The following is a 57,671-nucleotide window of genomic DNA, read 5'->3' as shown; positions in this document are numbered from 1 at the left end:
TTCCAGCGTTAGGACCGGGTTCAGGGCGTTCATCGCACTCTGAAACACCATCGAGATCTCACTCCAGCGGAAGGCGGACATCTGCGCTTCGTTGAATTTCAGAATGTCGCCATGACCGTCGAAGATAACCTCGCCACCGGTAATGAATGCTGGCGGCTTATGCAGGCGCATCAAGGAGAAGGCAACGGTGGATTTACCACAGCCCGATTCGCCTGCCAGGCCAAAGATTTCGCCTTTGCCGATATCAAAGCTGACGTTGTTTACTGCGCGTACATCACCGGCATCGGTAATGTAGTCAACACACAGGTTGCGGATAGAAATTTGTGGGTTGCTCATTACTTCTCTCCCCCTTCAAGGGCAGGCTGAGGTGTGATAGTTGCCTCAGCTTTCTGATTTTCTTTTGCCATGTTTTTCCAACGGCGCATGCCTTTGTGCGAGCGCAGCTGCGGGTTGGCGATTTCATCAACGGCGAAGTTCAGCATTGCTAGGCCGATAGCAATGAATGTCAGGGCCAGACACGGTGCCAATAGTTCCCACCAAGCGCCGACTAGCATGGATGACGAGGTTTGTACGTTGTAGAGCATGATGCCCCAGCTGATGGAGTTCGGGTTGCCAAGGCCAAGAAACGACAGCGTAGCCTCCATCATAATGGCGAGCATGACGGAACCGATGAAGCTTGCACCGACAATGGAAATCAGGTTCGGAAGAATTTCGACAAAGATAATGCGAGCTGAAGACTCCCCCAGCACTTCTGCAGCCTTGACGAATTCTTTTTCACGCAAGGAGAGTGTCTGCGCCCTGACGACACGGGCACCCCATGCCCATGAGGTCATCCCGATCACTATGGCGATAGTCAGCGGTCCGGCTTGGCCAATAAAGGCGGCAATCACGAACAGCAGCGGTAGCTGGGGGATCACCAACATGATGTTCATAGCTGCCGACAGGATGTCATCGACCCGGCCACCGAAGTAACCAGCAGAAACCCCAATGACGGTTGCTAAAAAGCACACCATAATACCGGCACCGAAGCCTACGGCGAGTGAGGTACGGGCACCGTAAACCACCTGCGACCAGACATCACGGCCCATACGGGTTGTGCCGAGGACGTGGTCCGCATCCTTTGACATGCGCAGGGTACGTTTGCTGTCAGCCAGGTTTGTGGCAACCCAGCCGTCAGGGTTATTTTGGGCTGCCTTTACGACAAAAGCAGGGTATTCGTGCGGGTTACCGGTGCGCTTGTCCGGCGCATACTCAGTGATGACCGGGGCAAATATCGCACCAAAAAGAAAGGTAGCGATAACGATCAGGCCAAACAGGGCCTTAGTATTACTGGAAAGTAGCTTGATGAGTCCTTTCATGATTATTTGCCTCCCTTACGCAGGCGCGGATCCAGAGCAACAATAAGAATGTCGGCCATAAAGTTGAAGAACAGCATGAACATAGTCATGATCAGCAGCTGGCCTTGCAGTACTTGATAGTCGCGTTGATTAATAGCGTTTAGCAATACGGTGCCAAGGCCTGGGTAGTTGAAGATCATTTCGATGATCAGCTGTCCGCCAATGGCCATACCGATAGCCATCGACAGGGCGGTGACACTTGGCAGCATGGCGTTCCGGGCAGCGTACTTGAAGACTATGCGGTTTTCACTCAGGCCCTTACCTTTTGCCATCGTGATATAGTCTTCATTTAGCAGGTTGATCATGTTGTTACGCATATTGATCAGGAAGCCGCCAATCTGGATGATCGTGGCACAGAACAGTGGAAGCACGGCGTGGTAACCCACATCTAAGTAGAAGTCCCAACTGGTCCAGTCAGGCGTTCTTCCTGGGGTATAGGCGTAAGTCGACGGGAACCATTTGGTCCCGATCGCAAAGGTGTAGAGTACCAACATGGCAACGACTACGGGCGGCACTGCCTGTACAACCAACATACCCGGTGAAATGAAGGCGTCGTATTTGCTGCCGCGCTTCCAGGCTGCAAAAATTCCCAATGTTGAACCTAGACAGAAAGCTAAGATCACAGCGGTACCGGCTAGGAACAGCGACCAGCCAACGGCATTGCCCAGCATTTCGTTAACGGTCTGCGGGTAGGTTTGGATTGATATCCCTAAGTCCCATGACAGGATACCTTTGACGTAGATAAAGTACTGCTGGTACATCGGGCCGTCGACAAAGCCCAATAGCTCTTTCATGGCAGCAATACGTTCAGGGGTCACTTGAACTGCCGCATTGGCAAACATCATGGTGACCGGATCACCCGGCATTGCCCGGGGAATGATAAAGTTAATTGTTATTGCGAACAGGAGCGCAATAAAATAAAAACTAAGTCTTCGTACAAAAAATCCCATAACTCACACCTTAAAATATCCAGCTTCTTCAACCAGATTTCAGACACACTCTTCCCTGACCACTGGCCATCGTTATTTCTAAGGGGAAGGTTGAAGGGGCGGTGCGCAAGGTGCGCACCGCAAATTGCGGAAATTACGATTTAGGTTTTAGGTCAAGCACTTGCAGTAAACGCTCTTGGGTGTTGGTGATTGGCATTGGACGTCCTTTCGGATTGCTCTCGTTCCACCAACCGGTAAAGCGTGCTGTGTTGTACTGAGAGGTGTAAGCTCCTGACATCACTGGGATCGTTACCTGATTCTCGGCAATGATCTTCTGGATAGCGTGAGCCATCTTCACCTGCTCGTCGCGGTCAGCTGTTTTGTAGAATCCAGCTAGCAGGTTATCCAGTTTCTCGTTATTCCAGTAGTGCAGGGCGAAGCGAGGCATGCCTTCGTTTGCCTGGAAACGAGAGTGGTAACCACTATCCCAGTATGTGTAAGGATCCGCACCGTGGAAGTAGTTGGTGTATGCGACATCATACGTTGCATCTAGCATTGCTTGGTTGTAAACAGAGAAATCAGGTGTGCTTGCCTTGACCTTGATACCCACTTCTTGCAGCATTTCAACACTTAACTGAACCGTATTGTTGAAATCTGTCCAGCCGTTTGGTGACTGAATCGATAGTTCGATGTTCTTGCCTGTCGGCGTTTCGACAAAGCCGTCGCCATTGGTATCTTTGAAGCCTGCTTTTTTGAGTAGTGCTTTAGCATTGGCGACATTGTAGGTCATGTATGGCTTGTACTTTTCGTACACAGCGTTATCAGACCATGAAGCAAATGCCTGGCCTAGACCTGACGCGTAGTCGTTCACAACACCGCCGCCGTAGAAGGCGATATCGATGATAGTTTCACGGTCGATAGCCATAGAGAAGGCACGGCGGAAATCAATGTTGTTGATTGCTTCGTGGTTGCCTTCTTTTGGCGAATTGTAGTTCATCACGAATGCTTGCGAACCGCCGGCAGGATACCAGTACTTGTTATCTGGGCTTGCTGCTGCGTATGTGCTGTCGACATCTGGAATGAAAGCGTATGTCCAGTCAAACTGGCCGCTCAGTACTTGACCAAGGAACTGATCGTTACCGCCAACCTGTGGTACGCGTAGGCAGTCAACCTCTAGGTTATCGTTATCCCAGTAGTTAGGGTTGCGGCACTGGGTGTATAGTTGAGGTGTGAAGGTGTCAATTTCAGTAAACGGACCGGTACCTACAGGGTTCTCGTTGGTGAAGCGCGTTGGATCCTCTACTTTGCTCCAGATGTGCTGTGGAACGATCGCTACTTTGGAAATCAAGTAAGGAACGTTGGAGTTAGCTTCTGCCAGACTGAAGATCACCTTGTTGCCTTTCGCTTCGACGTCTTTCAGGCGGGCATTGATACCCGTGCGGTCTAGCTCTGGGTTCTTTTTCAGCAATTCAAAGCTATATGCAACATCTTTAGCAGAGAACGTTTTGCCGTCAGACCATTTTACGCCATCACGAATTTCAAAGGTCACCTGCATCAGGTCGTCAGACATGTAATAGTCTTTCGCTAAACGCATAACAGGTTCGTTACCTTTTAGCTCATTAAATACCACCAATGGCTCGAACAAGAAGTCATAGGAGGTGTCCAATTGAGTCTGTAGGTAAGGGTTAAAGTTACGTACAAAAGTTGGATAGAATTTAGAAACAATGGTTAGTTCACTGCGCTCTGCAGCAGTCACCATCGGGGCGGCTAACATGGTTGACGCGGCTGCGACAACGGCTAGCGCTAACTGAGTTTTCTTTATATTGGCAAGCATAGCTGTTCCTTACTCTTTGCTTTTAGTTTCACTTATGGACAAAAACCCGTACCTACGGGGAGGAAGAACCTGCTTTATTCAAGCTGAGTAACGCACTCGAACAAATGGCCTTGCAGGCTCTGTGTGCCTTAAGGAAACTCCTGATTGGCAAAACGGTCAATCAGGCTGCCCGTCAAAAACGTTAAATTCGTTTAATCTTCCGTAAAAAACGTTAATAACGGACTGTGATCTAACGCTTGCCTATCTATTACGTGTGCTTAAGATCGCAAATTACCTATCGGCGTTTCATACTGATAAATTTATTCATTATTATTTAATTGCTTTAAATCAGGTGCTTACATGTTTAAATTTCGATGGGTTATGTAACGGAGTTAAAATCCCCCCTTAATTACGTGCGGAAAATTTATGGGTTGAGTTTGTTGTGATAACCTTCTCATAAACCGAAAATTTTCGGTAAAACAGGGGGGGTTAGCCTGGCCTAAGGCGATTTTTGCGGAGTTTTTGGCCAGTGTATCACCGCTGAATATCGCTTTTTTTGCGTTTTTAGAGGGATAATTTGAGGCAAAAAAAAGCCTGCCCGAGGCAGGCTTTACACGTTCAGGTATTACTACTGGTTGATGATATGCTGCAGTTGCTCTTTCATTGTCAGCAGGTCTTTATAAGCAGCGGTATTGCGAGGGCTGCGCTCCAAGACAAAGTCAATGGTACTGAGCACGGTTCGCCAGCGCGGCGTTTTCGGTAGTGTTTCCAAGTGCAGGTATTTATCTAATGTGCGGGTTTGCAGGGTGCTGCGGTCGAGGTATACCCGCCACAGGCCACTTTCTTCAGCCAGTTCAAACTTGGTTTTCTGGGTTGACTCTTCCCACTGTGCCAGGGTTACCTTCATGATTTCGACTAACAATTCACGCAAGGCGTCATTCTTGCTCTTGCCGTTGTTATTGCCTTCCAGCTTATCGGCCAGTGAGCAGAACTCGTCACCGAGGTGGCGTAGCTTTTGTAAATTATCCTTATTGCGGTTGAAAGCAAAGCCTGACAGGACGTCGACGGCATTTTCGAGCACTTCTATTCGGTGGCTGCTGGTTTGGCCCTGATTATCAAAGATAAACATCCGCTGCAGTCCCGACTCTTCTGGCAGGTTAATGACATCGGTATCAAGTGATATTAGGCTGTCGCCAACCTTGAACATCAAGCTGCCATGGAAGTGGTGGCTTCGGCTGATATCCTGGGGGAGGTGGGTGGCCAGAATATCTTCGATATGGTGGCGTTCCACTTGCTCCGGAGAGCGATTGAAAAGCTTGCCAGCAGCGGTGTTAGCATAGCGAATACGCCCTCCACTTTGAACGCAGAGAATGGCTTCATTGGAGGACTCAAGCAAGCCAAGTAGGCGGTTCTGGGTTTCCAATAGGCTATTCTCCACTTGTTCCCTACGCTCGATCTCTTCAGCAAGACGTTGGTTCTCTAGTTGTTGTCGCTCGGTTTGTCCTGCCTTGAGGTGGGCACCAATACGGGCGGTCAGCTCTTCTTTGTTGAAGGGTTTGGTCAGGTAGTCATTAGCCCCGGATTCAAATCCGCGGATCCTATCCTGCACTTGTCCAAGCGCCGAGAGCATAATGATCGGCAGCTCCAGCATACTGTAGCGCTGCCGCAGTTGCTCACAGACCTCGTAGCCTGACATTTCGGGCATCATGATATCCAGCAGCATCAATGCCGGTTGGTGGCTTTCAACTAGCGTCAGGGCTTGCGGGCCACTTTCTGCGGTGATCACCCGGTATCCTTCCAGGCGGAGAAAGTTATGGAGAACCTGCAGGTTCACTGGCTCATCGTCGACAATGAGGAGTAGATCGCCATCAGGGCTCTCTTCTATCTCTTCCAGCTCGCAGGCGTATGTTTCTGGTGATGGGATTTGGAAGTGGTTGTTGCGATTGGACACTTCTTTGCTGGCAATATCGCTGTCGGATGCTAGGTTCAGTGTGAAGCTGAATGTGGTGCCAATCATCGGTTGGCTACTGACATAAAGCCGTCCACCCATTAGTGCAATAAGCTGGCGGCTGATCGAAAGGCCCAGGCCTGAGCCTTGGCGGTAGTTGCCTGATTGGGTGTTGGCTTGGATCAGCGGCTCGAAAATATGCTCTAGCTGTTCGGCAGGGATCCCTTGGCCGGTATCAACTACCTGAATCCGGATCTGGGACTCCAGCATAGTCGCAGACAGGATGATTTTTCCTTCAGAGGTATATTTGATGGCATTACCGACCAAGTTATAGAGGACTTGCTCCATTCGCTGCTCATCCCCTTGTACCAACGGCAAATCATTGGGGATTTGATTGATGATCCGAACCGGTTTGCTGCCAAGCAGGTGGCTCGAGAGTTCAAGTACCAGCCTGGCGGCAGAGGCGACATCCACCGCTTGCTTCTGGATATCAAGATCTCCGTATCGCATCTTGTGGTAGTCGAGCAGGTCATCGACCAAGTTAGTCAACCGCTGGCCGCTGTTGATCATGATTTCAAGCTGCCGGCGTTGTGAGTGCTGGACCGGGCCGTTGGCCCCTGCCAGCAGTGATTCTGCGATACCCACCATGCCATGCAGCGGGGTGCGCAGTTCGTGTGAGGTGGTGGCCAGGAATTCATCTTTGAGCTTATCGGCGGTTTGCAGCTCTTTGTTTTTTTGCTGGATGATTTGGAGGTTTTGCTCCAGCTCATTGTTTTGTTGGCGGATCAGGCTCATTTTTTCCCTGACGGATGACTGCATCCGGGCGAAGCTTACCGCCAGACGACCTATTTCGTCATAACGCTCGGTCCCTTCGATTTTTTGATCCATATCCCCGGCCGAGACTTGTTCAGCTGCCCAGGTTAACCGGAGCAGGGGAGCTGTGATGGAATTCGACAGCCAATGCGAGGCGATGATCACCAGCACGATAGCCGTTAGCATGGCGACAAAGAAAATGACCTCCAGCTGACGGATCCTGGCAAACGCTTCTTCCTCGGGCAGTTCGACGACCAGTGCCCATGGGCTATCCAAAATGGTAAGCGGGGCAAAGGCACTAAGGACTGGTACACCATTGAAGTTGGCAAAGCTACCGACCCCGCTGTCTCCTTCGAGAGCCCGGTTGATACTGTTACTGGAGAAAGACGCAGGGTCGTCATCGGAGGTAGGTAGTCGGGAATGGTGATCTTGGCCAACCAGAAGGGTTTGTACCGAATAGGAATTATTGCCGGTATCGCTGAGGAAGTCTTGGATTGACTGGTTGCTTAACTTGAACAACACGTAGCTGTGCAAATAGCCCTGCTGGATGATTGGAGCGGCGAACCAGGCTGAGAGAGTTTCTTCACCTTGTGCTGGGCTGAAATCAGTAAAGGCCACTGGTACTTGGTCGGCCATGTCTTGGGCGCGTTCAGTTTTTTGCTGGATCGCTGAAAATGTCTGACTCAGCGCCGGATAGGTTTGCGAAGCCTGAGGCAGATTGATACCGAAGATATCCGGGTTGTTGGCTGCATAGACAATGTTGCCGTTGATGTCGACCAGTAGAATATCACTGAAATTGGAGCGCTTTAGGTATTCTTCGTAAGCCCAGTTGTAGCGCTTGTACATCAGCCGGTAGCGTTCGTGGCCGACATAGTTGCCGGTACTTTGCTCGCCGAGTGATTTGTTGGCCAGAGTTTCGGTGTAGTATCGGCTTCTGCCTGTAGTGTCTAGAACTTCCGAGATGTCCCCGAGCTGGTGGTAGGCGCCGACGAGGCCATAAAAGCGACCACCACTGGCGTTGGCCAGCTCTGAGCGGGCAAAGCTTTGTACCTCAGATTCCCGAGCAACAAAGAAGTTGTTGAGCTGTTTCTTTTTATTGTCGAGAAGGGAGGCAAGGTGGTTGGTACTTTGTTCGGCCAGATCTTTGGTATGTGAATGGAGAAAGAATAGGGCCGACAGTATTAACGGGGTAATACTCAATACTAAAAAAGCCAGCATCAAGGTGTGTTTGAGCCGCTTGAAACGGGTACTCTGCTGCATTCCGGTGCCTGAAATTACTTGTGATACAAAGCTGCAATCAAGGTATGCCCTTGATATATAGATGTTGAACTGGATGTTGGTGCTTTACCGGTAATTGACAAAATTAACGGGTCGCTAGTGCGGATTGAACACCATAACTGCCAGTTATACTGTGTTTTTTTTTAGAGGCAAGAAAGTGGATGTGGAAGCGTGTTCCGACACACAGATTTGACGTTTATGACGTCAGAAATGGGGTGGTTATTGTCCTAAATATACAGGTGTGTAAGTTAATGTGGTCAATGGCCGGGGGAAGCCCCGGCCTTAGTCGGTTATTTTTTTGCGGCGTAAATGCTGAACTTGTTGTTTTTAGCTGTTGTTTCGCAGTTACCCAAACTTTCTTCGATAAGCGGCGGGTAACGGAGGAAGCTGTTGGCAACAATGATCAATTGACCATCTTGGCGAAGGTACTGTGGTGCCTTGGCGATAAAGTCTTCGGTGGCCGCATAGAAGGTCTTCAGCCCGGCATGGAACGGCGGGTTGCTGATCAAATAGTCGTAAGGGCCTTTCAGCGCTGCAAAAACGTCAGTTGCAGTAAAGGTCGCTTCGAGCTGGTTGACCCGGAAGGTCTCCTCGGCTGACGCAATGGCCAGGGCGCTGATATCACACAGTTCCAGCTCGATAGACGGGTTCTTTGTTTTCATCACGGCACCAATGACCCCGGCACCACAACCGAAGTCCAGAACGCGGCCACGCAGTGACGGCAGGGTTTCCAGCAATAGCTTTGAGCCCTGGTCAAATTCACCGTGGCTGAATACGCCCGGCAGCGAGCGGATGGTTAGTTCGGTGCCTGCAATTGACAGCGGATAGCTGCGGAACCAATCTTTAATTTCGAATGTTGATGGCGCTTGTTCACACCGTCCCCAGTAAAAGCTGCAGCGGCGAGCCGAGTCATACTTGGTTACCGCACCATATGAAGCGAACATCTTTTCGATACTACGAACACCACTGCGATTTTCGCCCACCACACAGATTTCAGTTTCCGGCCCAAACTTTGCCAACAACATGGCCAGCAGGTATTCGGCTTCGGCTTTGGCTTTCGGCCAATACAATAGGATCATGTCGATGTCGGCATCGTCGCTGAACTCTGCACCGAAAACGGTTCGAATGGCAGTGTGAGCTGACATGCGGCGGGCGTAGCCGAAATTGGTGGTGAAGATCGTTACCGACGAGGCGGTTTGCGATAGCTCGACGGGAAAAGTGTCGGCTAGCTCGCCGGCCACCAAAACCTTGCGGTTTTCAAAAAATTCCAATTGGCGGGCAGCAACCTGACTGGCAGCACTGTATGACATAACGACCTCAAGAATGGATGAAAGCAGTGTTGGGGCGCGAATTGTTCCACAAATTCACTCATAAGAAAAGCGAGCTGGGGCTATCGCCCCAGCCAAATAGGTTAGTGCTGGTCTTGGTTGTGCAGGAAGTCTTGGAATTCGGCCTCATAGAGCTTGAACAGTACCAAGGTGACGGCAAAGATGATCGGACCGTAGATCAGACCGATTAAACCAAACATATGCAAACCTCCAATGATCGAGAAAAAGATCAACAGTGTACTCATGCCTGAGCTGCCCTGCATCAGTAGTGGGCGCAGGAAATTGTCGATTGAGCCAACCACGATGGCGCCCCAGCCAATCAGGAATACAGCCCACTCCCACTGACCTATTAGCAGTAGGTAAATACTGGCCGGTAGCCAGATCAGCGCGGTGCCGACCACAGGGATCAACGAGGCGAAAGCCATCATCGAACCCCAGAATAACCCCTGGAAGCCCGCCATCCACATGGCGAAACCACCGGCAAAGCCTTGGGCAAGGGCGGTTAGGAAAGAGCCTAATACCGCGGACTTGGCCACTTGCTCGACTTCATTGAGTACTGCATCTTCCTGGCTGCGTGACAGTGGCAGTACATGGCGGATAGTCTGAACTATCTTGTCATGGTCGCGGAGCAGGAAGAACAAGACAAACAGCATCAGCATAAAGTTGATCAGGAAATTGGTGGCATCACCTAGTAAGCGGGCGCTGACATTGAGCAATTGGGCGCCAAACTTTGATGAGGCTGCTGCTATTTTCTGGACCATTACCTGGGTATCGACCGGCTCGAACGGTGAGTATTTTTCAACAAGGGTAAGTAACTTGACCACATAGGGATGGGCCAAGACTTCCTGAACGCCACCGGAGGTCAGCCACGTATAGCTTTCCTTGGAAAAGGTGGTGCCCTGATGGATGATTGAGCTGAATACCACCAGCATTGGGATCACGATGATAAAAGTCAGCAAGGTACAAGACAGTACCGATGACAGGTTGGGGGATCGAGGCATCACCCTGTCCAGCTTTTCATGCAGTGGGTAATAAAGCAGTGAAATAATAAAAGCCATCACGATAGGGCCGATATAGGGTTCTATCAATGTATAACTGGCGTAGGCGGCCATAGCCAACGCGGCGACAAGCATCCAGTGGCGCGATTCAATTTTGAATGGTTTGGGCACTGTATATCCCTTTTTGATTGTTTTAGTGGGGCTGTTGTTGTTGCAGTTTGGGTATTATGATTGCACCACATTGCCTGTATAGCAATCACATTGGTGATAATATCTGTCTGATTTTACAAGCGGGGAAGCGTGTTTATGGGGTGTTGTGATTGTGGCTGTGAGACCAAGAAAAAACGGCGGGCTCCATTCGCTGCTTGGGTGTTGCTGGCACTGATACTGCTAACATTATTCTTTTGGCAGTAGCCATTGTCGAGGAAGCAACAAGCCGCTCAGAAAGCGGCTTGTGTCTATGGTCGCTGGCAGTATTTATGCTTACTGTGAATTACGCAGCAGCTTCTTCTGCCAAGGTCTTGAAGGCATACTCAGCTGCACTTAGCGTAGCTTCAATTTCCTTGTCACCGTGGGCTAGGGAAGTGAAGCAGGCTTCGAATGCTGATGGGGCTAGGTAAACACCTTTTTCCAGCATCAGGTTAAAGAAACGTTTGAAACGCTCGACATCACATTTGGCTACATCGTCATAGCAGTTCACTGCGTCCTGATCGGTAAAGAAGAAACCGAACATCGCACCCACTTGATTGGTGTTCAGCGGGATACCGTATTTGTCAGCAAGTGCCTGGAAGCCTTCCGCTAGGCGCTGGGTGGTGTTGGCAAGCTGTTGTTCATGGCCTTCTTGAGTTAGAACGGTTAGGCAGGCGTGACCTGCAGCCATAGCAACAGGGTTACCAGACAGTGTACCCGCTTGGTAAACCGGGCCTGTCGGGGCGACATATTTCATCACTTCACGACGTCCGCCGAAAGCACCGACTGGCATACCGCCGCCGATGACTTTACCCAGCGTGGTTAGGTCCGGTTTGATGTTGTAGTAACCCTGGGCACCGCCGTGTGAAACACGGAAGCCCGTCATCACTTCATCAAGGATCAATAGCGCGCCAAACTCGTCACAGATCTCACGTAGGCCTTCAAGGAAACCCGGTACCGGTGGGATACAGTTCATGTTGCCAGCGACTGGTTCAACAATGATACAAGCGATTTGTTCTGGATTCTCGACAAAAGCTTCGCGTACTGAGTCTAGGTTGTTGAAGGTACAAGTCAGGGTGTGCTTGGCAAAATCAGCCGGTACACCTGGAGAGCTTGGCTGGCCCAGTGTCAGCGCACCAGAGCCTGCTTTTACCAATAGGCAGTCTGCGTGGCCGTGGTAGCAACCTTCGAACTTGATGATCTTATCGCGGTTGGTGAAGCCACGGGCCAGACGGATGGCGCTCATGGTTGCTTCGGTACCCGAGCTCACCATACGAACCATTTCCATAGATGGAACTAGTTGGGACACCATCTCTGCCATGGTGATTTCCATCTCGGTTGGCGCACCAAAGCTCAGGCCTTGCTGTGCTGCCTTGATCACCGCATCGCGGATCGCGACATGGTTATGACCAAGAATCATCGGACCCCATGAGCCAACATAGTCAATATAGGCTTTGCCATCGGCATCGAAGATATAGGCGCCGTCTGCGCGCTCGATAAATAGCGGGCTGCCGCCTACCCCTGCAAAGGCACGAACCGGTGAGTTAACGCCACCCGGGATGGTCTGTTGTGCTTTGGCAAATAAATCAGCTGACTTGCTCATTATGATGTCCTGTTATTGAAGGTTGTCCTATTTGAACTGTCGGCATTGTACCTAGGCTCTGTAGGGCTTTCAATTGGTGGCGCAGGAACTCTGATCTGGCGCAAGGCTGGTGGGGGGATAAAAGTGCTGTGCATCACTGCAAAGCTAGTTTCCAACATTGAATATGTAAAAAAAACAATCGGTCAGCTATGCTAGTTTGAGGCGCCTTCCCCATATTTTAGAGCGCCCCTTTCTAACGCTCCCCCGGCTCCGGGATGATTTCACGATTACGGCATTTTTGATGACAGAGAAAAACCAAGGTACTCCTGCGCCTGAAAGACTGCAACCTAGCGGGCTGGTACGGCGCTTTTTATCGCGTGACAAAACCCCTGTATCCGTCCTTTTCCTTTCTGCGCTGGTGGGGCTGGGGGCGGGCTTATTATCGACCTTGTTTGAAATTGCGGTGCACTGGGTGTCGGAGCAGCGCACAGAATGGCTGCGCCATGAGATCAGCGGTATGCTGCCGCTGTGGTTGTCAGCGTTTCTGATCAGCGCCCTACTGGCTTTGGTGGGCTATTTCCTTGTCCACCGGTTTGCGCCGGAGGCGGCAGGATCGGGGATCCCGGAGATCGAAGGGGCGATGGATGACATTCGGCCGGTACGCTGGTGGCGGGTATTACCGGTTAAGTTCATTGGTGGTCTGGGGGCGCTGGGTTCGGGTATGGTGCTGGGCCGGGAAGGGCCATCGGTACAGATGGGGGGGAACATAGGTCGGATGGTGTCAGACTTATTCCGACTTAAAGATAAAGAAGGCCGCCATGCACTATTGGCCTCGGGCGCCGCAGGCGGCCTGGCCGCGGCGTTCAATGCACCGTTGGCTGCCATTATGTTCGTGGTTGAGGAAATGCGGCCGCAATTTCGCTACAGTCTGATTTCGATTAAGTGTGTGATGATCTCGGCCATTGTGGCCAATATTGTGTTCCGCAGTATTTCTGGCCAGCAAGCTGTGATCACCATGCCGCAATACGATGCACCGTTGCTGCGTTCGCTGTGGTTGTTTTTGTTGCTCGGGATGGCCTTCGGCATTTTCGGTGTGACTTTCAATAAGCTAATCACCCTGAGCCAAGATATGTTTGCCCGTATCCATTGTAATGATCGTCGCCGCTATTTACTAACCGGTACCTTGCTCGGCGGAACATTCGGTTTACTGTTGCTTTATGTCCCGGAGTTGACCGGAGGAGGGATCAGCTTGATCCCCAGTGCGACAAATGGTGAGTACGGGATCAGTGTACTGTTGATTCTATTTCTGGCTCGAGTGGCAACCACGTTGCTGTGTTTTGGCTCTGGGGCGCCCGGTGGGATCTTCGCTCCGATGCTAGCTTTGGGCACCTTGTTTGGTACTTTCTTTGGCGCTATCGCCCAGCATTTATTTCCGGATCTCGGTCTTCAGCCGGGTATGTTTGCGATTGCCGGCATGGGCGCGTTGTTTGCCGCTACCGTCCGGGCCCCTATCACCGGGATTTTGTTGGTGATCGAAATGACCAATAACTACGATTTGATCTTGCCATTAATTATTACGACCCTTGGGGCAACGATGCTGGCACAGGTATTGGGTGGTCAACCCATTTACTCCCAACTTCTGCATCGGACTATAGAAAAGGAAAAAAAGGCTCAACGAGAGCAGTCTACGGTGGTCAATACTTGAACGAGATAGTCAGGTATTAGATAATGGCGGGCATAACCGAAAGTATTGAGAGGTTTTAAATGAGCGATGCTAATCTGCCGCTGAGTTTTTCCGATGTTGCAGCAAATAAAGTGAAAGCGCTTATTGCCGAGGAAGAAAACCCGGAGCTGAAGCTGCGTGTTTACATCACCGGCGGTGGTTGCAGTGGTTTCCAATACGGCTTCACATTTGACGAAAAAGTCAATGAAGGCGATACCACGATTGAAAATAGCGGAGTCACACTGGTTGTTGACCCGATGAGCCTGCAGTACCTGATCGGTGGCACGGTTGATTACACGGAAGGGCTGGAAGGTTCCCGTTTCTTCGTGAACAACCCGAACGCGACAACCACTTGTGGTTGCGGTGCATCGTTCAGCGTTTAATTGCGCTTGAAGCAGTAATGCTGCTTGAGTAATAGCTGAAAAATGGCGATTAGAAAGCCGCTCCTATTGGAGCGGTTTTTTTTATTGGGTAATGTGGATCTCAGCCACAACCGGTTAGGTGCGGTTGCCTAGCAGCGGACTGTTGTCGGCAATAAACTGGCTGAAGTGGTTCAGCTGCGCCATACGTTCTTTGGCAAATTTCTGGAATTGGGACTTTTCCTTGCCGCTCAGTGAGCGGGCCTGAGGCAGTTTTACCGTTCTCGGATTTTTGTGTACACCGTTGACCAAGAATTCATAATGCAGGTGGGCACCAGTCACGCGGCCGGTACTGCCCAAGGTACCGATGGTTTGTCCCTGCTTGACACGCTGGCCGGTTTTGACTTTACGTTTGGTCAGGTGCAGGTACTTGGTGATGTAGGTAGAGCTATGGCGGATGAATACATAGTTACCATTGAATTTGTTGTAGCTCGATTGCATCACCACCCCATCGCCTGCCGCCCAAATCGGGGTGCCGACCGGGGCGACGTAGTCAGTACCGCGGTGGGCGCGAACTTGCCCGGTTACCGGATGGAGACGATTAGGGTTGAAGTTCGAACTGACGTAACGGAAATTGATTGGCGAGCGTAGGAAGGCCTTGCGCATTGCCTGTCCTTTTTCGTTATAGTACTGACCGTCTTCGCTGCGAATCGCTGTGAATGTTTGACCTAGGTTGGTGAAGGTCGCAGCCAGAATGTTGCCCCGGCCAATTGGTTCACCTTCAACTAAGCGCTCTTCAAAGAGTACCGAGAAAGTATCACCGGAGCGTATGTCCAAGGCAAAGTCGATATCCCAGCCGAAGATCCCGGCAATTTCCATTATTTGGTTGGCGGTTAGCCCGGCTTTGTCGGCGGCATTCCAGAAGCTGGAAGTGATCACGGCCTGAGCAAAATTGATCTGTAGGTCGACGTCCTTGCTCTCTTTATTCGAGTAGAAGGTGTCAGCGGTGCGGGTGATCACCAAGCTATCGGTCGCACTTTTCGGCTGGATCAGCTGAACGAGCTGGTTGTCTTCGTCAAAACCGAAACGCAGTTTGTCGCCCGGACGTAGGGTCGTTAAGCTCTTTGTGCCCTCGTCGGCATTGACCAAGTGGTAAAGTGTCGCTGGAGACAGGCCAACCTTATTAAATACCACCGCGAGGCTTTCGCCAGACTGCACTTCGTGCTCTTTCCATCTCAGTGCCGGGATAGCTGGCTTTTCGTCGCTCGCCATAGGTCGCAGCTGATTAGTATCGAGGGAGATCTCGAGCGGGTAGAGTTTACCTATTTCGAATTTTCGCTCGGGGTGGCCGCTGCTTTCTGAACTCGGCCATAATAGTAACACCACGAGCAGCGCGCTGATCACGGTGATAAGAGTTTGGTGCATCTTTGGCAACTGGCGGAGTATCGGTACTTGCATGTGGTGTTTTTTTGCTATTTCGTAAAAAATAAGACAACCCTTAGTCTAACTGGTTTCAAATAACATCGCTATTCAAGTAAGATTGAGGATTATTACTTTTTTGCCAATTCTGTGGGAGCGAACAAGAATGGCCAGCATTGAACAAGCTTTAGCTGAGATTAAGCGTGGTGTGGATGAGTTGATTCCGGAAGAGGAGCTGATTGCCAAGCTGAAAGAGAACCGTCCTCTACGAATCAAACTGGGTGCCGATCCAACTGCACCGGATATTCACTTGGGTCACACCGTGATCCTGAATAAACTGCGCACGTTCCAGGAGCTAGGCCATGATGTCACGTTCCTGATCGGTGACTTCACCGGTATGGTAGGTGATCCAACAGGCAAAAATACTACCCGCCCACCGCTAACTCGCGAAGACGTTCTGCGTAACGCTGAAACTTACAAAGAGCAGGTATTCAAAATTTTGGATCCGGCCAAGACCAAGATTGAATTTAACTCGAGCTGGCTGTCTGAGCTAGGCGCGGAAGGTATGATCCGTCTGGCTGCAAACCAAACTGTTGCCCGTATGCTTGAGCGTGATGACTTCAAAAAGCGCTACAACGAAGGCCGTCCTATTGCGATTCACGAGTTCATGTACCCATTGCTTCAGGGCTATGACTCCGTCGCGATGGAGACCGATGTTGAGCTGGGTGGTACTGATCAGAAGTTCAACCTGCTGATGGGTCGTGAGCTGCAGAAAGCCAATGGCCAAAAGCCGCAAGTTGTTCTGACCATGCCACTATTGGTGGGTCTGGATGGCGTTAAAAAGATGTCCAAGTCAGCACATAACTACATTGGTGTGACGGATGTACCTAGCGAGATGTTCGGTAAAATCATGTCGATTTCTGATGATCTGATGTGGAACTATTTCGAATGTCTGTCTTTCCGCCCGCTGGCAGAAATTGACCAGTTCCAAGCGGATATTGCTAGTGGCAAGAACCCACGTGATGTGAAGATCTTGCTGGCGAAAGAAATCATTGCCCGCTTCCACAGCGAAGCTGATGCTGATGCTGCCGAGCAAGAGTTCATCAACCGTTTCCAGAAAGGTGCGATGCCAGAGGAAATGCCAGAGTTCGAATTCGAAGCTGGTATTGCAATTGGTAACCTGTTGAAAGATGCGGGCTTGGTTAACTCCACGTCTGATGCGATGCGTATGATCCGTCAGGGTGCAGCGAAAATCGATGGCGACAAGGTTGAAGATACCAAGCTGGTTCCAGCGGCTGGTACTGCGGTTTACCAGGTTGGTAAGCGTAAGTTTGCCCGTGTAACCCTGAAGTAATCAAGGTCTACACGAACCCATATTAAAAAGGCGCCTCAGGCGCCTTTTTTGATCAAACTGCCAATAGCCAATAGCCAATAGCCAATAGCCAATAGCCAATAGCCTATATGCTATAGTCGTTACGCTGAGTGTCATCCTGGCTCAGGTATTCAATGAACTCCCACTCTATCCCATTGGGATCCCAAAAATAAATGCGCTTTCGCCAAGGGTGCGACGTCTCCATCTCATTTTCTTTATACCCGGCGGCCAGTAAGCGTGCTTTGACACTTTCGATATCATCAGTCACCAAACCAATATGATTAATGCCACTGTCTCGGTACGGTGTGCGATCGACTGACTCTCGTTCGACAACTTCCTGCAGGGCAAGGTAGCTTAGTTCGGTACCGATATGGCACCAGCGGTAGAGATCGCCTTGGCCGCAATGGCGGATGGCGAATGACGGTAGGGCGGTTTGGATAAATTCGACAGTGCGGTCTATATTACCGACGGTAATATTGGCATGTTCTACATAGGGGAGCATAGGCACCTCGGCTTTTCGTTAAATAAGGCCTTTGTTAAATAAGGCCTTTGTTAAATAAGGCCTTTGTTAAATAAAGTTTTTTGCTTATTTAAATGTAGCTCGCCCTCTGGGTAAGTAAAGTTATTTTCTTACTTAATGGTTTGATTCATTGTGATCAGGCAAAAAAAACCGCCAGAGTGACGGTTTTTGTGAAATTGCATAAGCTATTTAACTTGATGTTTCTATTTATATCAATGCCTTATGGCGAAGGTTGGCAGTGAAAGGTGCCAGCGTATCGCTGCCAGGCGGATCGTCAGCGTGGTGATAATGCCTGCTAGGGTTGCAACCGCACTGTCGACATTTGCTGACAGGGACACAGTGTGGATAATCCCGCCGAGGATACAGGCAGTGGCATACACCTCGGTTCGCAATACCATTGGGATCTCCCTGGCCAGTACATCGCGGATCACCCCGCCGCCACAACCAGTCATGACGCCCATGATCACCGCGACCATCGGTGTCGCACCGAAGCGCAGTGCCTTCTCGACACCAATCGCTACAAATACCGCAAGGCCGATGGCATCGGATACTGGCAATATCCACCACGGCATCTGTCGTGGACGGCGAATTGCCAGCATGCTGATCAAGCAGGTAATGAAAATCACCCAGAGGTAGTTGGTATCGGTGATCCAGAAAACAGGCGTGGCCCCCAGAGCCATATCGCGGATAGTCCCCCCGCCGATTGCGGTGACGCTGGCCAGCACCACGACCCCGAACGGGTCCATCCGGAGTCTGCCTGCCAGTAATACGCCCGAGGCGGCAAATACGGCCGTTCCGAACATATCGAGAACATAAATGAGCATCATGATACCTGCTGAGTCAGAGAATATAGGGTGATCGCGCAGATTGTACGACGAATAAACTGGCTGACAACTCGCTGATACCGCTTTGTGAGGTGACTCACATTGATTGTTGATAGCGTGTTACAAGCGGCTCTGTCGTACCTGATCTAGGTACTGGCAGATCTCCTCGGCAGCCATAATTGTCCGGGGAGTTGGCCGGTTCAGCCAGTCTGATGTAACCGTAAAAATGTGCTGTTTTTCAACGGCGGGTAACTGTTGGCGCCAATTGTCCCATACTGAAGGATCGGCTGCGGCATGCGAGGTGCCGAAGATTACCTCCGGCTGGCGGACAATGACCTGCTCGGTTGAGATCTGCGGATAGGCTGCGGCACTGTTGGCAAAGATGTTTGACCCGCCACAGACGGCAAATACTTGGCTTGGCCAGTTGTCACCCGCTATGGTGATCATCGGGTTGTTGCTGAGCTGGTAGAAATAGCTGACTGTGTTTTTTTTCTGATACGCTAAACGCAGAGTGTTTAGCCGTTGGCGGAAGTCATTGGCATTGAGCTGGGCCTGCTTGGGTGAATCGGCATATTGCCCCAACTGTTCTAGGGTGCTGGCAATATCTTCTAGTGACTTGGGGTCGGAATAGAATACTTTGAAGCCCAGCTGTTCCAGCCTGGTCATTTCGCGGGTAGGGTTTCCCCCTTTCCAGGCCAAGATCAGATCCGGCTGCAGGGTGACGATCCGCTCCATTTTGATACCGCGATAGTTGGCCACTCGTTCGAGGGACCTGGCGGCTTCCGGATAGTCACTGTAGTCGCTGGCAGCGATGAGCTTATCACCCAGCCCCGCAGCATAGGCCATCTCGGTCGTGTGTGGCGACAGGCTGATGATGGTTTTTACGGGCTGGGCCGCTGTGAGGAAGGCCGGAATTAACAGTAGACAGAAAACAGCTAATCGCACTTAAACAGCTCCTTGTAGCATTAGCAATAGCAGGCTTTGGACGGAAATCCAGATCCATAGTCGCTGGTTAGCGAGGCGATCAATTTGACTCAGGTGCAATGCTGCTGGGGCTATTTTGCCACCCAGTTTGGGCCGCTCCATTTTTATCTGATCATAAATAACCGGGCCACCCAGTGACAGCGACAGTTTGTGGCCAGTCGCCGCTAATAGCCAGCCTGGGCCGGGAAGTTGCCAGCTTTCCCCCTGTTGTCTGAGCCCCCGCAATGCCACTCTCCCGTTGTGGCCAATCATCAGAAATAGCGCAAATAGGCGAAGTGGAACAATATCCAGTATGGCAAGGGCTGTGGTAGCCGGTTGGCCAAAATGGCGGAACTGCTGCCTGCTGGGGGACCAGCAGCGGCTTAGTTCGACGGCTAAGCGATACAAGATAGCCCCGATCCCGCCTGCCAGGGCGTACCAGAACAAGACGCCAATGACCAAGCGCCCGTATCCTACCAACAAGGTTTCGGCGCCGGCTTTACCCAGCCCTAGCAATGACAGGTTGCCGGTATAGCGGTTTAATTTGGAGTCAAGCAGCGCCCGGCATTGCAGCTTGTCCTCTCGGCTATAGGCGTGGACAAACTGTTTGCTGAACTTATGCATATTGCGCCAGTCCAGAGCAACCCACAGCAATAATAAGTGGAAAGTGACATCTATCCAGACCAACTGGTAAAGGCAAATAAGGACAATCAACACGGTCAGCCATAGCAGCGACCAAGAGAGCAGGCCAGACAAGCGCTTTTGTTGCGGGGCATCACTAGGTTTATTGACTTTGCTGGCAAGAGTTAAAGCAAGCTGGCGCCAGATTTGCAATGGGCTGAGCTGTGAGGGAATCGGAAAGAGCCATTGCAATGCCAGTGCACCCCACAAAGCGAGTAGGGTGCTGTTACCGGCGATAAGTGCAATGGCGTCGGTCATCTTACTGGTTCAGTAGGTCAACCATCTTGGCAACCATTACCGATGAGCTTTGTGCTGCTACCGGTAGGAACTCTTCAAAGCTCATTGGCGATTCTTTGTCGGCGACATCAGAAATTGCACGAACAACCACGAACGGCACGTTGAACTGGTGACAAGCCTGGGCAATCGCCGCCGCTTCCATCTCAACAGCGATAACTGTAGGGAAGTTGTCACGGATGAAGGCTTGTTTTTCTGCTGAGCAGACGAAGGCATCGCCAGTGCAGATCAGGCCACGTACTGCGTGGATATCGCCCATGGTTGCCAGTGCTTGCTCGGCCACGTCCATCAACTTGGTATCAGATACGAAAGCGGCTGGTTGTTGTGCCATTTGACCGATTTCGTAACCGAATGCCGTGACGTCGGCATCGTGGTAACGGACTTCTGTCGAGATCACTACATCACCGACGTTCAAGCTGCTGTCGAAACCACCGGCAGAGCCTGTGTTTAGCACGACATCTGGCTGGAAGATCTCTAGCAGTACAGCGCTACCCACAGCGGCAGCAACTTTACCGATGCCAGATTGAAGCAGAACCACATCATGTCCATTGAGTGTACCGGTGTAAAAAGTACAGCCTGCCTTGTGGTGAGTGTTGCAGTTAGCCAGTTGATCTTTAAGGATGGCAACTTCTTGCTCCATCGCGCCGATAATGCCGATTTTCATCAATACAGTCTCTTATTTGGTAACAAGCCCCCATTGAGGGGGCGTGGGAGTGGCTCAATTGTAACATGGTGGACAGCCACAATGCCAAGCTGCCAACCCGGTTAGTTACACATTGAGGTAGTCAAGGATCCCATCTGCGGCGCGGCGTCCTTCGTCAATGGCGGTTACCACCAAATCCGAGCCACGGACAGCATCACCGCCGGCAAAAATCTTCGGGTTGGTGGTTTGGAAGGCATAACTCCCGTTTTCAGGTGCTTGGATCCGGCCCCACTGATCGAGATCAACCCCGAACTCGGATAGCCAGGGCATGGCGTGGGGTTGGAAGCCGAAGGCCATGATAACCGCATCGGCGGGTAGGGTATGCTCACTGTCCGGCACGGGCTCTGGACGGCGGCGGCCTGCGTCATCGGGGTCACCGAGAGCCGTCTTGACCATCTTGACGCCGCAGATATGGCCATTGCTATCGATTTCCAAACCGGTCGGCTGCAGGTTGAACTGGAATTTCACGCCTTCCTCGCGGGCGTTTTTTACCTCACGTTTTGAGCCAGGCATATTGGCTTCATCGCGACGGTAAGCGCAGATAACCTTGTTGGCTCCCTGGCGTACCGAGGTCCGGACGCAGTCCATGGCGGTATCTCCCCCTCCGAGGACCACCACGTTTTTACCTGCCATATCAATAAACGGTTGTTCGCCCTCAAGCCCCATTACCCGGTAGGTGTTGGACACCAAGAACGGCAGCGCATCGAAGACACCTGGCGCCTCTTCGTTGTCCAGGCCTGCTCGCATGTTTTGGTAGGTCCCGACACCGAGGAATACGGCATCATACTCAGCAATCAAATCGGCTAGCTCGATATCTTTACCAACGTCGGTATTGAGGCGGAACTCGACCCCCATGTCGGAGAATACCTTCCGGCGGTTGATCATCACCTTTTTTTCCAGCTTGAACGACGGGATGCCGAAGGTCAGCAGTCCGCCAATTTCCGGATAGCGGTCGAATACCACGGGTTTGACCCCGTTGCGTACCAAGATATCAGCACAGGACAGGCCTGCAGGGCCAGCCCCTATGATCGCTACCTTCTTGTCGGTCCACTCGACATGGGACATGTCCGGCTTCCAGCCCATCTCGAATGCTTTGTCAGTGATATATTTCTCAACATTACCGATAGTGACGGCACCGAAGTCATCATTCAGGGTGCAAGATCCTTCACACAGTCGGTCCTGCGGGCAGACCCGGCCACAGACTTCGGGCAAGGTGTTGGTCTGGTGCGCTAGCTCAACCGCTTCGATGATCCTGCCTTCATTGGCGAGCTTGAGCCACTGGGGGATATAGTTGTGAACTGGGCACTTCCATTCACAATACGGGTTACCGCAATCGAGGCAGCGGTCTGCTTGGGCGCTGGCCTGTTGCTGGGTGAAGGGCTCGTAGATCTCGACAAACTCAATCTTGCGCACTTTGAGTGGCTTCTTGGGTGGGTCGATACGCGCAACATCGATAAATTGGTATATGTTCTGGCTCATCGGACTCCCTCCCTATTGTGCTTGTACGCGCAGCTCGGCGGCTGAGCGACTTTGGTGGCCGAGCAAGGTGTTGACATCGGCAGCCTTTGGTTTCGCCAGATAGAAGCGCGGGATCCATTGGTCGAATTCGGCCAATATTTCCTGTGCCCGATCTGAGCCGGTTAATTCTAAGTGTTGGTCAATCAGTCCGCGAAGATGCTCCTGGTGTATCTTCAACTTGGCTAGCGGCAGGGCTTCGACCAGCTCAGGATTGACCCGTCCGGCAAAGTCGCCGTCTTCGTCCAGGATGTAGGCAAAGCCACCGGTCATCCCAGCCCCGAAGTTGACTCCGGTCTTGCCGAGAATCGCCACAATCCCCCCGGTCATGTATTCGCAGGCATTGTCTCCAGCGCCTTCGATAACGGCAATGGTGCCTGAGTTCCTGACCGCAAATCGCTCACCGGCTTTACCGGCGGCAAACAGCTTACCGCCCGTTGCGCCATACAGGCAGGTGTTGCCGATGATGGTCGCGTGGTTGGACTTGAATGCCGAGCCAATAGGCGGGCGAATCACGATTTTTCCGCCGGTCATCCCTTTACCGACATAGTCGTTGGCATCACCGGTGAGGAGCAAGTTAAGTCCGCCAGCATTCCAAACGCCGAATGACTGGCCAGCGGTGCCGGTCAGGTGGAGGTTGATTGGTGTTGAGGCCATGCCTTGATTACCCCAGCGCTTGGCAATTTCCCCCGACAATCTTGCCCCCACCGAGCGGTCGGTGTTGCGAATATCCTCGAAGATATCGGCACCGCTGCGCGCTTCGATCGCAGGCAGCGCCTGCTCGAATAGGGTGATATTGAGCGGTGCATTGTCGAATGGCGTGTTACTTTCGCTACAGTATAGCGTCTTGCCTTTCAATGGCTCTGAGGTTGCCAATACCGGGGTGAGATCCAACTTGCTCTGCTTGGCGGTATAGCCGTCGATGACCTCGAGCAGCTCGGTGCGGCCAATCAAGTCGGTCAGCTTTTCGACGCCCAGTTCGGCAAGGAGCTCTCGGACTTCTTGGCCCAGGCCTATGAAGTAGTTCATGACTTGCTCTGGCAAGCCTTTGAAAAACTCACGGCGCAGGGTTTCATCCTGCGTCGCAACCCCGGTGGCACAGTTGTTGAGGTGGCAGATCCGCAGGTATTTACACCCTAGCGCTACCATCGGCGCGGTACCAAAACCAAAGCTCTCAGCCCCGAGAATAGCCGCCTTAACCACATCCAGCCCGGTTTTCAGGCCACCATCCACCTGCAGGCGGATCTTGTGGCGCAGACCGTTGGCAACCAAGGCCTGTTGGGTTTCGGCAAGGCCCAACTCCCACGGGCTACCGGCATATTTGACTGAGGTCAGTGGGCTGGCACCGGTACCGCCATCGTAGCCGGAAATGGTAATAAGATCGGCGTAGGCCTTGGCGACCCCGGTGGCGATGGTACCGACTCCGGGCTCGGATACCAATTTGACCGAGACCATGGCGGTAGGGTTAACCTGCTTGAGATCGAAGATCAGCTGGGCCAGATCTTCAATTGAGTAAATATCATGGTGGGGCGGTGGCGAGATCAGGGTGACACCCGGCACCGCATAACGGAGCTTGGCTATTTCGGTGGTGACCTTGTGGCCCGGCAGCTGTCCGCCTTCACCGGGCTTGGCACCTTGTGCCACTTTGATCTGGATAACATCAGCATTGACTAGATAGTGTGGGGTGACGCCAAAGCGACCTGACGCCACCTGCTTGATACGGGAATTTCGCTCGCTGTTGAAGCGACGCGGATCCTCACCGCCTTCACCTGAATTGGAGCTGCCCCCCAAGCGGTTCATCGCAATGGCCAGCGCTTCGTGCGCTTCTGGACTCAGGGCGCCGATGGACATGGCAGCAGAGTCAAACCGCGGATAGAGCGCCGACGCTTCTTCGACCTTGTCGATAGCAATAGGGGCTTGGTCCGGTTTGAGTTTGAGTAAGTCGCGAATCGCGGCGACAGGCCGCTCGTTCACTTGCTTGGCAAAAGCTTGGTAGTCGTTATAGTCACCTGATTTGACAGCGTGTTGTAAGGTGCCGATAACATCCGGGTTGTAGGCATGGAATTCACCGCCGTGGACGTATTTCAGTAAACCACCATGTTCGATAGGCTTGCGTTTGAGCCATGCTCGGCGAGAAAGATTGAATAAATCTTGCTGGAAGTCGGCAAACCCTGCGCCCTGGATCCGGCTTGATACGCCGTGGAAACAGAGATCGACAATGTCATCATCAAGGCCTACTGCCTCGAATAGCATGGCGCAGCGGTAGGAAGCAATGGTCGAGATCCCCATTTTGGACATGATTTTGTACAAGCCCTTGTTGATACCATTGCGGAAGTTGAGCATCACGTCGCGATATGGCTTGGTAATAGCATTACTATCAACCAATTGGCCAAGGGTCTCATAGGCAAGGTATGGGTATACTGCGGTGGCCCCGAAGCCAAGCAACACGGCAAATTGGTGTGGGTCGCGCGCAGTAGCGGTTTCGACAACAATGTTGGTATCACAGCGCAGCTGTTGGGTGACCAGTCGATTTTGGACCGCTCCCACAACCATCGCGGCTGGAATGGGGAGCTTGCTGGCATTAATGCCGCGGTCTGACAGGACAATGAGTACCGTACCGCTGCGGACCAAGCGTTCAGCCTGATCGCAGATATCAATGATTGCCTGCTTGAGATCTTTCTCGTCGGGGTTGAAGTTGATGTCGATAATACTGTTGCGGTAGTGCTGGTTGTCGAGCTCCAGCAGTTGCACCAAGTCGGAATAGAGCAGTACTGGCGAGCCAAAGGAGACCCGGTAGGCGTGACTATCGGTTTCGCAGAACACATTAATTTCACGGCCGATACAGGTTGCCAGTGACATCACGTGCTTTTCTCTGAGCGGGTCAATCGGTGGGTTAGTGACCTGAGCAAACATCTGACGGAAGTAATCGGTGACAGCCCGTTCGCGTGACGACAATACTGCCATCGGCGCATCATCGCCCATTGAGCCAGTGGCCTCCTGCCCGTTTTCACCGATCACCCGTAAAACCTGATCAATTTCCTCACGGTTCATGGCAAATTGTTTTTGGCTGGTGCCGAGTTCGGTATCATCGAACGAGCGACTGCCGACTTGTTCGTCGCCTAGCTCTTCGAAAGGAACCAAACGTTTGACATGACTATCCATCCATTCTTTGTAAGGGTGGCGTCCCATCAGGTCGTTATCAATGTCGGCAGAATGCCAGATTTTACCGAACTTGGTGTCGATCACCAATAACTCACCGGGGCCTACCCGGCCTTTTTCGGCGACTTCATCGGGGGCGTAGTCCCAAATCCCGACCTCGGATGCGAGGGTGATCAACTTGTCCTTGGTGATGATGTATCTTGCCGGACGCAGGCCGTTACGGTCGAGATTACAGGCCGCATAGCGACCGTCGGACATCACGATACCGGCTGGACCATCCCATGGCTCCATGTGCATGGAGTTAAAGTCATAAAAAGCCCGTAATTCGGGATCCATGTCCGGGTGGTTCTGCCAAGCCGGCGGGACGAGCATCCGCATCGCGCGGAACAGATCCATGCCGCCGGACAGGAACAGCTCGAGCATGTTATCAAGGCTAGAGGAGTCCGAGCCGGTTTCGTTGACAAACGGAGCCGCGGTTTGCAGATCCGGCAGTAACGGCGAGGCGAATTTGTAGGCGCGTGCCCGGGCCCATTGGCGATTACCGGCAATGGTGTTGATCTCACCGTTGTGGGCCAGGTAGCGAAACGGCTGTGCCAACGGCCAGCGAGGCTGGGTGTTGGTTGAAAAACGCTGGTGGAACAGGCAAATCGATGACTCGAGCCGGATGTCTCCCAAATCCTGGTAGAAACGGGGCAGATCCGCTGGCATGCATAACCCTTTGTAAACCGTCACTTGGGTCGACAGGCTACAGATATAAAAGTCGGGGTCGGCGGTGATGCGTTTTTCGATCCGGCGCCGGGCAATGTAAAGCCGACGGTCGATATCGCGTGGCTTCCAGCCTGCAGGGGCATTGATGAACACCTGCTCGATATTGGGGAGAGTTTCGGTCGCGATTGGGCCCAGTACTTGTGAGTTGATGGGGACTTGCCGCCAGCCAGCCAGTGACAAGGTTTCCTTGGCGAGCTCTTCGCTGATAATGGTCCGGGCCTGTTCGGCAAGTACCGGATCCTGACTGAGGAACAGCATGCCGAGGGCGAATTCACGCGACAGTTTCCAACCTTTTTCATCGGCAACAATACGGTAAAAGCTTTCGGGCTTTTTCATCAGCAGCCCACAGCCATCACCGGTTTTGCCATCGGCGGCGATCCCGCCACGGTGGGTCATACGGTCAAGGGCGGAAATGGCGGTCCGGACAAGCTTGTGGCTGGTTTCTCCTTCGGTGTGGGCAATTAACCCAAAACCACAGTTATCTTTATCCAGCATGGGGTTATACAGTGTCATTGCAACTCTCCCTAGCATCTGCCTGAATAAGCAGGAATACTGCATTTTTTGACGGTCATCCTGACCATCGATGACAACCTTTGCGCGCACCACTGGTGGTTTCTTTTGATTATCGGGGCAGCAAAGGCACCTTTTGCTTCCAGCGACCTTTCAAGTTAACGGCTATTTACATAAAGGTCAAACTATAAACATTAAATTAACATTGTGAGCGGGCACCGATATTGCGGGGAAATTAGGGCGGGTTACAGTGAATAATTATGATAGAGGGATCTTCTCGGGAATAAAAAACCGGCCACTTGGGCCGGTTTGGATTACATTTTCTGAAAATAGTTCGCGTTCGCCCTAAGAGGCATCCGATAGCATCAAGGAATCAGCCCTGGCTTCAAGGTTGCTGTTACCCATTAGGTAGGTATCAATCTCTCGGGCTGACTCGCGGCCTTCGTTGATACAACGAACAACCAGTGACTGGCCTGTACGCATATCACCGGCAGCAAATACGCCTTTTTGGTTGGTCGCAAACCCTTGCGTTGCAACATTACCACTGTCATCGAGTTTGATATCCAGTTGGGCGAGGACACCGGTTGGTTCCGGGTGCAGGAAGCCCATTGCCAAGAACGCCAGATCACAAGGGATGATACGTTCAGAGCCGGCAACTTCTGTAAAGCCCGGACGCTCGCCCGGTTTTGCTTCTTCCCACTGGATATCGGCAATACGCAGTGCTTTCACGTTGCCAGCATCATCGCCGATGAACTCCTTGGTCAGGATATTCCAGTGACGATCACACCCTTCCTCATGGGAGGTAGAGGTTTTCATGATCATCGGGTAAGAAGGCCATGGCTGGTTGGCCGGTCGCTTCTCTGGCGGGATAGGCATAATTTCGACTTGGGTAATGCTTGCCGCCCTGTGACGGTTAGAGGTACCGACACAGTCAGATCCGGTATCCCCCCCCCCGATCACTACCACATGCTTGCCGTTGGCATGGATTTCATCGGCTTTCAGATCCATGTCGTTGGCTCGACGGTTGTTCTGAGCCAGAAACTCCATCGCAAAGTGCACGCCTTTGAGCTCACGGCCTGGAATAGGCAGGTTGCGTGGTACGGTTGAGCCACCGGTTAGCAGTATGACATCAAACTCCTGACGCAGTTGCTGGGCGTTAATGTCCACACCGATATGGGCGTTGACTTCAAATTTGATCCCGGCATCCGCCATCAGGCCAATTTTGCGATCAATGATGTCCATGCCCAGCTTGAAATCAGGAATGCCGAAGCGCAGTAGGCCGCCGACTTTTTCATCACGTTCGAAGACAGTGACGCAGTGGCCAGCGCTGTTAAGCTGTTCCGCCGCGGCAAGGCCGGCAGGGCCAGAGCCGATAATCGCAACGGTTTTTCCGGTACGAGAGCGTGGTGTCTTGGGTTTGGCGTATCCTTCGCGGTACGCCGTTTCGACAATAGTCTTCTCGATATTACAAATTGTGATTGGGTCTTGGTTGATACCCAGTACACAGCCACTTTCACAAGGGGCTGGGCACACACGGCCAGTAAATTCCGGGAAGTTATTGGTCGAACTCAAGATATTCCACGCTTCCTCCCAGCTGTCGCGGTAAACCGCGTCATTGAACTCCGGGATGATGTTACCGATCGGGCAGGAGTTGTGGCAAAACGGAACGCCACAATCCATACAGCGTGAAGCCTGCGTATTGATCTTGTCGCCGAACTCCTCGTTGAGAACAAACTCCTTGTTGTCCTCTATGCGGACGCTCGGATCCAGCTTCTTTGGCAGCTCGCGGCCAAACTCTAAAAATCCTGTAGGCTTACCCATTGACGGCCTCCAACTCTTCCTTGTTTAGTGCTTCTTCCTTGCGCTTCTGTAGCACTGCCTTGTAGTCCCTCGGCATGACTTTCACCATCTTCTCGAGATTGGCCTCGAAGTTAGACAGGAAGGTTTCTGCCACAGTACTACCGGTTAGTTCAGCGTGCTTGGTGAGCATGTCGAACAATAGCTCTTTGTCTTCTTGCTCAAGCGGGTCGAGATCAACCAGCTCTGGGTTGAGCTTGGTGTCGAAGTCTTCGAACTGATCCCAAACATACGCTACACCGCCACTCATACCGGCTGCGAAGTTACGGCCTGTTTGGCCAAGAATAACGGCCACACCGCCAGTCATGTATTCACAACCATGGTCACCCACGCCTTCAACGACAACTTTGGCACCGGAGTTACGAACACAGAAGCGCTCGCCAGCCATTCCGCGGATGTAAGACTCGCCCGAGGTCGCGCCGTAGAAACAGACGTTACCCACCACGATGTTATCTTCCGGGATGATGTCAGACTTGGCATCAGGATAAAGTACCAGCGTACCGCCCGACAGGCCCTTGCCCCAGTAGTCGTTGGCATCGCCTTCGACCTCGAACTTGACGTTTTTAGCCAAGAAGGCACCGAAGCTCTGGCCAGCTGAACCGGTGAACTTGACGTTCATCGGCTGCGGTAGGCCTTTATCCTTGTAAATCTTGGAGATCTCGTTCGACAGCATGGTACCGGCACTGCGGTCGGTATTAATGATGTCAAACTCGGCATCCACTTGCTTGCCTTCATACAGGGCAGGCGTTGCCGCTTCAATCAGCTTACGGTCGAGTACGGCTTCCAGGTTGTGATTCTGCTCACGCTGGTTGTATACGCCGTCTTCGTTACGGGCTGGTTCGACAAACAGTACCGGACTCAGGTCTAGGTTCTGGTACTTCCAGTGGCCGATGTTTTCACGGATCTTCAACTTGTTTGACTGGCCCACCATCTCCTCGATAGTCCGGAAGCCAAGCTCTGCCATGATTTCACGCAGACCTTGTGCCATGTACTGGAAGAAGGTGACGACATCTTCAACGCGGCCGTCGAAGCGCTCGCGTAGAGTTTTGTTCTGGGTTGCGATACCGACCGGACAAGTATTCTTGTGACACTTACGCATCATGATACAACCTTCAACCACGAGGGCAGCGGTTGCGACACCCCATTCCTCGGCACCCAGCAGAGTAGCGACGGCAAGGTCACGCGGTGTCTTCATTTGGCCATCGGTTTGGACCACGATACGGTTACGCAGGCCGTTTTTCAGTAGGGTCTGGTGGGTTTCGGCCAAGCCAAGCTCCCACGGTAGACCTGTATGGCGAATTGATGACATTGGTGATGCACCGGTACCGCCATCGAAGCCAGCAATTAGCACGACATCTGCTTTCGCTTTGGCAACACCTGAGGCAATCGTACCGACACCGGCTTCCGATACCAGTTTGACGTTGACTCGGCCGGCACGGTTGGCGTTTTTCAGATCATAGATCAGCTGCGCCAAATCCTCGATAGAGTAGATATCGTGGTGTGGCGGAGGTGAAATCAAACCGACGCCCGGTGTTGAGTGACGGGTTGCCCCGATCCAGTCATCCACCTTGTCGCCTGGTAACTGACCGCCTTCACCCGGCTTGGCACCCTGTGCCATCTTGATCTGAATTTCGTCAGAGTTGGTCAGGTAGTAAGAGGTCACACCGAAGCGGCCAGACGCCACCTGCTTGATGGCTGAACGCTCCCAGTCACCGTTGTCTTTTTTCTCGAAGCGAGCAGGATCTTCACCGCCTTCGCCCGAGTTAGACTTGGCACCGATACGGTTCATTGCCACTGCAAGGGTCGAGTGCGCTTCGTAAGATATTGAGCCAAAGCTCATGGCTCCGGTCGCAAAACGCTTGAGGATGCTCTCGATTGGCTCGACGTCTTCCAGTGGAATAGAGCCGGCTGGATTCTTGATAAATTCAAGTTGGCTACGCAACGTGGCTGCATCGTCGCCCTGGGCGTCGACGGCATTGGCGTATTCTTTGAACTGGGCAAAGTCCTTGTTACGGGTTGATTGCTGCAGCAAAGAGATGGTTTCTGGGTTGAACAGGTGTTTTTCACCACGCTGTTTCCACTGATAGACACCACCGACATCCAGCATCTGGATTGGCACTTCGCGTGTTGGGTAGCCCAAACGGTGACGAATCAGGACTTCCTTGGCGATGTCATCGATGGTCAGGCCCTGGATACGGGAAACCGTACCGATGAAGTACTTATCGACAACTGATTTGCTGATACCCAGTGCTTCGAATATTTGTGCGCCGTGGTAGGACTGCAGGGTTGAGATCCCCATTTTGGAGAAGATCTTCAGCAGGCCACCATTCACCCCTTTGCGGTAATTGTTGAACAGCTCTTCGGTGGGGACTTCCGGATCAAGTTTACGCTTGCGCTGTAGGTCAACAATGGTTTCCGTCACGAGATACGGGTTCACGGCATTGGCGCCATAGCCGATCAGAGTGGCAAAGTGGTGAGTTTCACGAGCATCACCGGTTTCGACCACGATGTCACACTTGGCACGCAGGCCTTTACGGATCAGATGGTGGTGGACAGCGCCGACAGCCAGCATCGCAGGAATAGCGGCGTGGTTTGAGTTTACGGCACGGTCGGTCAGGATGATGACTGAGTAACCGTCAATCACTGCATCTTCCGAATACTGGCAGATACGCTTCAGCGCACGCTCCAGTTTGCCTTCCTCACCGCTGGCACGGAATACGATATCCAGCGTCTTGGCCTGCAAGTACTCGTTATCGATAGCACGGAGCTTTTCAAGCTCGGCATTGCTCAGAACCGGCGATTCAATTTCAACCTTTTGGCAGTGCTCTGGTGTCTCGGTCAGCAGGTTGTGATCTTTACCCAGGTAGGTGTTGAGTGACATCACCATGCGCTCGCGGATCGGGTCGATCGGCGGGTTGGTGACCTGGGCAAACAACTGCTTGAAGTAGTTCGACAGGTGCTGTGATTGGTGTGATAGCACGGCCAGCGGCCAGTCGGCACCCATGGCGCTGAGTGGCTCGTAGCCAGTTTTTGCCAGCGGCACGATGATTTCGTTGACTTCCTCCGAGCTCATCCCGAAGGCTTGCTGGTGGTGCAGCAGGCGCTCAGGTGTTGGCTGGTGGTGCATATTGTCCGCTTCCGGCAGGCTTTTCAGCGTCAGCAGGTTGTCTTTGACCCACTGTTCATAAGGTTGAGCAGAAGCAATGGTGTCTTTGACCTCTTCGTCAGAGATAATACGACCTTGTTCTAGGTCGGCAACGAAGATACGGCCCGGCTGCAGGCGGCCGCGGAACTGCACATTCTCAGGCTCGATTTCAACCACGCCCGATTCTGATGCCATGACGAGGAAGTCATCTTTGGTCACGGTATAGCGCGATGGGCGCAGGCCATTACGGTCAAGGGTTGCACCAACCTGAACGCCGTCGGTGAAACAAACAGACGCCGGGCCATCCCAGGGCTCCATGACATTGGCATGGTACTGGTAGAAGGCACGGCGCTTCGGATCCATCTTTTTATTTTCTTGCCATGCTTCCGGGATCAACATCATCAGCGCATGTGGCAGGCTACGGCCAGACAGAACCAAGAGTTCCAGTGCCATATCGAAGTTGGATGAATCCGAGCTGCCTTCCTGACAGATTGGCAGCAGCATGTCGATTTCTTGCTGGCTAAATAGCTCTGACTCAAGAATCGCTTCACGGGCCTTCATCCAGTTTAGGTTACCGCGTACAGTGTTGATTTCACCGTTATGGGCGATGTAACGGAAAGGTTGGGCTAGACGCCACCTTGGAAAGGTATTGGTCGAAAAGCGGGAGTGTACCAGCGCCAGTGCGGTGACCATCGATGGGTTCTGTAGATCAAGGAAGTACTGCGGTACTTGCTCGGTCGTTAGCTGGCCCTTATAGACTAATGTCTTGTATGACAGGGAGTTGATATAGAAGTCATCACCGATGTTGGAGATGCTCTCAAGGCAGACTCGAACCGTGTAGTTACGCAATACGTAAAGCTTGCGCTCAAGTACCGCTGGCTCCATGCTGGCACCGCCAGTAATAAAGACATGTTCAAACTGGGGCTCGGTGCTTAGCGGATCTTCGCCAATCATTGAATTATCAACGGGCAGCACACGGTAACCAATCACTTCTAGGTCAAGTCGTTTGGCATTACGCTCCAGGATGTCACGGCATTGCTGACGTTTGTATTCATCTTTGGGAAATAGCACCACACCCACGCCGTATTGCTCGAATGCTGGCAGACGGATCCCTTGCTTGACGGTTTCTTCAAGCAGGAATTCATGGGGCTTTTGCAGCAATATACCGGCACCGTCACCACTGCACGGGTCACAGCCTTGACCGCCTCGGTGTTCCATCCGAGCTAGCATATCAAGGGCTTGGGTGACAATTTCGTGGGACTTACGGTTCTTTAGGTGGGCCACAAAGCCGATACCACAGGCATCGTGCTCCATTTCAGGCACATAAAGTCCCTGAGCATTCAGCTCTTGATCTGTCATAGATACTTCCTTCCAGTTTCAACAGGTACCAATCCTGGCACCTGAGTTATCCCTAATTTTGGTTATACATCCTTTTGGCCTAAGTGGACTCCTGTCCGGCCGTTGAGGATGGGTTTGCTGTGGGATGATGTAGTCAATCAATAGCAAACTTCATTCTGTAGCACTCATGCTCTGGTATGCAAAAGCGCTGCAGTTTTGAGGGGGAGCAACATAAACCACTAAATATTTGTAGAGTTTAGTTACTTTTGTTGTTCATAAATTGCACACAGCTGTAACTATCCTACAATTTTGATTGGTTAATTACCAACAAAAATTATCCATTGCCAGTAACATCTCAGCATCAGTATGAATTAATTGCTTAATTGGATGCGTATCTATTCGAAAATAGCTATCTATGTGCATAGCGAAACTTTGGATCTTGGTTTTTGTGTGGTTACTTGAATGAGTGCTAGACCAAAGTAGTACAAGGTGATGTTGTTGCTAATTTTCATTCTTTTTCTCAGCCTAAACGTGGTGAAAAAAACGCCTTTATTGTTCTCGCACAACTTTTGACAAAACCAATGGTGCTAACCTGTGCCGCTTTTTTCGACCCCTTAAATGACTAGGTGACAAGATGCAGCTGCATGAGCTCGTGAACACATTAGGCCAAGACCTACAGCGTCGCTACGGAGAAAAGGTGCATAAACTGACCTTGCATGGTGGCTTCAGCTGCCCAAACCGTGACGGTACTATTGGCCGTGGCGGTTGCACCTTTTGCAATGTCGCCTCTTTTGCTGATGAGCAGGCTCAGCACAAACCGATCACCGAGCAGTTGTCTCAACGTGCAGGCGAAGTTGACCGTGCCAAGCGTTACCTCGCCTATTTCCAGGCCTATACCAGCACCTACGCAGAGGTGCAGACATTAAAAGCCATGTATGAAGAAGCCTTGGAAGCTGCTGACATTGTTGGATTGTGTGTCGGTACCCGACCTGACTGTGTGCCTGATGAAGTGCTTAAGCTACTGGCGGGTTACCGTGAACAAGGTTATGAGATCTGGCTAGAGTTGGGCTTGCAGACCGCCAACGACAAAACCCTCAAGCGGATTAACCGAGGCCATGACTTTGCGTGCTACGAGGCCATTACCAAGCGGGCGCGGGCATTGGGGCTGAAAGTCTGTGCCCATCTGATTGTCGGTTTGCCGGGGGATACCCGTGAGGATAACCTCGATACTGTTCGTAAGGTGGTTGATGCCGGTGTGGATGGTATCAAGCTGCACCCACTGCATATTGTTGAGGGGAGCATTATGGGACTGTCGTGGAAAGCCGGTCGACTGGCCGAACTGAGCCTTGAGGATTACACCGAAATCTCGGCAGAAATGATCCGCCTGACCCCGCCTGAGGTGGTTTACCACCGGGTCTCAGCCAGCGCCCGTAAGCCAACGTTACTTGCCCCCGAGTGGTGTGAAAACCGTTGGTTGGCGATGACAGAGATCGGCCGTAATTTGGATCAGCATGGTGGCCAGGGCACTGCGCTGGGTAAGCCATTTGAATATACGCCGCCGGTACGTCAAACAAGCTAAAACATGGGGCCAGACGGCAGGGCTGTCATAGCGGTTGCAGCAGTAAGTGTGTTAGATTACGAGTAAAATGATGTTAACTACGAAAATCAATGCATACTTCCTGTCAGGAACGCTCTGTTAGTCCTTTGTCGCTTACAATGTTAACCCTACTGGCCCGCTGCGGGGGATGCCAGCTGTGGGGATTTATCGGCCGCTTGGCGCCCACGGGCTTGGCGGTTTTTGCGCCAACCTCTTATGCTTCATCCTCTTCCCATTGGTTTCAGGCCGATAACTCGGCTTTGCTTTTTTCGTTGTTGATCCTCGTACTGGCTATCGGTGGTGGCTTGCTGGCCTTGCTGCTGCATCACCTTGAAGCTGGCTCTTTCCGCCGTTTACACGGTCAACTGACCCTCATGCCCATTGCCGTTGCTGTAGTCCGTAAGAAAGACGGCCACTTGGTTTATGGCAACAAGCCCTGTCGCCAGTTACTCGGGGTCCGTAAGCTCAACGATCGTTACCTCTACCCTGATGGCCTCTGTGATCAGATGGTGTGTGACCGCCTTCGCCCCTTTGCCGGCCTGAAAAGCTTCAAGGAAGTGAATGAGGCTAGGTTTCAGTGCAACGACACGTTGATCCCTTTGTTGATATCAGGCCTGTCGATCCGTTGCCAGTGGCAGTCTTGTTGGCTGCTGTTTATCGATTCGTCCCGTTCCAATCATGGTGAAAAAGTGAAGATGGAAAATGAGCAGCGGATCTTCCATCAGGTTCTTAACTCTTTGTCCGAGCTGGTGTATTTCAAAGATAAATCGGGTGTTCTTATCGGTACCAATAAGGCGTTTGACCGCTTTTGGCGCGGGCGTGTAGATGAAGGGATTGCCGAAGAGTTAGGGATCGGCTCGCTCAGTAACAGCGCTTTCCACACCTGGACCACTGCGCCGGATGGCTCGAGTCGACTGTTGGAGACCAATTGTAATTTATTACTAGGCGATAGTGGGGAGGCCATTGGTACTCTCAGTATTAGCCACGATGTGACTGACTGGCATGAGATGCAGGAAGTGCTGAAAAGTGAGATTGAAAAACGGGAAGTGACGGAGCAGGAGTTGGCCCAGCGCAATACGCTGCTCGATACCATCCTCAGTGCCAGCCGGGATCCTATCGCCTTATATAATGAACACGGTGTATATGTCGGCTGTAATGAGCCGTTTGCCCGCTCGCTCGGCTACACTCAGCAATCCCTGCTAGGGAAATCTTCTGCTGATGTACTGGAGCCCGATAAGCTGGCACTTTTCCGCCAGACAGATCAGCAGGTGATCCAGCAGGGGATCAGTGTTAAAACGGATGATTACGTTATTCTCGAGGACGGAACGCCAATTTGGTACGAGGTGCTCAAATCACCTTACCGGGATCCAACTGATGGTACCACCGGTGTGCTGATGATGGCGCGGGACGTGACTGAGCGCAAAATGGCCGAGCAGCAACTGGCTGATGCCATTATGGAACTGCAGGAACTCAGCTTTATCGATAGCTTGACCAAAGTCGCCAACCGCCGTAGTTTCGATGAGCAGCTGCGAAAAATGTGGTATAGCCATATCCGCGAAAAGAACCCGCTGACCTTGATCCTGTGTGACATTGACTACTTTAAGGCCTTTAACGATAACTACGGTCATCAGCAAGGGGACTTTGCTCTTCGTGAAGTGGCCAAGGTACTGCGCAGTGTGGTCAAACGCGAGACCGATGAGGTCGCCCGTTACGGCGGCGAGGAGTTTGCGTTTCTGTTGCCCAACACCAGCTTGGATGGCGGTGAGGTTGTCGCGACGGCAATCCATCAGGCTCTGGCCGAAAAGGGGCTGACCCATCGCTATTCTGATATTGCAACTACGCTGACGGTGAGTCTGGGCGTGGCGACGCTGATCCCTCAACCTAGCCAGGATTATGGAGAGCTGGTGGAACTGGCTGATGTGGCGTTATATAAAGCCAAAGCAGCAGGGCGGAACTGTACCATGACGATGTCTGAGAAAGAGGCTGGCTAGCCCATAGCGGCTCTTGGTATCACCGAGCAATCAAAGTGTGAAGGACGGCAGGCGAATGGGAAATGCCTGCTTGGGTTCTCGGTCGCTCGCCCCTATGATGGGACAGCGGCAGTGATTAGGAAGCAATAATGAAACAAATCAAAGTACTGGCACAATATTACGTTGATCTGCTAGTCAAACTCGGACTGGTAAGGTTTAGTTTGTTACTGGCATTGGCCCTCGTCGCCCTTGCCGTTGTGGTGCAAATAGGCGTCACCTTGGTGTTGCAGGGGGAAGTGCTAGATATTGATATTGTCCGCTCTGTCTTCTTCGGCTTGCTGATCACTCCTTGGGCTGTTTATTTTCTCTCGGTGGTGGTGGATCAGCTCGAAGAGTCCCGTCAGCGTTTGTCAAAGCTGGTCACCAAGCTTGAAGTAATGCGCTCACGAGATATGCAGCTCAATAAGCAGCTGCAGGATAATATTAGCAAGTTGAGTCAAGAAATCGAAGAGCGGGAAAAAGCCGAAGAGGCCCGCCAGGAAGCGATACGGGATCTGGAAAACGAGGTCTACCAACGCGAAAATGCTCAGCTAGAGCTGGCTGAACAAAGCGCCTTGCTCAAGTCTTTTCTCGACGCCTCGCCGGATCTGATCTATCACCGCAATGAAAAGGGCCAGTTCTCAGGTTGTAACCGGGCGATGGAAGAGCTGACCAACCGGACCGAGAAGCAACTGGTTGGCCTTACCCCTAGAGATGTATACAGCGAAGAGATCGCCCGTAAAATTACTGAGACCGATCAGCAAGTATTTCAGAATAATGTCCCACTGACCTATGAGCAGTGGTTGGAGTATCCTGATGGTCGCAAGGCTATATTTGAACTGCGCAAGGTGCCTTTCTATAGCCGTGATGGACGTCGCTTGGGCTTGATGGGTTTTGGCCGTGACATTACCGAGCGAAAGCAATACCAAGATGCCCAGGAAAAAGCGAGTCGAGACAAGACTGCATTCATTTCGACCATCAGCCACGAATTACGCACGCCACTTAATGGCATTGTTGGCCTGAGCCGGATGTTGCTGGAGACCAAGCTCGACCAAGAGCAGAGTGACTACATGCGCACTATTCATGTCAGCGCGATCACTTTGGGGCACATCTTTAATGATATCATTGACATGGATAAATCAGACCGCCGTCGCCTTGAGTTGATGCCCAAGCCTCTGGACTTTCATGACTTTGTCGCCGAGATGGAGAATATCTCGGCCTTGATGGCGAGCCAGAAAGGCTTGCGCTTTGATTTAGAAAGGCTGTCAGAATTGCCGGAGTGCATTGAAGTTGATGGTACCCGGTTGCGCCAGGTGCTGTGGAATCTGATCAGCAATGCGACCAAGTTCACCAAGGATGGCGGTGTGGTGATGTCGGTCAGTAGTGAAGTGGATGATCAGCAAGCTCATATTACCTTCGAGGTTGAAGATAGTGGGATAGGGATCCCGGCGACAGAGCTCGACAAAATTTTTGCCATGTATTACCAGGTGAAGGATGAGGACGATAATCTGCATGCGGTCGGTACCGGAATAGGATTGTCGGTTTCGCGTCAGTTGGTACAGATGATGGGCGGCGATATTACGGTCAGCTCGGAAGTCGGTGAGGGCAGTACGTTTACCGTGACGATTACCGTCCCACTGGTAGAGCTGGCGGTGGAAGAGGAAGCCTTGCCAGTCACCCCGCAGATCAGCCTTAATATCTTTATGGTTGAGGATATCGAGCTCAACATTACCGTTGCCAAGGCGTTGCTGGAAAGCTTGGGTCACGAAGTGACGGTAGCGATGCGTGGTGATGAGGCGCTATCGATGTTTGATCCTGAAGCCTATGATTTGGTGCTGCTTGATATTCAGCTGCCGGATATGACAGGCTTTGATGTGGCAGCCAAACTGCGCGAGCGGTTTGATTATCTACCAGCACTGGTGGCACTGACCGCTAATGTGATTAAAGATAAGAGTGAATATTTGGCCAAAGGTATGGATGATGCACTTAGCAAGCCGCTGAGCGTCAAGGCTATTACGGAAGTGATCCAGCGTTTGGTACTGACTTGCCCATTGGATGAGGAAGAAGGAGAAGAGCTGGTGATAGAAAATAAAAACTCGCAGATAGTCAGCGATGAGATGGTCAACACCTTGCTGGATTTGGAAATGCTGACGTCCTATGTGGAAATTGTCGGTACTAAGCCGGTGTATGACAGCATCGCGATGTTTGAGGACAAGATGCCGGAATACATTGCGATCCTCGACTCGAACATGACAGCCAAGGATCAGGATGGCATCAAGTTTGAAGCGCACAAGATAAAAGGCGCGGCGGGCTCTATTGGCCTCAAGCATATCCAGCAGGTCGCCCAGAAGGCTCAGTCTCCTGAATTGCCAGCTTGGTGGGAGAATATCAATGATTGGGTCGATGAAATCAAAGATGGCTACCACAATGATCTTAAGGTGCTCAAAGACTGGCTAGCCCAGCAGGAGTAAGCATGATGCGAACTGATGCAAAAACATTGCTGTTAGCTGCGGGGATTCTTTTCGTTGCTGGATGCGGTGACATGACAAAAGACAAAGAGGCGGAAGGTCAGCAGCCAACTGCTGCCGAGGAACAAGCCGAGCAGGTAGAGCCTCAGATTGAGGATGTGCCGGCCACTTTACCAGCAGAAGTTGATATCTGGCAGTCACCGCAAGAGCTGGTGTTGTCGGATGCTACCGTCTATCTGGGCAGTGAATTGTGGCTCAATAGTATGCCGGTGATCGGTGACGACGGTAGTCAACCTGCCAATAAGTTGCATGCCTCCATTCGCTTGCTGACGCGTGATATGAAGCCACTACCTAAAGGGGTGGAAATACTGCAGGTGATGGTAGCGCAGGAAGAGCAGCAATGGTTGGGGCAGGAGAACCTTGACGTTCGATCGGAAGGCGAAATGAGCTTGGAAGTAAGCTTGCGTGGGGGGCCTGAATGGCTACCGGGCAGCAAGGCTGATATTGCGGTAACGGTACTCTATCAAGGTCAAGAGCAGGTGTTAATTCAGCGCGGTGTGTTGATCAGCCAGGTGTTCTGATCGGGTGGGACTGTGAACAACGGCTTTACTTCAGCGAATACAAAGAAGGCTCCGGAAGGAGCCTTTTTTGTTATGTGTGCGTTGGATATGGAATTATTCTTCTTCCAGATCGCCGCAAAAACGATAACCTTCACCGTGGATCGTCGCGATAATTTCCGGGGTATCAGACACTGATTCGAAATGTTTGCGGATACGGCGGATCGTTACGTCAACGGTACGGTCGTGTGGCTTAAGCTCACGGCCGGTCATTTTCTTCAGTAGCTCGGCACGTGTCTGGATCTTACCTGGGTTTTCACAGAAGTGAAGCAGGGCACGGAACTCAGAGCGTGGCAGCTTAAACTGATCGCCGCTTGGGCTAACCAGAGAGCGGCTGTTGATTTCTAGCGACCAGTCGTTGAACTCGTAACGCTCAACCATGCGCTTGTCTTCCGTTGGCAAGCCTTGGTTCATGGCACGAGTTAGCAGGTTACGAGCACGGATAGTCAGCTCACGAGGGTTGAACGGCTTGGTGATGTAGTCATCGGCACCGATTTCTAAACCGAGGATTTTGTCTACTTCGTTGTCACGGCCAGTCAGGAACATCAACGCCATATCGCCCTGCTCGCGAAGCTCGCGCGCAAGAAGCAGGCCATTTTTACCTGGTAGGTTGATATCCATGATCACCAAATGAACAGGGTGCTCAGAAAGCATCTGGTGCATTTCTGCGCCATCATTGGCTTCGAAAACAGTGTAACCCTCTGCCTCAAAGATGCTTTTAAGGGTGTTACGTGTTACGTGCTCGTCTTCTACAATTAGAATGTGAGGGGTTTGCATTGGCAGTACCTAATTTCTCAAAACGGAATCTGGTCAAAAACAGAATAGTAAAATTCTATATAAAAAATTCACATACAGGCAAAAACTTGGGAGAAATACGTGCTTTATTGTATTGCTCACAAAACCTGTTGGTACGCCATCCATTTATCCAGCTCATCAAGCAATGATGATTTTCGCTGAAAAAGCCCAAACTAAGGGGCATTGGCTACAATTTCCGTGGGATGGCGACGATTGTATTCACTTAACAGCTCGCTAACAATATAAGCGTTTTGTTTCCGGGCTGCTTTCGGGCACTTTATTGATTTACATCAAACAGAGTGAAGCGCATTACGACTCTTCACTTTGCTTAACATTCGCTACAAAAAAGTGCATCGTCTTTTGGGTGTCGTTCTTTATGTGTGAAAAAAACTCGCTGTGGTGTAGCTATCAGTCGATCGTCTTTAACATCGGGTAACACCCTGCTTACCATTACTTTGCAATTCTAACAGCATTTAACCCGAGAAGCATTGTTCTTAGTGATAAACGCAACCTAGTTCGCCATCGCCAGCTGGAACTGTCACTTAGGATGCAATGCGCTGAGATATTGCCCGTAAGCTGCCGTTCACCTGATGGGCAATGGCAGGAGCTGGGCTTTGTGGTTCCCATGACCCAAGAGGCGGCATGCCGGGAAGCTGCTCGCTGGGAGCAGAATGCCATTTACTGGGTGGAAGATAACGAGCTGTTTTTAGTGCCGGTTTTGCTCGAAGGCGTACAGACACAAAGATTGGGTGATTGGTCTAGCTTTCTCTACACTTAACGTAGCCCCAAGGATCGGGGGATGACTCGGCCCAGAGAGGGAAGACCACAAAGATAATAAAGGAGCCTGCAATGAAAGATTTGACCCCGGATTTGTGCGATAACTTTGAACAGGATGTACGCTGGTTGCCGCTGAGCTTACAGAACTATGGCGGGCATAGCGTATTCTACGGCGAGGTGGTGACCTTGCGTTGCTTTGAAGATAACAGCATGGTGCGCGATATACTTTCCCGTAACGGTAAAGGGAAGGTGTTGTTTATTGATGGCCACGCCTCTTGCAGCAAAGCGCTGTTGGGTGATCAACTGGCGATACTGGCCCAGAAAAATGGTTGGGAAGGTATCATTATTAACGGTGCGGTGCGGGATGTCGGGATCATTTCTACTCTAGATATCGGCGTCAAGGCGCTGGCGACCTGTCCGGTCAAAACGGTCAAGCGACAGACCGGAGAGGAAAATGTGACTCTGACTGTAGCCCATACCCTGGTGTACCCTGGTGATATGCTGTATGCCGATCTTAATGGGGTGGTATTTAGCAAACAGCCACTGGATCTCTCGGTGATTAATACCAATCTGGATAAGTAGTTGATCAAGTATTTGCACTGGAAAAATCGTTGTTATCAAGGCAGATGTTGCAGTAACTAGTTGCTCTAATTACAAAATATCTAACGTAGAGAACAGCGATTTTAACTTGTAAGACTGATCAAATATTTATGTAGGTTGGTATAATACCTAGCCCTTGATATTTAACCATATCAAAACGCCTGGCAAAGCCAGGCGTTTGTCGATGAGTGGTGGTCGATCGCTAGAATCGAAAGCCGATACCGAACTGGTAGATTTGCTCAAGCCCTTCGTAGTCGAGGGTGGCATGTAAATTGAGCTTTTCCGTGACTTCATAATTACTTGTTACCTCTACACCCATTACTGTGTCTTGGTCTTGTGTTTCAGAAGTTACGGCACTTTGTAAACTCAGCTTAGGGGTGAAGCTATATTTCACGCCTGATAACATCCCACGGCTGGCCGCCTGGCTTTCGTTGCCGCTTTTCAGTCGGGTACTGAGGTAGACCTCGGTATTGTCTGAAATAGAATAGGCATAGCCGCTGTCGATTTGCCACAGATCGAACTGCTCTGCTCCCTTGGACTGGGATGACATAAACCACCCAGAAGATGAGTTATCGTCCAGTATTTGTAATAGTCTGCTTTCTGCTGCTGTTGTTGGTAACGCCACTACCAGCAGGGCAATTGTGATTAGCCATGTACGCATTCATCACCTTCCCTGTTTTTTTATTGTGTTTTTTTGTGTTTATCCTTATCAAAATAATACTAGGTCAAGTAGTACATAATTGAAACAACGCTTTTTCATTGCTGAGACATTTTGTCAGTTTTCTAGTTGTCTTTTTTGGCCCGTCAGTCGTTGCTGACTGCTGTACGGGAAAACATCGTCAAATTGCCCTTCTTTGATATTGTGTTGCAGCTGCTGCCAGTAATGGGGTTCGAACAGATCACTGTGTAGTTCATTGAACAGCTGCCGTACCTTCGGGTTGATCAGCAGGAAGGTTCTGAATTCTTCGGGAAAAACATCATTGACTCCAACACTGTACCAAGGCTCTGCTGCCATTTCATCTTCCGGGTAACGTGGAGGCGGGATGTGGCGGAAGTTCATCTCCGTCATATAGCTGATTTCGTCGTAGTCATAGAATACCACCCGCTTGTGACGGGTCACGCCGAAGTTTTTAAATAGCATATCGCCGGGGAAAATGTTGGCGGCTGCCAGTTGCTTGATGGCCTTGCCGTATTCGTCGACCGCATGGCGCAGATCATCATCGTTTGCCTGTTCAACATAGAGGTTGAACGGGATCATACGTCGCTCTATGTAGAGGTGTTTGATCAGGATCTGCTTCTCGGTAACCTTGACGATTGAAGGGGCAACTTCAAGTAACTCTTCCAGTAATTCATCGCTGAAGCGTTCACGGTCAAAGCTGAAGTTTCGGTACTCTTGGGTATCGGCCATTCGGCCGACTCGATCATGCTCTTTTACCAACCGATACTTTTCCTTGACCACGGCATGGCTTATCTCTTTTTGTGGTGCAAATTTGTCTTTAATAATCTTGAACACGAATCCGTAGGACGGCAGGGTGAACACGGACATGACCATCCCTTTGATCCCCGGTGCCAAAACGAACTGGTCATCGGAGTGTTCGATATGGTGCAGGAATTCACGGTACAACTCGGTTTTACCGTGCTTTTGGCAGCCGATAGCGGTATAGAGTTCGGCCTTGGTCTTGTTGGGCATCAGTTCGTTCAGAAAGCGTACCAAGGCGGCTGGTGCGGGCGCGTAAACCATGAAATAAGAGCGGGCGAAACCAAACAGGATACTGGCCGCATCGACATCCACTAGGCAGGCATCGACAACCAGTTTGTTTTCGTCCGTGGTGAGAATAGGGAGCACGATAGGCAGATGGTGATGGTCGTCGAAGCGGATCCGGCCAACCAGATAAGCCGCCTTGTTACGGAAAAAAGGTTCACGGATCATCTCTATGACTGGGGGGGGATTACCGAATGCAGCTAGGTGGTGGCTGATGCGTTCGCCGAGCAGTTGGATGTCACGTTGTTTGTCCTCCCACTCCAGACTGAATGGCGTATCGTCAAGGATCCGCGCCAGCAAGGTATCGAGACTCGCGCCGGTGTTGTACAAACGGCTTAGGTTAGTTGGGTAGGTCGGAACCCGGTCTTCCTGCGAGCTATGAACAAAGAGTTTGTCGCGTTTGATATTGCGGTGCTCGAAGATCCGGCAATAGACGGAATTGAAAAAGCTCTCGGCAATATCGTAGCGGGGATAGTCGAGCAGAAGATCTTCGTAGGCGTTTTTCACTGCCATCAGGAAGGCATGGTTGGCATAGCGTTTGCCCAGCATAATGGTGATTTGGCTGGTAACAAGGCCAACATGGTGATCGTAGAACTTAATACGGGTTTTGAGCGCCTGCTGGACCGCCGGCCAATTCTGGCTTTCGAAACGTTCCTGTGCACCGGCGGTGACATCCAAAAATCGACCATACATGGCATCGAAACCTTGCAGTATCGTATGTGCGACAAGTTGTTCCATTGCTGCTGTCATCCGGGCTCCCTAATTCTACAGAAGTGAAGTTAGCCTATAAGTACCGGCACGGTGTCGCCTTTAATTGGCGGACTATTCCATTTTGATTAATTATTCACCGTTTCTACTATGCATGGAGTTTTGGGTAACTGCAATAATTTGATGCTAATTATACTGTTATGGTATGGCGATAACGTGCTAATTAGCTGCATTTTGATAGTTATTTCAACAAAAGGCGATAAGAATAAAGTTGACTCCGGTAGGTGATTACGGTAAACGTAAATGCATACATATTATCGAGTATCTGTTTAGGACAGCTATGTTTAACGCATTCAGCATGAATACAATCACCATTATTATTACCGGCACCATGGTTGCTGGGGTGGGCTGATGCGCAAAAGAATTGCAGAAAAGAGCCCACATCCCAAAACGATGTGGGCTTTTTTTTGACCAGATATTTCATCCTGGAGTGGCAACGTAGCGCCCAGGGGTACGTTTTAGGAAGTTGTGGGAGTAGGGAATGCGAGTATTTAAGTTTGGTGGTTCATCGTTGGCCGATGCTGACAGGTTTTCTCGGGCAGCAGATATCATTGCCAGTAATGCTCAGCAAGGGCCGGTATCTGTGGTGCTGTCGGCACCGGGAAAGGTCACTAATAAGTTGGTATCGGTCATTGAAAATAGCATCCAGTTTGGTGAAGCGGATGTACAATTGGCCGATCTGGAAGCGGTATTCAATGAACTGTTGGCAGGACTTAAAGCGGTTGAACCGGGTTTTGATAAAGCGGCTTTGGATACCAAATTAGCAAGCTCACTGGGCCAGTTACAGCAATACGTTCACGGTATTAAATTACTGGGCTTATGCCCTGATAATGTTTACGCCAAAATCATTAGCAAGGGAGAAAGGCTCTCGATTGTTATTATGCAGTCATTGCTGCAGGCTAAGGGCCATCAGGCCAGCTTGATTGATCCGGTTGCTTACCTGCTGGCGCACGGTGAATATCTGGAAGCTCATGTTGATATTGAAGCCTCGACCCAAAACTTCCGTCAAAATCCATTGCCGAAAGATCATATCAATATCATGCCGGGCTTTACAGCCGGTAACGAAAAAGGCGAATTGGTCACTCTTGGCCGTAATGGCTCTGATTACTCAGCGGCAGTATTGGCTGCCTGCCTGCGCGCAGAGAGTTGTGAAATCTGGACCGATGTCGATGGTGTTTATAGTTGTGATCCCCGTTTGGTACCTGATGCACGTCTACTGAAGTCTCTGAGTTACCAAGAAGCGATGGAGCTGTCTTACTTCGGAGCATCTGTCTTGCACCCGAAAACCATTGCCCCGATTGCTCAGTTCCACATTCCTTGCCTGATCAAAAACAGTTTTAACCCACAAGGTGACGGTACCTTGATTGGTCTTGATACCGGTGAAGATAAGCTGGATATCAAGGGGATCACTACCCTTAAAGATCTGACCATGGTCAATGTGTCCGGTCCGGGTATGAAGGGTATGGTCGGTATGGCGGCCCGCGTGTTTGGTGCCATGTCTTCGGCCGGTGTATCGATTGTTCTTATCACTCAGTCTTCGTCAGAGTACAGCATCAGCTTCTGTATCGAGAGTGAAGACAAGCTGGCGGCTCAGCGTGCGCTCAGGGAACATTTCGAACTGGAGCTGAAAGAAGGCCTGCTTGAGCCGGTAGAATTTATGGGCAACGTGGCTATCGTGACATTGGTCGGTGACGGTATGCGTACCTCCCGTGGTGTGGCGTCGCGCTTCTTCACCTCGCTGTCGGAAGTGGATGTCAACATTGTGGCCATTGCTCAGGGGTCTTCTGAGCGGGCGATCTCCGCGGTGATCCCGGATAACAAAGTGTCAGAGTCGGTAAAGGCCTGTCATGAGAACCTGTTCAATAGTCAGCATTTCCTCGACGTGTTCGTGATCGGTGTTGGCGGTGTTGGTGGCGAACTGGTGGATCAAATCCAGCGTCAGCAGGCCAAATTGGCCGAAAATGGTATTGTGATCCGGGTATGCGGCTTGGCCAACAGTAAGGGCTTGTTGCTAGACAACAATGGCCTGCCGCTGGACAACTGGCGTGATTCGATGGGCCAGGCCTCTGAGCCGCTGAGCCTCGCGCGGATGATCCAATTGGTAAGGCGACACCATGTGATCAATCCGATTGTGATTGATTGTACCTCCGATCAGGGGATTGCCGAGCAGTATGTCGACTTTCTATCGGCAGGTTTCCATGTGATCACTCCGAACAAGAAAGCCAATACGGCCAGCATGGCCTATTATCAGCAGCTCCGCCAGGCGGCACGTTCAATGCGTCGTAAGTTCATGTATGACACCACTGTAGGTGCAGGCCTACCGGTGATTGAAAACCTCCAGAACCTAATGGCTGCCGGTGATGAGCTCGAGCGCTTCTCGGGTATTCTGTCCGGTTCAATGTCCTTCATTTTCGGCAAGCTGGATGAAGGTATGAGTTTCAGTGAAGCGACGACAGTTGCACGTAACAATGGCTTTACCGAGCCGGATCCACGCGACGATCTGTCGGGGATGGATGTGGCCCGTAAGCTACTTATCCTGGCAAGGGAAGCGGGTATGGCTCTGGAACTGGAAGATGTGGTTGTCGAGCAGGCTCTACCGCCGGGCTTTGATGCCAAGGGCTCTGTTGATGACTTCATGGCCCGACTGCCTGAAGCCGATGCCTACTTTGCCAAACTGATAGAAGAAGCCGCGAGCGAAGGTAAGGTACTGCGCTATGTCGGTGAAATTACAGACGGTAAATGTGCGGTGAAGATGGCTGCCGTGAATCCGGATGATCCGATGTTTAAAATCAAGGATGGTGAGAATGCGCTGGCTTTCTACAGCCGCTACTACCAGCCAATCCCATTGGTGTTGAGAGGTTACGGTGCAGGTACTGAAGTGACGGCCGCAGGGGTATTTGCCGACTTGATGCGTACGCTGGGCTGGAAACTAGGAGTTTAAGATGAGTGTAGTGGTTTATGCACCGGCATCGATTGGTAATGTCAGTGTTGGTTTTGATGTGTTGGGCGCCGCGGTGTCCCCTATCGATGGTACCCTGCTGGGCGATCGAGTTTTGGCCGCAGAGGGTGAGCAGTCTTTCTCGCTGAACTGCGTCGGAGCATTTGTCGATAAACTGCCTAAACAAGCAGAAGAGAATATTGTCTACCGTTGCTGGCAGGTGTTTGCCCGTGAGCTTGATAAGAAAGGTGTAGCGCTCAAGCCTGTGGCCCTGACTTTAGAAAAGAACATGCCCATCGGCTCAGGCCTTGGATCGAGCGCCTGCTCTATTGTGGCAGCGCTTGATGCGCTTAACCGCTTTCATTATCAGCCGCTTGATGAGACTGAGTTATTGGCTCTGATGGGCGAGATGGAAGCGGAGATCTCCGGCAGCTTGCATTATGACAATGTAGCCCCCTGCTATTTGGGGGGCTTACAATTCATGGTCGAGGAGCTGGGTATTATCAGCCAGTCGGTTCCTTGTTTTGATGACTGGTACTGGGTGATGGCCTACCCAGGCATCAAGGTGCCGACTGCGGAAGCGCGGGCTATTTTGCCATCCCAGTACCGTCGTCAGGATGTCATTGCCCATGGCCGCTATTTAGGGGGCTTTATCCATGCTTGCCATTCAGAGCAGCCAGCGCTGGCCGCAAAAATGATCAAAGATGTGGTAGCCGAGCCATACCGTGAACGTTTACTTCCCGGTTTTGGCAATGCACGGCAGTATGCGCTGGAAGCTGGCGCTCTGGCTAGTGGGATCTCTGGCTCGGGGCCTACCATGTTTACCGTGTGTGATGACCTCGAAGTCGCAAAACGTATTGCACGATGGTTGCAAGATCATTATGTTCAGAATGAAGAAGGATTTGTCCATGTCTGTCGTTTGGACGGACAGGGCTCAAAAGTAACAGGAAGTGAGCTGTAACCATGAAGCTATATAACCTAAAAGATCATCAAGAGCAGGTTTCTTTCGGCCAGGCGGTACGTCAAGGTCTCGGAAGTAACCAAGGCTTGTTTTTCCCAGCGGAGCTGCCGTCTTTCGACAATGTCGATGCGTTGCTGGAGCAAGATTTTGTCAGCCGGAGTACCGCAATTCTATCGGCGTTTATCGGTGAGGAGCTGGCCGTTGATACTGTCTCCCAGATGGTCGGCAATGCGTTCCAGTTCACTGCACCGGTTAAGTCGGTCAAGGAAGGGGTGTACGCCCTTGAGCTGTTCCATGGCCCGACACTGGCCTTCAAGGATTTCGGTGGCCGATTTATGGCCCAGTCACTGGCCGCCGTTTCTGACAGCGATGGCAAAATCACTATCCTGACAGCGACATCCGGGGACACCGGTGCTGCTGTGGCCCACGCCTTCTACGGTATGGACAACATCAAGGTGGTTATCCTGTATCCGAAGGGTAAGATCAGCCCGTTGCAAGAAAAATTGTTTTGTACTCTAGGCGGTAATATTTCTACCGTTGCTGTCGAAGGTACATTTGATGACTGCCAGTCATTGGTTAAACAAGCGTTTGATGATGCTGCGTTGCGTAAGGAAGTTGGCCTGAACTCAGCTAACTCAATCAACATTAGCCGTTTGATGGCGCAGGTTTGCTATTATTTCGAAGCCGTTGCTCAATTACCGAAAGAGCAGCGAGAAGAACTGGTCATCGCGGTACCGAGTGGCAATTTCGGTAACTTAACTGCGGGCCTGCTGGCAAAAGCCATCGGCCTGCCAGTGAAACGCTTCATTGCCGCCACCAATGTCAATGATACCGTTCCGCGTTACCTGCAGACTGGTGAGTGGGCGCCGGCACCAACGGTACCGACTATCTCCAATGCTATGGATGTGAGCCAGCCTAACAACTGGCCGCGTATCGAAGAGCTTTGCCGCCTCAAAGGCTGGGGCCTTGATGAACTTGGCTACGGGGCTGTCGATGATGAGCAGACGGCTGAGACGTTGCGCCAGATGGAGCAGGAAGGTTACCTGTGCGAGCCGCACGGTGCCATTGCCTATCGTGTATTGAACGAGCAGCTGGCCGAAGGCGAAACCGGTTTATTCCTGTGTACCGCTCACCCCGCCAAGTTCAAAGAAGTGGTTGATGAGATCCTGGGCAAGGATATCGACCTGCCAGCTCCATTGGCTAAGCACAATGCCATGGAGTTGTTGTCGGTCGAGCGTGATAACGACTTTGACCAGCTGAAGGCGGTACTGCGTAGCGTCCAGTAAGGCGAACTCTTATCTCGCAAAACGAAAAGGGAGCCGAGCTCCCTTTTTTAGTACTTGATGTTATCGCATTTGATTAGGCGACTTGCTCGCTGCTAGTGGCATCGGTTTCAGTGCCAGTCACACCCGTCTCCCCACTCACCGCTTCGTCAGCAAATTTGTCGACCCATAATGCTAGCGCACCGTCACCGGTGATGTTACACGCGGTACCGAAACCGTCTTGTGCCAGGTGCAGGGCGATTTGCAGACCTATCATGGCTTCGGTAAACCCCATCATAGAACCGAGTAAGCCAACAGCGGCCATGACGGCACCACCCGGTGCACCCGGAGCGGCAACCATAGTGATGCCCAGCATGCCGATAAACGGCAAAGCTTCAATGAAACTCGGAACGGTGGCGTTCCCAGTTACCAAAATAACCGCAACGCAGACAGACGTGATGCTAATTGCTGAACCTGACATGTGGATGTTGGCACAAAGCGGCACCACGAAGTTGGCAATTGGCTTCTTTACACCGTTTGCTTGAGTTTGGCGCAAGGTTACCGGCAGGCTGGCCGCAGAAGACATGGTACCAATCGCTGTTATATAAGCCGGCAGCATGTTCTTTAAAAGCTTAAATGGTGAACGGCCCAGCAGTGCGCCTGTTGTTAGGAACTGTAGGCTTAGCCATAACCAGTGCAGAGCAATGATGAGTACGAGTACGAAGGTAAAGGTTTTCAGGGTTGAGAACACGGTACCTTGTATTGTCATATCGGCAAATACACCCGAGATGTAGAACGGCAGTGATGGCACCATGACTTTTGAAAGGAACAGCTCGATGATGTTGCGGCCTTCGTCGCTCAATTTGCGCATGGTGTCGCTATTGGTCGCCGTGATCCCTAAACCAAAGATAAAGGCAACAGCGAGGGCTGTCATCACCCCCATAATTGGTGGGATCTTCAGATCAATCAATGGCGATAAGGTACGTACTGCATCGCTAACCTCACCCGGGCTATGCAGTACGGATGGCAATACCTGGCTGGCAACCAAGTAAGCCATTGCACCAGCCCCCATGGTCGATAGATAGCTCAGGCCGACTGTTTTACCGAGTAGTTTGCCGGAGTTTTTCGGTAGGTTGGCAATGCCGCTAGTAACAAAAAATAGAATCAACAAAGGAATAGTGAAACCAATCAGCTGGCTGATCAGTGCTTTCATGGTAATAAGAATTTGCACTAGTAAATCAGGAGCAAACAGGCCGACAAGAATACCTGCCACAATACCTGCAAGAAGTTTTAGAATAAGTTTCATCGTCAAAGTTCCGATTGAGGAGTTTGAAAAATATTAAGGGTTTAATGCGTTCTAATTTGGCGGAGGGTGTTGTATCACTTCCCGGTAAGGGATGCCAAAAAAGCGGGCTTTTTATGTCGTACTAGCAGCAAAATTAAAAGTGTTTGCAGGTATTCCCTTCATAATGGTTAATTCTTTGACATAAATTAAGGTGATGAACTTCTGCTAGTAACATTTGGCGGGTTTTGCGTGCTAGCAAGCAAAAAAAGTAGCAGGGAAATAGTCTGCTATTGACAGAAGTGTAGATTTATTTTCTGATTTTTTACTTAATTTAATGGTTGTTCAATACTTTTTGCCTGTGGGTACAGATATTGGGTGGCAGGCAAGGCTGATCAAATATTTATGTAGCTTGGTATAAGCGGTGTGGGTTGAAACGGTGAAAGACGGGCGTAAAAAAACGGCACTCGTAGGTGCCGTTTTTGCTAACAGAAGCTGTAATTACAGGCTGTTAGTGAAAGTACGAGCGATAACGTCGCGCTGCTGCTCGGTAGTTAGAGAGTTGAAGCGTACCGCGTAGCCAGATACACGGATAGTCAGCTGTGGGTATTTTTCTGGGTGGTTAGCTGCATCTTCCAGTGTTTCACGCTTAAGAACATTAACGTTCAGGTGCTGACCGCCTTCGATCTTAGCGGGTGCTTCGATAGCGACTTCGCGCGACTCGTACTCACCTAGTTCCGCAGTCGGGATCACTTGGTCTGCTTCGAAGCCAGCAGAAGCGGCAACACAGCGTGCTTCGTTAGTCTCTGAATCAAGCAACCAGATTGAGTTTAGTAGGTCATCGTTAGCTGATTTGGTGATTTGAATACCTTGGATCATGACTTTCTTCTCCGTATAAGACTTATTTTTATGACCTAACCCCTGAGGTTTAAGCCTGATTTTGCAAAATTATGACTAGTGAAAAATATGACCGGATGTCGGTATTTATGATAATGAGAAGCCTTGTGAGCAAAAGGTTCCAACCGTCATGAGCCATATTTTTTAGTAGTTATAATTCACAATCTCCGCTTGCAGGGGATGTCGTTAGTTTTTTAATTTTCTTGTTGAGTTGCGTATTATATACCTCGGTGGTGATGATTGTGTATTGATTCAGATCAAATTACAACAAAAAACCTTAAATTGTGAAGGGCGATTTTATTGAGCTAGGTCAAATAAGCCGCACTTTTATTGATGATTAACTAATGTTTTATCATTTAAAAAATAGTTTAATGGATCATTTGTAGTAAAATTACATCATAAATTGAGCGCCATTCCCCTAACCTCTCGGAAAATGGATCCTTGTCTCGATCAATCTGTAAGCGCTGACGTTGATAAATAACGTACAATCGGTGCTTAAAATGAAAAACGTCAAAGTAGGAAAAAAATGAAATTAATTGGTGCGCACGTATCTGCTGCCGGAGGTGTACATAACTCACCAGAAAATGCCAACAAGCTTGGAGCCAATGCGTTTGCCCTATTCACCAAAAATCAGCGCCAATGGGCAGCCAAGCCACTGGAGCAGGATGTGGTTACGGCGTTCAAGGCGCGGTGCCAGCAATACGGCTTCAGCCCTGATGCTATTCTTCCCCATGACTCATACCTGATAAACCTTGGAGCACCAGAGAGTGAGAAGCTGGAAAAGTCGCGCAATGCGTTTATTGATGAAATGGCCCGCTGTCAGCAGTTGGGGTTGCACTTGTTAAACTTCCATCCTGGTAGCCATTTGAAAAAAATGCCAGAGAATGACTGCCTATCTTTGATTGCCGAGTCCATCAACCTTGCGCACGCCGAGGTACCCAATGTCGTCGCGGTGATTGAAAATACAGCAGGGCAGGGCAGCAACCTCGGCTGGCGCTTCGAGCAACTGGCTAGCATCATTGAGCAGGTTGAAGATAAATCTCGGATTGGGGTCTGCATCGATACTTGCCATGCCTTTGCCGCCGGTTATGACTTGCGCAGTGAAACGGCCACGGATAAGACGTTTGCTGAGTTTGATGAGGTTATCGGAATGGAATACCTGCGTGGTATGCACCTTAATGACTCTAAAGGTGGACTAGGGAGTCACCTTGACCGCCATCATAGTTTAGGGGAAGGCGAAATTGGTTGGGACTGCTTCCGCTACCTTATGAAAGATAGCCGGTTTGATAATATTCCATTGGTACTGGAAACCATCAATCCAGATATTTGGCAACAGGAAATCGCAACCTTGCGTTCGTTTATTCCTGAAGCCGAATGATATTTGCAATAATGGATCAACGAGCACCAATATAGGGCAATGTCGGCTGGGTTTTATTGGGTGATGTTTTTAAGTTGTTTGTTTTATAAGGTTATTTTTCTTCATCTTAACTTTGGCACTAATCTTTCATAGTTGCTTTTAGTGATAAAGCAAAGAGAGGGAAAGGTTATGAATAGTGAAATGATGATTTTGAATTATGGCGCCTCACGATTACCACAGGCTCACCGCCACATTCAGGGGCGGGGACATTGGCGTACGCCCATTACCCCTAAAGCGCGCTATCAAGTGGATTGAATACTGTGCACATCTTCTCCTTTTGATAAGCCTCTTATCCAGTTGAGTGGGTAGGGGCTTTGTTTTATCAGCTAAACCCATACAATAAGCAGCAAAAGTAATACCACAGGGTTTGGTATAAGAGGAGCAGAAAATGAGTGCTGTACTGAGCTGGCAAGATGTCATAGAAGCCGAACGCGATAAACTGTATTTCCAGCAAGTGGAGCAATATGTCGCATTAGAGCGAGCGGCTGGAAAAAATATATATCCCCCCCAAGAGGATGTATTCAGTGCGCTGATAGCGACACCGCTATCAGAGGTCAAGGTGGTGATTTTGGGACAGGATCCCTATCACGGTCCGGGTCAAGCGCATGGTTTAAGCTTTTCGGTCCGCCCCGGAGTGAAGATCCCGCCGTCTCTGGCCAACATGTACAAAGAGCTGATAACGGATATCGACGGCTTTGTCCCGCCAAATCATGGTTACCTGCAGAGCTGGGCTGAGCAGGGTGTGTTGTTGCTCAACACTGTGCTGACAGTAGAGCAGGGTAACGCCCACTCGCATGCCAAGATTGGCTGGGAGGTGTTTACTGACCGCCTGATTGAAGTGATTGATCAACATTGCGAGGGCGTTATTTTCTTGCTGTGGGGCGCACATGCCCAAAAGAAGGGAAAGAAAATCAATACCGAACGCCATCATGTGCTGCGTTCTGCCCATCCATCACCATTGTCTGCATACAGAGGATTCTTTGGCTGTAAGCATTTCTCTCAAACTAATCAGCTATTAAGACAGATGAATAAGCCAGCTATTAACTGGTTGCTGAAAGATTAAGCTTTACTTGTCAAGATGTATGGATAATGTAAAATATTTGCTCATTAAATAACCAAGATCAAGGTGCGTTATTTCATCTTTATATACACTTTCAGTAATGGAGTTGACTGGGAGGTTTATGCAATGATGCTGGATGATATTCACACTGAACATGGTTATATTTGCCGACTGTTGAAGATCCTACAACAGAAGTTGGTCGCGATACGAAATGGGCAAGAGGTTAACTATGGCCTGATCAAAGACATTGTGGATTATCTGCAGAACCATGCCGAATGTTGCCACCATCCTAAAGAGGATGTGCTCTACCATTATTATCAAGCTCACTATGCCGATAATGCTGGTCAGGTAGCAAGCCTGGAAAAAGAGCATGAAGAGCTGGCAAGATTAACTCAGGAATTTGCCGATACGGTTGATATGATCCTGATGGACGCGGTGATCCCACTCGATGTGTTTGCCGAAAAACTCAATGCTTTTGTTGTTAGCCAGTTTGCTCATTTGGAGTTTGAGGAAAAACACATTCTACCTTTGATCCGTAAGCACTTTACCCAAGAGGATTGGCTGGCGGTGTCACAACAGTATGAGAAGTGCGATTGCGACCCGCTATTTGGCGGCCAGGTTACCGAGCGTTACCGTCATTTAGCTGAGCGGTTGCAAGCATAATCGACGGAGTGACCAATATAAATGAAAGGGCCGGCGCTGAGCCGGCTCTTTGGTTGATCGTTTGGTCTTTACAGGCTAGAAATCAATATCTTCGTATGATGAATCTTTGAACATATCAATATCAGCCAATTCACGGCGCAACCTTTCCCTATCTTTTAGCGCTTCAATTTCACGCCACTTGCGTTTTACCGGCTTGCTACGAGCACCGCGTCTTGGCGTTTCTGTTGCAAGAATGTCATCGAATGCATAGCTGTCCATAGAGCACCTCTTCCTTACAATCGGTTCTATTTAAATATCATAGCAAGACCCAAAATAAAATTGATGTGTTTCGCAAATGTTACTTAACGATGAATATTTTATGTGCGGCAGGTCCCAATGCGAGCGGGGTTGTATAAAAAAGCACCGGAAAGAGAAAGGGTTAGCCGTTGCTTAGATGTGTGAAAAGTCAAAGATCGACACTCAATTCGCCAGTATTATGCGAGATAGGCAATATTCATGTAAGGGATGTTGATTTTTGCTGGTTATCTTTGCATGATCATCTGCCATCTGTAGTTATACCGTAATAGGTTAAGTTGGCAGGTGGCTATCTTCTTAAGCCTCTTGTTAACATCATGCCTACATCTAGCTGCGCTGGATAGCGGCCCACACTGGCTGGCGTGGCTCATGTGCCGCTGTCTTTTACCACATAATAAAACTAAGGTTGTAGTAACTGTTTTGTTTAATCGGCAGATTATTGTCAGGTTGGCAAGCGGGCTGAACCGATACTTTTTGCTTGCGGCCTGATTGGCCGGCTTCAGCTACTTATTGATTTCTAGAGGGTTCGACGTGTCAAGTCAGATTAATTTTTTGAACGATCTGTTATGGGGCTCAGTGCTCATTTATTTGCTGATTGGCGTTGGCGTGTTTTTTACCTATCGGTTGGGGTTTATTCAGTTCCGTCATTTTGGCCATATGTTCAGCGTGATGAAAAACAGTCGTAAGTCGGATAAGTCAGGTATTTCATCATTCCAAGCACTGTGTACCAGCCTGGCAGCCCGTGTCGGCACCGGTAACATGGCGGGTGTTGCTGTGGCGCTGACGCTTGGCGGCCCTGGTGCTATTTTCTGGATGTGGTTGATTGCCATGTTGGGTATGGCGACGGCGTTTGCCGAAAGCGCGCTAGCTCAGCTCTACAAGACCCGAGATGATGACGGTAACTACCGTGGTGGCCCTGCTTATTATATGGAAAAAGGGTTGGGCATGCGCTGGATGGGGGTTGTATTCTCCATCTTCCTTATTATTGCGTTTGGCTTGGTCTTCAACTCGGTTCAGGCTAATTCGATCACCCTTGCGATGAATGTCGCCTTCGGTTGGAACCCGGCTTATGTCGGCGTTGTGCTGGTGGTGATGGCCGGTGTGATTATTTTCGGCGGCCTGCGGACGATTGCCCGTACTGCCGAGATCCTGGTGCCTGCGATGGCCCTGTGTTACCTGGTGCTTGCCCTGTTCATCATGTTTACCAACCTTGGCAAGCTACCTGAAGTGCTGGGTTTGATTTTCCGTAGTGCGTTCGGCCTGGAAGAAGCGGCGTCGGGGGCGTTGGGCTACACTATTGCTCAGGGCATGATCAATGGCCTCAAGCGTGGCTTGTTCTCCAATGAAGCTGGTATGGGGTCGGCACCGAATGCTGCCGCTTCCGCCACGCCTTATCCACCACATCCTGCTTCTCAGGGATATGTGCAGATGCTCGGCGTATTCATGGACACCATTGTGATCTGTTCGGCGACGGTAGCGATTATCTTGATGTCGGGCGAGTATGTCCCGCATAGCGAGATCACTGGTATTGAGTTGACCCAGCGTGCTTTGAGCTCTCAGGTGGGCGGTTGGGGGGCCATTTTCATTGCCGTGGCGATCTTCTTCTTTGCTTTTACCTCCCTGGTGGCCAATTACTCATATGCCGAAACCAACTTGATTTTCCTCGAGCACAACCATAAAGCGGGCCTGACCGTGTTCCGGTTTGTGGTACTGGGTATGGTGATGTTCGGTGCGGTGGCCGATTTGCCGACGGTCTGGGCCATGGCGGATGTGTCAATGGGGATGATGGCGATAATCAATTTGATAGCTATTGTGCTGCTGTCCGGTACAGTGGTGAAACTGGCCAAGGATTACAACCAGCAGCTCAAGCAAGGGAAAGTCCCTACCTTTGATAGCAAGGATTACCCTGAGCTACACGCTCAGCTAGAAGAAGGGATCTGGGATCAGCCTAAAAAGGGGTGATTTACGCTAGCCATCGAATTTGACGATAGCAGTAATAGAAACGCTATGTTCCTTTTAACTGTTGCTGAAGACTTAACATCCTGTTTTCGTTAATTTCTTCAGTCACATCCATGTATC

40 protein-coding genes and 1 other annotated feature (1 of these 41 running past the window's edge) are annotated in these 57,671 nt (G+C 50.8%); of the genes, 16 read left to right on the top strand and 24 right to left on the bottom strand.

Translation table 11 applies throughout. The annotated features are described in order from the left end of the window. The 8 genes from NHN17_RS12885 to hemL all read right to left on the bottom strand — a co-directional run. Nucleotides 1-336: the beginning of an ABC transporter ATP-binding protein gene (locus NHN17_RS12885; protein ID WP_255042966.1), read on the bottom strand. It extends 636 nt beyond the left edge of the window; the window shows 336 of its 972 coding nt (coding positions 1-336); it begins with the start codon at nt 334-336; the stop codon falls past the left edge of the window. After that, complete coding sequence (locus NHN17_RS12880) at nt 336-1,358, bottom strand: ABC transporter permease (RefSeq protein WP_255042965.1); 1,023 nt, start codon at nt 1,356-1,358, stop codon at nt 336-338. Before NHN17_RS12880 ends, NHN17_RS12885 begins: the two co-directional genes overlap by 1 nt. A gap of 2 nt (nt 1,359-1,360) precedes the next feature. Further along, a complete protein-coding gene (locus NHN17_RS12875; RefSeq protein ID WP_255042964.1) occupies nt 1,361-2,347 on the bottom strand; it encodes an ABC transporter permease in 987 nt (328 codons plus the stop codon). A 133-nt stretch (nt 2,348-2,480) separates the two neighbouring features. Beyond that, on the bottom strand, nt 2,481-4,160 hold the full coding sequence (locus NHN17_RS12870) for an ABC transporter substrate-binding protein (RefSeq protein ID WP_255042963.1): 1,680 nt from the start codon (nt 4,158-4,160) through the stop codon (nt 2,481-2,483). Nucleotides 4,161-4,767: 607 nt separating this feature from the next. Then, nucleotides 4,768-8,160 (bottom strand): hybrid sensor histidine kinase/response regulator, encoded by a 3,393-nt coding sequence (locus NHN17_RS12865; RefSeq protein ID WP_255042962.1) that lies wholly within the window; start codon nt 8,158-8,160, stop codon nt 4,768-4,770. Between the two features lie 308 nt (nt 8,161-8,468). Next, a complete protein-coding gene (gene rsmC, locus NHN17_RS12860; protein WP_255042961.1) occupies nt 8,469-9,488 on the bottom strand; it encodes a 16S rRNA (guanine(1207)-N(2))-methyltransferase RsmC in 1,020 nt (339 codons plus the stop codon). Between the two features lie 101 nt (nt 9,489-9,589). Further along, nucleotides 9,590-10,675 carry an AI-2E family transporter gene (locus NHN17_RS12855; RefSeq protein ID WP_255042960.1) on the bottom strand — a complete coding sequence of 362 codons (1,086 nt, stop codon included), beginning with the start codon at nt 10,673-10,675 and terminating at the stop codon, nt 9,590-9,592. A gap of 322 nt (nt 10,676-10,997) precedes the next feature. Next, nucleotides 10,998-12,296 carry a glutamate-1-semialdehyde 2,1-aminomutase gene (gene hemL, locus NHN17_RS12850; protein WP_255042959.1) on the bottom strand — a complete coding sequence of 433 codons (1,299 nt, stop codon included), beginning with the start codon at nt 12,294-12,296 and terminating at the stop codon, nt 10,998-11,000. A gap of 280 nt (nt 12,297-12,576) precedes the next feature. On the opposite strand from hemL, the gene clcA reads away from it, so the two are divergent. Both clcA and erpA read left to right on the top strand, forming a co-directional pair. After that, the gene (gene clcA / locus NHN17_RS12845) at nt 12,577-13,980 is read left to right on the top strand and encodes a H(+)/Cl(-) exchange transporter ClcA (protein ID WP_255042958.1); all 1,404 of its coding nucleotides are present in this window, start codon (nt 12,577-12,579) and stop codon (nt 13,978-13,980) included. A gap of 59 nt (nt 13,981-14,039) precedes the next feature. Continuing rightward, on the top strand, nt 14,040-14,381 hold the full coding sequence (gene erpA, locus NHN17_RS12840; RefSeq protein WP_107350759.1) for an iron-sulfur cluster insertion protein ErpA: 342 nt from the start codon (nt 14,040-14,042) through the stop codon (nt 14,379-14,381). A gap of 114 nt (nt 14,382-14,495) precedes the next feature. Here erpA and shyC read toward each other — a convergent pair whose 3' ends face one another. Beyond that, entirely contained in the window at nt 14,496-15,815 is a 1,320-nt protein-coding gene (gene shyC, locus NHN17_RS12835) for a peptidoglycan DD-endopeptidase ShyC (RefSeq protein ID WP_255042957.1), read from the bottom strand. A 127-nt stretch (nt 15,816-15,942) separates the two neighbouring features. Here shyC and tyrS point away from each other — a divergent pair, with 127 nt between their 5' ends. Further along, nucleotides 15,943-17,130, top strand: coding sequence for a tyrosine--tRNA ligase (gene tyrS / locus NHN17_RS12830; RefSeq protein ID WP_255042956.1), 1,188 nt, complete (start codon nt 15,943-15,945; stop codon nt 17,128-17,130). 103 nt (nt 17,131-17,233) lie between these two features. Here the strand turns inward: tyrS and NHN17_RS12825 are convergent, their stop codons facing one another. The 9 genes from NHN17_RS12825 to gltB (NHN17_RS12785) form a co-directional block, all read right to left on the bottom strand. Beyond that, nucleotides 17,234-17,650 carry a VOC family protein gene (locus NHN17_RS12825; protein ID WP_255042955.1) on the bottom strand — a complete coding sequence of 139 codons (417 nt, stop codon included), beginning with the start codon at nt 17,648-17,650 and terminating at the stop codon, nt 17,234-17,236. Nucleotides 17,651-17,880: 230 nt separating this feature from the next. Further along, nucleotides 17,881-18,492: a TRIC cation channel family protein gene (locus NHN17_RS12820; RefSeq protein WP_255042973.1), complete on the bottom strand. Its 612-nt coding sequence runs from the start codon at nt 18,490-18,492 to the stop codon at nt 17,881-17,883. 120 nt (nt 18,493-18,612) lie between these two features. After that, complete coding sequence (gene btuF, locus NHN17_RS12815) at nt 18,613-19,437, bottom strand: vitamin B12 ABC transporter substrate-binding protein BtuF (protein ID WP_255042954.1); 825 nt, start codon at nt 19,435-19,437, stop codon at nt 18,613-18,615. Next, entirely contained in the window at nt 19,438-20,394 is a 957-nt protein-coding gene (locus NHN17_RS12810; protein WP_255042953.1) for a cobalamin biosynthesis family protein, read from the bottom strand. It abuts the gene before it with no gap. Nucleotide 20,395: 1 nt separating this feature from the next. Further along, nucleotides 20,396-21,094, bottom strand: a complete 699-nt coding sequence (gene mtnN, locus NHN17_RS12805; protein ID WP_255042952.1) for a 5'-methylthioadenosine/S-adenosylhomocysteine nucleosidase — start codon at nt 21,092-21,094, stop codon at nt 20,396-20,398. Nucleotides 21,095-21,199: 105 nt separating this feature from the next. Next, a complete protein-coding gene (locus NHN17_RS12800) occupies nt 21,200-22,612 on the bottom strand; it encodes a glutamate synthase small subunit GltD family protein (RefSeq protein WP_255042951.1) in 1,413 nt (470 codons plus the stop codon). 12 nt (nt 22,613-22,624) lie between these two features. Then, complete coding sequence (gltB, locus tag NHN17_RS12795; RefSeq protein ID WP_255042950.1) at nt 22,625-27,088, bottom strand: glutamate synthase large subunit; 4,464 nt, start codon at nt 27,086-27,088, stop codon at nt 22,625-22,627. Nucleotides 27,089-27,430: 342 nt separating this feature from the next. Beyond that, the gene (locus tag NHN17_RS12790; protein ID WP_255042949.1) at nt 27,431-28,906 is read right to left on the bottom strand and encodes a glutamate synthase subunit beta; all 1,476 of its coding nucleotides are present in this window, start codon (nt 28,904-28,906) and stop codon (nt 27,431-27,433) included. Next, nucleotides 28,899-33,446 carry a glutamate synthase large subunit gene (gltB, locus tag NHN17_RS12785; RefSeq protein ID WP_255042948.1) on the bottom strand — a complete coding sequence of 1,516 codons (4,548 nt, stop codon included), beginning with the start codon at nt 33,444-33,446 and terminating at the stop codon, nt 28,899-28,901. Before gltB (NHN17_RS12785) ends, NHN17_RS12790 begins: the two co-directional genes overlap by 8 nt. Nucleotides 33,447-34,059: 613 nt before the next feature. Between gltB (NHN17_RS12785) and mnmL the strand changes: the two genes are divergently transcribed. The 4 genes from mnmL (at nt 34,060) to NHN17_RS12765 (ending at nt 40,080) form a co-directional block, all read left to right on the top strand. After that, nucleotides 34,060-35,004 carry a tRNA modification radical SAM protein MnmL/YtqA gene (mnmL, locus tag NHN17_RS12780; RefSeq protein WP_255042947.1) on the top strand — a complete coding sequence of 315 codons (945 nt, stop codon included), beginning with the start codon at nt 34,060-34,062 and terminating at the stop codon, nt 35,002-35,004. A gap of 89 nt (nt 35,005-35,093) precedes the next feature. After that, the gene (locus NHN17_RS12775; protein ID WP_255042946.1) at nt 35,094-37,013 is read left to right on the top strand and encodes a sensor domain-containing diguanylate cyclase; all 1,920 of its coding nucleotides are present in this window, start codon (nt 35,094-35,096) and stop codon (nt 37,011-37,013) included. Between the two features lie 128 nt (nt 37,014-37,141). Continuing rightward, nucleotides 37,142-39,502: an aerobic respiration two-component sensor histidine kinase ArcB gene (gene arcB, locus NHN17_RS12770; RefSeq protein ID WP_255042945.1), complete on the top strand. Its 2,361-nt coding sequence runs from the start codon at nt 37,142-37,144 to the stop codon at nt 39,500-39,502. Between the two features lie 2 nt (nt 39,503-39,504). Next, the gene (locus NHN17_RS12765; RefSeq protein WP_255042944.1) at nt 39,505-40,080 is read left to right on the top strand and encodes a hypothetical protein; all 576 of its coding nucleotides are present in this window, start codon (nt 39,505-39,507) and stop codon (nt 40,078-40,080) included. Between the two features lie 93 nt (nt 40,081-40,173). Here NHN17_RS12765 and arcA read toward each other — a convergent pair whose 3' ends face one another. After that, nucleotides 40,174-40,893 carry a two-component system response regulator ArcA gene (arcA, locus tag NHN17_RS12760; protein ID WP_255042943.1) on the bottom strand — a complete coding sequence of 240 codons (720 nt, stop codon included), beginning with the start codon at nt 40,891-40,893 and terminating at the stop codon, nt 40,174-40,176. Nucleotides 40,894-41,371: 478 nt separating this feature from the next. Between arcA and NHN17_RS12755 the strand changes: the two genes are divergently transcribed. Both NHN17_RS12755 and NHN17_RS12750 read left to right on the top strand, forming a co-directional pair. Beyond that, the gene (locus tag NHN17_RS12755; RefSeq protein ID WP_255042972.1) at nt 41,372-41,689 is read left to right on the top strand and encodes a DUF3293 domain-containing protein; all 318 of its coding nucleotides are present in this window, start codon (nt 41,372-41,374) and stop codon (nt 41,687-41,689) included. Nucleotides 41,690-41,760: 71 nt separating this feature from the next. Beyond that, a complete protein-coding gene (locus tag NHN17_RS12750) occupies nt 41,761-42,270 on the top strand; it encodes a putative 4-hydroxy-4-methyl-2-oxoglutarate aldolase (protein WP_255042942.1) in 510 nt (169 codons plus the stop codon). A 220-nt stretch (nt 42,271-42,490) separates the two neighbouring features. Here NHN17_RS12750 and NHN17_RS12745 read toward each other — a convergent pair whose 3' ends face one another. Beyond that, nucleotides 42,491-42,949 carry a hypothetical protein gene (locus NHN17_RS12745; RefSeq protein ID WP_255042941.1) on the bottom strand — a complete coding sequence of 153 codons (459 nt, stop codon included), beginning with the start codon at nt 42,947-42,949 and terminating at the stop codon, nt 42,491-42,493. A 114-nt stretch (nt 42,950-43,063) separates the two neighbouring features. Beyond that, complete coding sequence (gene aceK / locus NHN17_RS12740; RefSeq protein ID WP_255042940.1) at nt 43,064-44,800, bottom strand: bifunctional isocitrate dehydrogenase kinase/phosphatase; 1,737 nt, start codon at nt 44,798-44,800, stop codon at nt 43,064-43,066. Between the two features lie 308 nt (nt 44,801-45,108). Then, nucleotides 45,109-45,228, top strand: a sequence feature (Thr leader region). Nucleotides 45,229-45,299: 71 nt separating this feature from the next. On the opposite strand from aceK, the gene thrA reads away from it, so the two are divergent. The 3 genes from thrA to thrC are packed head-to-tail and all read left to right on the top strand — an operon-like array spanning nt 45,300 to nt 50,003. Beyond that, nucleotides 45,300-47,759: a bifunctional aspartate kinase/homoserine dehydrogenase I gene (gene thrA / locus NHN17_RS12735; protein ID WP_255042939.1), complete on the top strand. Its 2,460-nt coding sequence runs from the start codon at nt 45,300-45,302 to the stop codon at nt 47,757-47,759. A gap of 1 nt (nt 47,760) precedes the next feature. Beyond that, nucleotides 47,761-48,717 carry a homoserine kinase gene (gene thrB, locus NHN17_RS12730; protein ID WP_255042938.1) on the top strand — a complete coding sequence of 319 codons (957 nt, stop codon included), beginning with the start codon at nt 47,761-47,763 and terminating at the stop codon, nt 48,715-48,717. Between the two features lie 2 nt (nt 48,718-48,719). Next, nucleotides 48,720-50,003 (top strand): threonine synthase, encoded by a 1,284-nt coding sequence (gene thrC, locus NHN17_RS12725; RefSeq protein WP_255042937.1) that lies wholly within the window; start codon nt 48,720-48,722, stop codon nt 50,001-50,003. A 73-nt stretch (nt 50,004-50,076) separates the two neighbouring features. Here the strand turns inward: thrC and NHN17_RS12720 are convergent, their stop codons facing one another. Both NHN17_RS12720 and grcA read right to left on the bottom strand, forming a co-directional pair. Continuing rightward, nucleotides 50,077-51,285 (bottom strand): dicarboxylate/amino acid:cation symporter, encoded by a 1,209-nt coding sequence (locus tag NHN17_RS12720; protein WP_255042936.1) that lies wholly within the window; start codon nt 51,283-51,285, stop codon nt 50,077-50,079. A gap of 477 nt (nt 51,286-51,762) precedes the next feature. Continuing rightward, nucleotides 51,763-52,140, bottom strand: coding sequence for an autonomous glycyl radical cofactor GrcA (grcA, locus tag NHN17_RS12715; RefSeq protein ID WP_255042935.1), 378 nt, complete (start codon nt 52,138-52,140; stop codon nt 51,763-51,765). A gap of 544 nt (nt 52,141-52,684) precedes the next feature. Between grcA and nfo the strand changes: the two genes are divergently transcribed. The 3 genes from nfo (at nt 52,685) to NHN17_RS12700 (ending at nt 55,298) form a co-directional block, all read left to right on the top strand. After that, nucleotides 52,685-53,536, top strand: a complete 852-nt coding sequence (gene nfo, locus NHN17_RS12710) for a deoxyribonuclease IV (RefSeq protein WP_255042934.1) — start codon at nt 52,685-52,687, stop codon at nt 53,534-53,536. 427 nt (nt 53,537-53,963) lie between these two features. After that, nucleotides 53,964-54,638 (top strand): uracil-DNA glycosylase, encoded by a 675-nt coding sequence (gene ung / locus NHN17_RS12705; RefSeq protein WP_255042933.1) that lies wholly within the window; start codon nt 53,964-53,966, stop codon nt 54,636-54,638. A gap of 123 nt (nt 54,639-54,761) precedes the next feature. Further along, nucleotides 54,762-55,298: a hemerythrin domain-containing protein gene (locus NHN17_RS12700; protein ID WP_255042932.1), complete on the top strand. Its 537-nt coding sequence runs from the start codon at nt 54,762-54,764 to the stop codon at nt 55,296-55,298. 75 nt (nt 55,299-55,373) lie between these two features. Here the strand turns inward: NHN17_RS12700 and NHN17_RS12695 are convergent, their stop codons facing one another. Further along, entirely contained in the window at nt 55,374-55,556 is a 183-nt protein-coding gene (locus NHN17_RS12695; protein WP_255042931.1) for a DUF3545 family protein, read from the bottom strand. Between the two features lie 567 nt (nt 55,557-56,123). Here NHN17_RS12695 and NHN17_RS12690 point away from each other — a divergent pair. Then, complete coding sequence (locus NHN17_RS12690) at nt 56,124-57,554, top strand: alanine/glycine:cation symporter family protein (protein ID WP_255042930.1); 1,431 nt, start codon at nt 56,124-56,126, stop codon at nt 57,552-57,554. The last annotated feature ends 117 nt before the right edge of the window (nt 57,555-57,671 follow it).

This window comes from Photobacterium pectinilyticum (assembly GCF_024357955.1).
Taxonomy (GTDB): Bacteria; Pseudomonadota; Gammaproteobacteria; order Enterobacterales; family Vibrionaceae; genus Photobacterium; species Photobacterium pectinilyticum.
The sequence above is the reverse complement of the archived record's forward strand: the minus strand, read 5'-3'. Positions and strand labels throughout refer to the sequence as shown.

Bases quoted from the DNA above. Each gene is read 5' to 3' on its own strand.
- NHN17_RS12880 (WP_255042965.1), bottom strand. From the start codon at position 1,358: ATGAAAGGACTCATCAAGCTACTTTCCAGTAATACTAAGGCCCTGTTT.
- NHN17_RS12875 (WP_255042964.1), bottom strand. From the start codon at position 2,347: ATGGGATTTTTTGTACGAAGACTTAGTTTTTATTTTATTGCGCTCCTG.
- NHN17_RS12870 (WP_255042963.1), bottom strand. From the start codon at position 4,160: ATGCTTGCCAATATAAAGAAAACTCAGTTAGCGCTAGCCGTTGTCGCA.
- NHN17_RS12865 (WP_255042962.1), bottom strand. From the start codon at position 8,160: ATGCAGCAGAGTACCCGTTTCAAGCGGCTCAAACACACCTTGATGCTG.
- rsmC (WP_255042961.1), bottom strand. From the start codon at position 9,488: ATGTCATACAGTGCTGCCAGTCAGGTTGCTGCCCGCCAATTGGAATTT.
- hemL (WP_255042959.1), bottom strand. From the start codon at position 12,296: ATGAGCAAGTCAGCTGATTTATTTGCCAAAGCACAACAGACCATCCCG.
- clcA (WP_255042958.1), top strand. From the start codon at position 12,577: ATGACAGAGAAAAACCAAGGTACTCCTGCGCCTGAAAGACTGCAACCT.
- erpA (WP_107350759.1), top strand. From the start codon at position 14,040: ATGAGCGATGCTAATCTGCCGCTGAGTTTTTCCGATGTTGCAGCAAAT.
- shyC (WP_255042957.1), bottom strand. From the start codon at position 15,815: ATGCAAGTACCGATACTCCGCCAGTTGCCAAAGATGCACCAAACTCTT.
- tyrS (WP_255042956.1), top strand. From the start codon at position 15,943: ATGGCCAGCATTGAACAAGCTTTAGCTGAGATTAAGCGTGGTGTGGAT.
- NHN17_RS12825 (WP_255042955.1), bottom strand. From the start codon at position 17,650: ATGCTCCCCTATGTAGAACATGCCAATATTACCGTCGGTAATATAGAC.
- NHN17_RS12820 (WP_255042973.1), bottom strand. From the start codon at position 18,492: ATGCTCATTTATGTTCTCGATATGTTCGGAACGGCCGTATTTGCCGCC.
- NHN17_RS12810 (WP_255042953.1), bottom strand. From the start codon at position 20,394: ATGACCGACGCCATTGCACTTATCGCCGGTAACAGCACCCTACTCGCT.
- mtnN (WP_255042952.1), bottom strand. From the start codon at position 21,094: ATGAAAATCGGCATTATCGGCGCGATGGAGCAAGAAGTTGCCATCCTT.
- NHN17_RS12800 (WP_255042951.1), bottom strand. From the start codon at position 22,612: ATGAGCCAGAACATATACCAATTTATCGATGTTGCGCGTATCGACCCA.
- gltB (WP_255042950.1), bottom strand. From the start codon at position 27,088: ATGACACTGTATAACCCCATGCTGGATAAAGATAACTGTGGTTTTGGG.
- NHN17_RS12790 (WP_255042949.1), bottom strand. From the start codon at position 28,906: ATGGGTAAGCCTACAGGATTTTTAGAGTTTGGCCGCGAGCTGCCAAAG.
- gltB (WP_255042948.1), bottom strand. From the start codon at position 33,446: ATGACAGATCAAGAGCTGAATGCTCAGGGACTTTATGTGCCTGAAATG.
- mnmL (WP_255042947.1), top strand. From the start codon at position 34,060: ATGCAGCTGCATGAGCTCGTGAACACATTAGGCCAAGACCTACAGCGT.
- NHN17_RS12775 (WP_255042946.1), top strand. From the start codon at position 35,094: ATGCATACTTCCTGTCAGGAACGCTCTGTTAGTCCTTTGTCGCTTACA.
- arcB (WP_255042945.1), top strand. From the start codon at position 37,142: ATGAAACAAATCAAAGTACTGGCACAATATTACGTTGATCTGCTAGTC.
- NHN17_RS12765 (WP_255042944.1), top strand. From the start codon at position 39,505: ATGATGCGAACTGATGCAAAAACATTGCTGTTAGCTGCGGGGATTCTT.
- arcA (WP_255042943.1), bottom strand. From the start codon at position 40,893: ATGCAAACCCCTCACATTCTAATTGTAGAAGACGAGCACGTAACACGT.
- NHN17_RS12750 (WP_255042942.1), top strand. From the start codon at position 41,761: ATGAAAGATTTGACCCCGGATTTGTGCGATAACTTTGAACAGGATGTA.
- NHN17_RS12745 (WP_255042941.1), bottom strand. From the start codon at position 42,949: ATGCGTACATGGCTAATCACAATTGCCCTGCTGGTAGTGGCGTTACCA.
- aceK (WP_255042940.1), bottom strand. From the start codon at position 44,800: ATGACAGCAGCAATGGAACAACTTGTCGCACATACGATACTGCAAGGT.
- thrA (WP_255042939.1), top strand. From the start codon at position 45,300: ATGCGAGTATTTAAGTTTGGTGGTTCATCGTTGGCCGATGCTGACAGG.
- thrB (WP_255042938.1), top strand. From the start codon at position 47,761: ATGAGTGTAGTGGTTTATGCACCGGCATCGATTGGTAATGTCAGTGTT.
- thrC (WP_255042937.1), top strand. From the start codon at position 48,720: ATGAAGCTATATAACCTAAAAGATCATCAAGAGCAGGTTTCTTTCGGC.
- NHN17_RS12720 (WP_255042936.1), bottom strand. From the start codon at position 51,285: ATGAAACTTATTCTAAAACTTCTTGCAGGTATTGTGGCAGGTATTCTT.
- grcA (WP_255042935.1), bottom strand. From the start codon at position 52,140: ATGATCCAAGGTATTCAAATCACCAAATCAGCTAACGATGACCTACTA.
- nfo (WP_255042934.1), top strand. From the start codon at position 52,685: ATGAAATTAATTGGTGCGCACGTATCTGCTGCCGGAGGTGTACATAAC.
- ung (WP_255042933.1), top strand. From the start codon at position 53,964: ATGAGTGCTGTACTGAGCTGGCAAGATGTCATAGAAGCCGAACGCGAT.
- NHN17_RS12700 (WP_255042932.1), top strand. From the start codon at position 54,762: ATGATGCTGGATGATATTCACACTGAACATGGTTATATTTGCCGACTG.
- NHN17_RS12695 (WP_255042931.1), bottom strand. From the start codon at position 55,556: ATGGACAGCTATGCATTCGATGACATTCTTGCAACAGAAACGCCAAGA.